This window comes from Herbiconiux liukaitaii (assembly GCF_041927495.1).
Lineage (GTDB): Bacteria > Actinomycetota > Actinomycetes > Actinomycetales > Microbacteriaceae > Herbiconiux > Herbiconiux liukaitaii.
In genome coordinates, this window is sequence record NZ_JBHFHG010000006.1 from 282,753 (window position 1) to 337,643 (window position 54,891).

Sequence of the window (54,891 nt, forward strand, 5' to 3'; positions counted from 1 at the left end):
GCGAGATCTTCTTCCCCGTGGCTGCCTTCGACGAACTGAACGCCGGCCAGGAGGCCGCGGGCGAGCGGGTCTTCGCCAACCCGCGCAACGCCGCCGCCGGCTCGCTGCGGCAGAAGACCGAGGGCAAGAACGCCAAGCAGCTCGCCCTCGTGGAGGCGCGACTGCACCGGCTGCAGATGCTCGTGCACGGTGTGGGCGCGTGGGCGAACCCGCCCGTGGCCGCCCAGTCGGAGGTCTACGGGCTGCTGGCCGAGTGGGGGCTGCCCACCTCCACGCACTTCCGGGTGTTCGACACGATCGCCGAGGTGGCCGAGTTCATCCGGTACTACGGCGTGCACCGCTCGAGCGTGGAGCACCAGATCGACGGCATCGTCGTGAAGGTCGACGACCTGGCGCTGCACGACGAGCTCGGCGCCACGAGCCGTGCGCCGCGATGGGCGACGGCCTACAAGTACCCGCCGGAAGAGGTGAACACCAAGCTGCTCGACATCGTGGTGAGCGTGGGTCGCACGGGCCGTGCCACTCCCTTCGCCGTGATGGAGAAGGTGGAGGTGGCCGGCTCCGAGGTGCGCCAGGCCACGCTGCACAACCAGGACGTGGTGAAGGCCAAGGGTGTGCTGATCGGCGACACCGTGGTGCTGCGCAAGGCAGGGGATGTCATCCCCGAGGTGCTCGGCCCGGTCGTCGAGCTACGAGACGGCACCGAGCGCGCGTTCGTGATGCCCGAGGACTGCCCCGAATGCGGCACGAAGCTCGCCCCGGCCAAGGAGGGCGACATCGACCTCCGTTGCCCCAACGCGCGCAGCTGCCCCGCCCAGGTGCGTGGCCGCGTGGAGCACGTGGGATCTCGCGGAGGTCTCGACATCGAGGTGCTCGGTGAGGTCAGCGCCGCCGCGCTCACGCAGCCGCTCGAGCCGTCCGAACCCCCGCTCGACACGGAGGCGGGGCTGTTCGCGCTCACCATGCGCGACCTGTTCCCCATCCGCGTCGTCGTCCGCGACTCCGAGACCGGCATGCCGAAGCTCGACAAGGACGGGTCGTCGCCGAAGGTCGTGGCGCCGTTCCGACGGCAGCGCAAGAAGACGGATCCGGCCTTCGACCCGGAGGCCGAGGTCTTCGACGGCGACGCCGACTTCATCGCCTCGTCCAACGGCATCAAGCTCCTCGACGAGATCGAGAAGGCCAAGACCAAGCCGCTGTGGCGCATCCTCGTGTCGCTGAGCATCCGCCACGTGGGCCCCGTCGCCGCGCGGGCGCTCGCCGACTACTTCGGCTCCCTCGAGGCCATCCGGGCCGCGACCCGCGACGAGCTCGCGGCGGTCGACGGCGTGGGTGGCATCATCGCGGATGCGCTCATCGCGTGGTTCGAGGTCGACTGGCACGTCGAGATCATCGAGCGCTGGGCGACGGCGGGTGTGCAGTTCAGCACGCCGGGTCACCCGGGCCCGGGAGCCAACGTGGGCGCGGGCGGTGTGCTCGAGGGCATCACGGTGGTGGCCACGGGATCGCTCGAGGGCTACTCGCGGGAGGGTGCCCAGGAGGCGATCATCGCCGCGGGCGGCAAGGCCGCCTCGAGCGTGAGCAAGAAGACGGACTTCGTGGCCGCGGGCCCGGGCGCGGGCTCGAAGCTCGGCAAGGCCGAGGCGCTCGGCCTCCGCATCATCGACGCCGCCCAGTTCGCCCTGCTCGTGACGCAGGGGCCGGATGCGCTGCCGCCGGTCGAGCCGGCCGACGCCGCCGACGACGCCGAGGGCTCTGAGGGCTCTGACCCTGCCGAGAGCTCTGCCTCGGCCGACGCCGCTGCAGCCAGCACAGACCCCGTCGAGCCGACCGAATAGAATCTACGCACACCCCGCGAAGAGAACTCCGGAGCACCATGTCCGAAATCACCCAGGAGCAGGTCGCGCATCTCGCGAACCTCGCCAGGATCGCCCTCACCCCCGAGGAGATCGCGAGCCTCACCACCGAGCTCGGCTCGATCGTCGACAACGTCGCGAAGGTCTCTCGGGTCGCGACCGCCGACGTCCCGGCCACGAGCCACCCGATCCCGCTGCAGAACGTCTACCGCGACGACGTGCCGGGCAACACCCTCACCACCGAGCAGGCACTCGCCGGGGCTCCTGACCACGACGGATCGCGCTTCCGCGTGACCGCGATCCTCGGGGAGGAGCAGTGATGGCCCACCACGAGCACGAGATCGTGCGCCTCTCCGCCGCAGCTCTCGCCGAGCGCCTCGCCGCAGGCGACGTCACGAGCGTGGAGGCCACCCAGGCCCACCTCGACCGCATCGAGTCCGTCGACGGCGAGGTGCACGCGTTCCTGTACACGAACGCCGAGCTGAGCCTGCGCACGGCCGCCGAGATCGACGCCCGTCGCGCGGCGGGCGAGAGCCTGCACGCGCTCGCCGGCGTGCCGATCGCCATCAAAGACGTGATCGTCACGAACGACATGCCCACCACGAGCGGATCCAAGATCCTCGAGGGCTGGGTGCCGCCCTACGACGCCACGGTCATGAAGAAGCTCCGTGCCGCCGGCCTCGTGCCGATCGGCAAGACCAACATGGACGAGTTCGCGATGGGCTCCTCCACCGAGCACTCCGCCTACGGCCCCACCCACAACCCGTGGGATCTCGAGCGCATCCCCGGCGGCTCAGGTGGTGGTTCGGCCGCGGCGGTCGCCGCCTTCGAGGCGCCTCTCGCCCTCGGCAGCGACACGGGTGGGTCAATCCGCCAGCCCGCGCACGTCACCGGCACGGTCGGCGTCAAGCCCACCTACGGCGGCGTCAGCCGCTACGGTGCCATCGCGCTCGCCTCGAGCCTCGACCAGATCGGCCCGGTCAGCCGCACCGTGCTCGACTCGGCGCTCCTGCACGACGTCATCGGCGGCCACGACCCGCTCGACTCCACCTCGCTCACCGACGAGTGGCCCAGCATGGCCGAGGCCGTGCGCCGCGCCGACGTGAAGGGCCTCAAGATCGGCGTCATCCGCGAGCTCGACGGCGAGGGCTTCCAGCCCGGTGTGCTCGAGCGCTTCCGCGAGGCACTAGACCTGCTCGCCGCGAACGGTGCCGAGATCGTCGATGTGAGTCTGCCGAGCCTGGAGTACGCCATCTCGGCCTACTACCTCATCATGCCCGCAGAGGCCTCGTCGAACCTCGCCAAGTTCGACTCCGTGCGCTTCGGCCTGCGCGTCAACCCGCCGGGCGGCGGCACCGTCGAAGACGTCATGTCGGCCACCCGCGAGGTGGGCTTCGGCGCCGAGGCCAAGCGCCGCATCATCCTCGGCACCTACGCCCTGAGCGCCGGCTACTACGACGCCTACTACGGCAGCGCCCAGAAGGTGCGCACGCTCGTGCAGCGCGACTTCGCTGCGGCCTTCGCGGGCGTCGACGTGCTCGTCTCGCCCACGGCCCCCACCACGGCCTTCAAGCTCGGTGCGAACGACGGCGATCCGATGGCGATGTACCTCAACGACATCGCGACCATCCCGGCGAACCTCGCCGGCATCCCCGGCATCTCGCTGCCCGTGGGCCTGGCGAAGGAGGACGGCCTGCCCGTCGGAATCCAGTTCCTCGCCCCCGCGCGCGAAGACGCCCGCCTCTACTCGGTCGGCGGCGCCCTCGAGCGCCTGCTCGAAGACCGCTGGGGCCACACGCTCATTAGTCAGGCACCCGATCTCGCCCCCGGCGAGATGGCTGCCGCCGAGGAAGGGGCCGTCTGATGGCCAAGGCCAAGCTCATGGACTACGACAAGGCTCTCGAGCTGTTCGAGCCCGTGCTCGGCTTCGAGGTGCACGTCGAGCTCTCCACGAAGACCAAGATGTTCTCCTCCGCCCCGAACTACTTCGGTGGCGAGCCCAACACCAACATCACGCCCACGTGCCTCGGCCTGCCCGGTTCGCTCCCCGTGGTCAACGGCCAGGCCGTGCGCTACTCGATCAGCTTGGGCCTCGCGCTAGGCTGCCAGATCGCGCCCTCCAGCCGCTTCGCGCGCAAGAACTACTTCTACCCCGACCTCGCCAAGAACTACCAGATCTCGCAGTTCGACGAGCCCATCGCTTTCGGCGGATCGGTCGATGTCGAGCTGCCCGACGGCCGCACCTTCACGGTGCCGATCGAGCGCGCGCACATGGAGGAGGACGCCGGCAAGCTCACGCACGTGGGCGGATCGACGGGCCGCATCCAGGGTGCCGAGTACTCCCTCGTCGACTACAACCGCGCCGGTGTGCCGCTCGTCGAGATCGTGACCGACATCATCTACGGGGCCGAGAAGGATGCGCCGGAGCTCGCGAAGGCGTACGTCGCCACCATCCGCGACATCGTCGTGGCCCTCGGCATCTCAGACGCCAAGATGGAGCGCGGCAACCTGCGCTGCGACGCCAACATCTCGCTGCGCCCTCGCACGGCTCCCGGCGAGCCGCCCGCGCCGCTCGGCACCCGCACCGAGACCAAGAACGTGAACTCACTGCGCTCGGTGGAGCGCGCCATCCGCTACGAGATCCAGCGCCAGGCGCAGATCCTGGCCGACGGCGGCACCATCACGCAGGAGACCAGGCACTGGCACGAAGACACCGGCGCCACCTCGGCCGGTCGCCCCAAGTCGGACGCCGACGACTACCGCTACTTCCCCGAGCCCGACCTGCTGCCGGTCGTGCCCTCCCTCGAGCTCATCGAGGAGCTGCGTGCCGCTCTGCCCGAGCCGCCCGCAGCGCGTCGCCGTCGCCTCAAGCAGGAGTGGGGCTTCACCGACCTCGAGTTCCAGGACGTGCAGAACGCCGGACTGCTCGTCGAGGTCTCCGAGACCGTCGCCGCCGGTGCATCGCCCCAGGCGGCACGCAAGTGGTGGTCGGGCGAGATCTCGCGCATCGCGAACGCCCGCTCGGCCGAGGCGTCGTCGCTCGTGGCTCCCGCCGATGTCGCCGCCATCGTGGCGCTCATCGACAGCGGTGCGCTCAACGACCGCCTGGCCCGCCAGGTGCTCGAGGGCGTCATCGACGGTGAGGGATCGCCTCAGGAGGTCGTCGACGCCCGCGGGCTCGCCGTGGTCTCCGACGACGGGGCGCTCATCGCCGCCATCGACGAGGCGCTCGCAGCTCAGCCCGACGTGCTGGCCAAGATCAAGGACGGCAAGGTGCAGGCCGCAGGGGCTGTGATCGGTGCCGTCATGAAGGCCATGAAGGGCCAGGCCGACGCCGCGCGAGTGCGCGAGCTCGTGCTGGAGCGCGCCGCCGCCGAGTAGCCTCCGCCCTCAGGAGAGCACGCGCATGTCGCGGCCGGTGAGAGCGAGGAGGCGTGCCTGCAACGGCGCGTCCTCCTCCACCGGCACGGGCGAGGCGAAGAGGCCGCTGGCCTCGAGCGCGTCCTTCTGCGGTTCGAACACGGTCCAGACCGCCTCGATGAGCTCGATGTCGAGCCGCTCCTCGGCCCCCACGGCGCGAGCCAGGTCCCAGGTGTGGATGGTGACGTCGGAGACCTGTTCCTTGAGGTAGTCGATCGCCGTCACGGTGTCGGAGGCGAGCTGCACGGGAGCCTCGGGGGAGGCGTCGCGCCAGGCCGTGGTGGCCGCGAGCGAGTAGCGCTTCCACTCGGTCACGAGGTCGTCGTCGAGCCGGCGCAGGCGACTCCGGGCGTGCCCCGTGCTGAGCCCTGAGAGCAGCCACGGCACCCACTGCTGCTCCTCGATGACGTGGCTCACGAGGTCGCGCACGTTCCACTCGGTGTCGGGGGTCGGGGCCTCCCAGTCGGTCACGACCGCCACGCGGTTCGCGAACTCGCGGTGCGCCCGCTGCTGGAGTCGCAGCCAGGTGCGGGCCTCCTGGTCGAGGGTGGGGGTGGGTGTGGTGTCGGTCATCGCTCGCTCCTCACGATCTCTATTCTCCAATGGCGGAGGGCCCGCGCGCATTCCGCACCCGCGCATCCGCTTCGGTAGGGTCGCTCTGTGCAGACCCTCGTGAGACCCCTGACTGACGTCGACCTCGACCGCCTGATCGAGCTCAACCGCGCGGCCGTGCCCGCCGTGAACGACATCGACCGCACCGAGATGGCCGCGCTCGTCGCGCAGGCCGAGCTCGCCGTCGCCGTGGTGGATGCCGCGCATCCGGATGCCGTGCTGGGCTTCGTGCTGGCTCTCCGCCCCGGCCTCGACTACGCGAGCGAGAACTACCGCTGGTTCAGCGCACGCGGCGCCGACTTCCTCTACGTCGACCGCATCGTGGTGGCCGACGGCTACCGCAGTGCCGGTCTGGGGGCCGCGCTCTACGGAGCCGTGTTCGACCGCGCGCGCGAGCTCGGCGCCGAGGAGGTCGAGTGCGAGGTCAACGTGGAGCCGCCGAACCCCGGATCGATGGCCTTCCACGGTCGTCTCGGCTTCGAGGAGGTCGGCCGGCAGTCCACGAAGGGCGGTGCCGCTGTGGTGGCACTGCTCGTGCACCAGCTCACCCCGGATGGCCCGGGTAGCCCGCTGCAGTCGTCAGTCGCGTGAGGCGAGCGCTCTCACCGCCTGGCGGGCCGAGAGCGTGGGCAGGTAGGCGCGCGCGAGGGCGACTCCGATGGCCGGCAGGGTCAGCGGATCGCGGTAGCAGAGGTGGAGCCGTTCGATCTCGGGCCGGAACTTCAGCTTGAACCGCAGCAGCGAGCGGAAGCCGTAGACCGGTTCGAGTGTGCGGCTGAGGAACGACAGGATGCCCGAGGTGGGCTCGTCGGCGGTGGCGGTCGTGGCGAGCGGCGCCCCTGAGAGGCTCACGAACTCCCTCCCGTCATCCCGGGCGCGCAGGATGGTCTGGGCGATGAGGAACTCCATGAGCCCGTTCATGCCGTCGGGCCGCCGGCGCATGAAGTCGAGGGTCCAGCCCACCACGCGGCCGTCGCGGAAGGTCGGCAGCCAGCTCGTGACACCCTGCACCCGGCCATGCGCGTCGATCGCGATCATGAGCCTCACCTCGGGAGCCATCAGCTCCTCGAGGCCGCCCAGGGTGAACCCCATCTCGGGGAGCCCCTTCTCCGCCACCCACAGCTCCGAGATCTCGCGGATCTGGCCGGTCACCGAGGCGTCGAGGCCGTCGTAGGTCGTCCACTCCGCTCTGAGGCCCTCCTTCACCGCCCTGTTGATGGAGGTCCGCACATCCTGCATCTTCTTGCCGTCGGTCGACCAGCCCTCGGGGTGCACCACGGTCTCCTCCGCCACCTGCAGGGACGACCACCCATCGGCGGCGAGTTCGGAACGCAGCGCGTCGGTGACCGAGTAGAACACCGGGGTCCAGCCGCGATCGGCGGCGTGGGCGGCGAACGCGCGTGCCGTCTCCGGGTGCGTCGGCACCGGGCCGAGCGGATCGCCCGTCGTGATGGCGACCCCCGCCACCACGCGGTAGGCGATAGCACCGCCGGAGGGGGCGAACCAGTAGTCGTTGCCCGGCCACGTGGCCATCCACGAGAGGGTGCCTCCCGATCCCGCCTCGATGAGTGCGCGCACCCGTGCGGCGTCGCCGGCAGCGCCGAGTGGACCCGGGCGACGCATCGCCACAGCCGCGAGGGCGATGAGCCCCAGCCAGAACACCGGACCGACCCACTGCGAGGCGATCACGGCGACGGGCCCGGTGGGGATGACGTCGACGGGCTCGAACGCGAGGAAGCTCACGGGCACGAAGCGCTCGGGCAGGTCGAGCAGCAGCGCCGAGGCCGTGGCGGCGGGTGAGAACTGGTCGCGCACCGACAGCGCGATGACGAGGTAGAGCGAGGCGAGCCCCGTGAAGAGGGTCGCCGAGGCCACCGCGAACCTCGGCAGCGACCATCCGCCCGGACGGGGGAAGAGGCGGCGGGAGGCCAGCAGGGTCACGGCGATCACGAGCGGCACGGCCGCGGAGACGATCTCGAACGTGAGGTAGTCGTCGGCCGCCCCCTGCTGGAATCCCGAGGTCTCCGAGCTCGAGAGCCACGGCACGAATCCGAAGTACACGGCGGCGAGTGCGGAGAGCGCCACGTTGATGCCGGCCGCGAACCAGAGGCCCACGATGCGCCCGAGACGGATGCCCCTCGCGGCCACGAGCAGCGCGAGGAGGGGGAGGAGCGTGAGCAGCACGGCCCCTGGCCCGTCGAGCCGGGAGAGGGCCAGGGCGTCGACGCAGTGCCTCGAGTAGTCGGTGGCCTGGCAGCGGGCGGCGATGGCCGCGTAGTCGCGGAGCGGATCGCGGAAGAGCAGGCCGAGCGGGTTGAGCACTCCGCTGCCCTTCGGCGACACGATCGTGACGAGGGGCCCGAGGGCTGTGACCGCCACCACGGCCGCGAGGAGCGTGCGCGTCTCGCGCCGGGTGGCGCGGGGCCGGCGCAGCACGAGGCGGTGCGGGGCCTCCCCTCCGCCCCGCGCCTGCCGCCTGACCAGCACGGTGCCGACGGCGAGTCCGACCAGCGCGGCGAACAGCCGGAAGAGGTCGGAGGGCTGGCCGGAGTAGAGCACGAACACGAACAGCACGGCGAACCCCACCACACGGATGCGGCGTCTCAGCAGGGGGCCGGTGAAGGCGCTCGCCGCCATGAGCACCCCGGCGAGGGGCACGACGGGGTCGACGGTGTGCTGCACACGGGTCTGCCCGGCCGAGTAGAGGTCGAGCACCACGCCGAAGCCCTCGGCGGCGAGCCCTGTGACGATGCCGAGCACCGTCACCACGAGGAAGACGGCGATCACGCGCCCGTGACCCATCCGCCGTTCGGCCCAGCCGAGCCCCAGCACGAGGCCGGCCGCGACCACGACGAGCGCGGCGGCGTCGCGCACGAAGAACGCCGAGGTGAGCACCGAGAGCCAGTCGTGCTGCAGGAACACGGCGTCGAAGCCCGTGCCCACGAGGTCGTCCATGCGGCCCCGGTTGCGCTCGTCGCGCAGGCTCAGCCGCACGATGCTGGCGATGAGCACCAGGCCCACCACCACCCAGGTGACCGGGACGGATCGGGCGAGGCGGCCGAGTCGCCGCAGGGTCGCCCTGGTCGGTGCCGGTGTCGCTGCCGGTGCCGGGGCTTGTGGCGGTGCCGATTTCGATGCAGGGGCCTGTGACGGGTCCGCCGCGGGCCGGTCCGTCACCGGTTCAACCCCCAGTGGTCGGCGATCAGCGTCAGCCCCTTCTGGAAGACGTACGACCAGGTCGTGGCGTCGTGGGCGCTCCCGGGTGCCTCGACGTACGTGGCATCCATCCCCGCCGCCTGGGCGTCGCGGTAGAGCGCCTGCACACCAGGGAGGTACGCCGCATCCTCGCTGCCCACGCCGAAGACCGCGATCGTGTCGCTGTAGGGGGCCTTCGCCGCCATGATGGCGGCGGGGTGGGCGGCGGCGTAGCGCGCGGCGTCGCCTCCGAAGCCCTTGTCGATCGTGGTCTTCTCGTCGCCCAGTTTGGGGTACTCCTCGCCGGACGCATCGAGGATGGCACCGAACAGCTCGGGGTGGGCGGCCCCCAGCTGGATGGAGCACGTGCCGCCCTGGGAGAGCCCACCGATGCCCCAGTCCTGCGGCCCGCCGAGCACGCTGAGGTTCGCCGTGATCCAGGCGGGGACGTCGACGGTGAGGTAGGTGGCCGAATTGCCGAGGGGCGAGTCGACGCACATCGGGTTGACGTCGGGCGATCCGAGCTGGTCGGGGGAGACGATGATGGGGGCCAGGCCCTGGTGGGCGGCGGCGTAGGCATTGGCGCTGTCCTCGAGCTTGGCGGTCTCGAGGGGGGACTCGGGGCTGCCCGGCTGGCCCGACATCATGATGAGCACGGGGAGGGCGGGCGCGTCGCTCGTGAGGGCTGCCGGTGGCAGGTAGACCACGGCGGGGCGGGCGTCGAAGCCCGACACCGTGCCGGGGATGTCGACCTGGGCGATCCGTCCCTTGGTGGGCATGTCGGCGGGGGCCGTCCACGTCGCGATGGTCGTGGCGGGGGTGGCGCCGGGTGTGGGCGGGGGCGGCAGTTCGACGCCGGCGTAGGCGCTGATGCCGAGGGCGCTGCGCACGGTCGGGTACTCGCCGAAGTCGATGTTGATGGACATCGCCGAGACGAGCACGAAGACGAGGATGGCGAGCAGGTTCGCGATCCTCCGCCGCCAGCGTGCTCTGCGGAACGAGACGATCGCCGTCGCGATGGCTCCGAAGCCCAGGGCGATCCAGAGGCGAGACACGAACGTGAGCGAGACGCCGAAGAGATCGAGCTGGTCGGAGAGCAGCCAGGTGGTGCCGATGCCGATGAGCGCGCCCACGACGGCTGCGACGAGGTACGTCGCCACCCAGCGCGAGCGCCGCCAGCGTGTGCTCGGTCGCACGACGAGCAGGAGCCCGGCGGTGATGAGCGCCACGGCGTAGACGGCGATCACGAGGGGGCCGTCGAGGATGCCGAGGTCGAGGAGGGCGTTCACTCGAGCGCCGCTTTCAGAGGAGTACCAGAGTTCACTGGAGTACCGCGTTCACGAGTGGTCCTGTCGCCGTGCTGTGCCTCGGCGGCGGCCGGGCGACGCACAGTCTTTTCCCGTCGGCTGTGTGCCGTCTGGGTGTTCGGTGGGCGCAGGCTGGTGACGTGGCGTCGGTGGTGCGACGTAGGCTCGGAGAGTGCAGAACGAGGTGGAGCCGAGCCCGTCGATCCTGCACGTCGACATGGATGCCTTCTTCGCCTCGGTCGAGCTCCTCTCGCGCCCTGAGCTGCGTGGCAAGCCCGTGATCGTGGGGGGCAACTCGGGTCGCGGTGTCGTCACGAGCGCCACCTACGAGGCGCGGGCGTACGGTGTGCATTCCGCGATGCCCATGGGGGCGGCACTGAGGTTGTGCCCCAAGGCCGTCGTGATCACGCCGCACATGGAGAAGTACCGGGATGCGTCGCGGCAGGTCATGGCGCTGTTCCGGGAGGTGACGCCGTTGGTTGAGCCTCTGAGCATCGACGAGGCGTTCCTCGATGTGCGGGGGGCGCGTCGCCTGCTGGGGGAGTCGGATGTGATCGCGCAAAACCTCCGGGCGCGGGTGCTCGCCGAGACGGGGCTGCCGTGTTCGGTGGGGGTGGCGGCCACCAAGTTCATGGCCAAGCTCGCGTCGGGGCGGGCGAAGCCCGACGGCATGCTCGTCATCCGGCCGTCCGAGGTGCTGGCGTACCTGCATCCGCTGCCCGTGCGGGCGCTCTGGGGCGTGGGGGCCAAGACGGCTGAACAGCTCGAGCGGTTCGGCATGCGCACGGTCGGTGACATCGCGGCGACGCCGTTGGAGAGCCTCGTGCGCACGGTGGGGGAGGCGTCGGGCACAAGGTTGCACGAGCTCGCTCACGGGATCGATACGCGGGAGGTGGTGACGGTCTCGCAGGAGAAGAGCGTGGGGCACGAGCGCACCTTCGATGTCGACGAGCGGGTGCCGGAGGTGCTGCGTCGTGAGCTGCTGCACCAGTCCAATCGTGTTGCGGTGCGGTTGCGGGCGGCGGGGCTCGTGGGGCGCACGGTGTCGCTCAAGCTGCGGTTCAGCGACTTCACCACCATCTCGCGGTCGCGCACCCTCGCCGAGCCCACCGACCTCGGTCGGCGCATCTACGACGAGGTGACGGCCATCTACGATGCGGCCGCCAAGAAGGGCGAGGCCATCCGTCTCATCGGGGTGAGGGTGGAGCAGCTCTCGGATGCCGACGGGGCTCTGCACCAGCCTGCGCTCTGGGCCGACGAGACGGCACCCTCCGAGGGGTGGCGCGATGCCGAACGCACCGTCGATCGGGTCTCGGCCCGCTTCGGCACCGACATCCTGCGCCCGGCCTCCCTCCTCCAGTCCCCGAAAACCGGCGAGACCGCCGAGCGCAACGGCACCCGCCAGTAGCCCCACCCCCGCCCACACTCGCGCGTGCGCCACCCAGGGCCGACGCGCGCGGGCTGGAGGGGAGTGGGAGTGCGGTCAGAAGGGCGGTGGGTCGTCTCGGGGGCGGCGGGTGACGGGTGGGCGGGGTGTGCGGTTAGAAGGGCGGGTCGTCGCCGGTGCGGCTTCGTGGCGGCTCGGTGGCGTGCCTTGCTGGCTCCCGCGCCGAGGCGCTCCCGGTGGAGGCGGGTGCGACGCGCCGGGATGGAGGGCTGGTGCGGTAGGTGGCTCCGAGTGGGGAGGTCCATTCGAGATCGCGCGATCCTGGGGGTGAACCCGGTGGGCGGGTGACTTTCCAGCCGCCATTGTGCTTCAAGTGGTGGTGGCTGGTGCAGAGGTGGGCGAGGTTCGAGGCGGTGGATCGGCCTCCGTGGGCCCAATCTTGGGTGTGGTCTAGTTCGCAGCGGGCTGCTCGGCGGCCGCAGCCCGGGAAGCGGCAGTGCTCGTCGGCGACGATGAGGGCTTCGCGGAGTGCTGCGGGGATGCGGTAGCGGCCGGCGACCTCGATGGTGTCGCCGGTCCCCGGGTGCATGAGCACTTTGAGGAAGGTGGGTGCCTTTGCGGCGAGGCGTCGCGCGAGTTCAGGGTCGATTGGGCCGTACCCGTGCAGCTGTGCCTGCTCATCGCGCCTCTCCTCGCCAGCGTCACCTTCGCACCCGGCCATCGTGGCCGCGGGGACGGTGACGATGAGGGTGGGCGTGAAGCCCAGGGTGCCGTCGGTGCGGTTGAGGATGGTGTCGGCAAGGATGTCGGAACGCAACTGCGCCTGGGTGCGGGGCTCCGTGTCGGAGCGGGCGGCGCGCGCTGCCTGGTCGAGGATGTCGTGGATCGCCAGAGCGTCGACCGCGGGTAGGTGGTGATGGAGCGTTGCCATGCCGTCTCGCTCTGCGTCGAGCCACACGGCCCGGTCTTCGTGAGCCTTCTTGGTCCGCTGGGTGATGGAGTCCGGGTGGTGGGTCTCGCGGAGGCGGCGGGCTGCGTCGTCGAAGCGGGCGGAGTTGCATTCCTTTGCCCGTGGCAGGAGCGCCTTCTCGAATGAACCGCGCGACTCCACCGGGAGTGAGGTTGCATGGGTGACCATCGAGCGAGCGTGAGCGTAGGAGATCTTGCCGGTGCCGAGTTCGGCGAGCGTGTCGGGCAAATCGCTGGCCAGCGACTCGGCTTCCGCGATCAGGCGCACCATCGTGCCCTCGGAGCGGCGTGCGGCCGTGGCGACCTCGGACTTCACCAGGCGACGAGCCCACTCGCGACCATCCGGTGTCAACGACCCCGCGAGGATCTCCGCCCTGGTCTCACATGCCTCGACGGCCTGGGCGAGTGCTTTCGCCTGGCGGGCTTGCAGTGCGGCGATCATCCGATCCGCTCGCGTGAACCTGACGACCGCCATGCGGAACTTCTCGTCGCACCGCTCGACGGCGTCGCTATCCCTAGCGGGTGTCTCGGAGAAGATCGGCTTCATGAGGTTTATTCAATCAGCAGCCACTGACATTGAGACCAAAGGCAGGAGACGACTGGGGCTGCCGCGCGCTACGCGCTTGCCCGAAGGTGTCGTGGCTGGGTTCTCGAGATCGTCGGGATCAGGGGAGGCGTGCCACCAGGACAGAGATAGGAGCGATTTCGGAGGGCGCGGCCTTGGCAGGGGAGCCTGACAGTGTTGCTCGCGAGTCGAACAGGAGGTCGCCGAAGCGCGGGGCGATGCGGTCTAGCGGGAGGGCCGACTCCGACAGGTTGACCACCATCACGATCGTCGGTCGCTCGATCGTGATCCAGCGCTCCTCGTCGCTGAACTCCACACGCACGTCCGAGAGCCGCAGCGACTCCCCGGCCGGCAGCTCGGCCCGGATCGCCGCCAGCGCGCGGTAGACGCCGAGCATGGCCGCGTGCTCCGGGTGGGCGGGATCGTCGATCTCGGTCCAGTCGAGCTTCGAGTTGGTGAACGTCGACGGAGCCTGCGGGTCGGGCACCACAGCTGGGTCCCACCCCATCTTCTCGAACTCCGCGATGCGCCCCTCGGCGGTCGCCTTGCCGAGCTCCGGCTCCGGGTGCGACGTGAAGAACTGCCACGGCGTCGACGCCGCCCACTCCTCACCCTGGAAGAGCATGGGCGTGAACGGACCGAGCAGCGTGAGCGCCGCGGCGATAGCCAGCTTCTCCGGCGCCAGCGTGGCCGTGAGCCGGTCGCCGATGGCGCGGTTTCCGATCTGGTCGTGGTTCTGCGACGCCACCACGAGTCGCCACGGCGCCGTCGTCGCCCGGTCGAGCTCCACCCCGTGGTTGCGCTCGCGGAAGCTCGAGTACGTGCCGTCGTGGAAGAAGCCACGGGTCAGCACCTTGGCGAGCGCCCCCACCGAGTCGAAGTCGGCGTAGTACCCGGTGGTCTCACCCGTGAGGTTGACGTGCACGGCGTGGTGGAAGTCATCGCTCCACTGGCCGTAGAGCCCGTACCCGGATGGCGTGCTCTCATCCGTCTCCGCCCCGCGGGGCAGGAACATCACGGGGTCGTTGAGGTCGGACTCCGCCACGAGCAGACGCGGGATGCCGGTGGAGGCCGCGAGCTCGTCGGCCGCCGCACCGATCTCGGCGAGCAGGTGCACGGGGCTGTTGTCCACGAGCGCGTGCACCGCATCCAGTCGCAGTCCGTCGACGTGGTAGTCGCGCAGCCAGAGCAGCGCGTTGTCGAGGATGTAGCGACGCACCTCGGCGGAGTCCTGGTGATCCAGGTTGACCGTGGTGCCCCACGTGTTCTTCGACCGGTCGTCGAGGTACGGGCCGTAGAGCGGCAGATAGTTGCCGCTCGGTCCGAGGTGGTTGTACACCACGTCCTGGATGACGGCGAGACCGGCGGCGTGGCAAGCTTCCACGAGGCGGCGGTAGCCCTCCGGCCCGCCGTAGCCCTCGTGCACGGCGAACCACGCCACACCGTCGTAGCCCCAATTGTGAGTGCCGTTGAACCCGTTGACCGGCAGCAGCTCCACATGGGTGATGCCGAGCGAGACAAGGTGGTCGAGGCGTGCGGCCGCGGCGTCGAACGTGCCCTCGGGCGTGAACGTGCCGACGTGCAGCTCGTAGATGACGGCGGAGTCGACGGATCGCCCTGCCCACCCCGTGTCCGTCCAGCGGTGCTCGGCGGGGTCGTCGGTGCGCGACAGGCCGTGCACGCCCTCGGGCTGACGACGGGAACGCGGATCCGGGTAGGGCCCCTCCCCGTCGAGCAGGTAGCCGTAGTCGATGCCCGAGTGCCACGGCACGCTCGCGACCGGCTGCCACCAGCCGTCGGCCTCGCGGATCATCGGATGCAGGGCACGGATGCCGCCATCGACGATGACGAGCTCCACCTTCTCGGGGCGGGGCGCCCAGACGGCGAACGGGATCATCGGTCTTCCACTCTCTGCAGCAGGGCAACGGGGTAGGTGGTGAGGGCGTCGGCTATGCGCAGCGGGCCGTCTTCGAACAGGCGACCGGTGAGCGCATCCACGTAGCCGTTGTGGGCGGAGTGCAGCTCCACGGTGGTGTCGCCCCACCCGCCGCGGCGGGCCAGCCCGAGCGGCAGTCGTGTGGCGAGGGCGATCGCGCCGCCGCGGTCGAACGCCACGAGGTGCTCGGCCGCCGAACCGCTGGCCTCGAGCGGCGTGTAGCCGTCGAAGAGATCCGGCCGGTCGCGGCGGAGGCGCAGCGCGCTGGACACCACGAGCAGCTTGGCCGCGCCGAGGTCGTCGATGAGGGCGGGATCGAACGCCGGCGGTTCGCCCTTGTCGATCTCGGTGAGCAGTTCGCTCCGCAGCGAGTAGTCCACGAAGCGGCGGTTGTCGGGGTCCACGAGGGAGTGGTCCCAGAGCTCGGTGCCCTGGTAGACGTCGGGAACACCGGTGGTCATGAGCTGCACGAGCTTCTCTGAGAGGGAGTTGCTGCGCCCGGCCACGAGCACGGCGGCCAGGCGGGCCTCGAGAGCGGCACCCACGGCGGGGTCGTCGAACGCGGCGTCGACGGCTGCGTGCATGCGGCCCTCGAACTCCTCGTCCTGCTCGAGCCAGCCCGTGGAGTCTCCGGCCTCGCGCGAGGCCTTCTCGGCGTAGGCGTGCGCCCGCTCACGGGAGATCGGCCACGCCCCGAGCAGGGCCTGCCAGAGCAGTGTGTCGAAGGGGCCGTCGCCCGTGGGGGCGAGCTCCCGCAGCTCGGCGAGGGTCGCCGCCCAGGCGGCGGGATCCTCGGCGATCGTCGTGATGCGCGCCCGCGTATCCTCCGAGCGCTTCGTGTCGTGTGTCGAGAGTGTCGTCATGGTGTGCGGCAGCACGTTCTCGCGCAGCTGCTGCACGGCGTGGAACGCGTCCACGTCGAGAGCGAAGTGATCGGGATCCGCACCCACCTCGGTGAGGCTCGTGAGCCGCGTGAAGCGGTAGAACGCGGTGTCCTCCACGCCCTTCGCCATCACCATGCCCGAGGTCTGCTGGAAACGGATGCTCGGGGCAGTCCCCACGCGCCCGAGAACCTCGGCGACCTCCTCGAGCACGGGTGCGATGTCGGGCCGGTGCCTGAGCGCCGTGGCGAGCGCGTACTCGAGGTGCTGGCGACCCGCGGGCAGGTAGGAGCGGTAGACGGGGAAGCAGGCGAGCAGCTCGGCGAGCGCGTCGGTCGTGACGGCGGACTCGGTGGCGGTGGGCAGACCGCCCGCGCGCTCGATGTCACGGGTGAGGCGGCGGGCCTCGGCCTGCAGGATGCCGTCGGCGATGCCGCGCTTCGTGCCGTGGATGAGCGCCGCGTAGCGCTCGGAGGCGGACGCTGACGATGAGGGCTCGACCGCCCCGCCCCGCAGCACGGCGTCGAGCGCATCGAGCTCGGGCTCGCCCGCGGGATCGACGAACACCCGGTCGAGACCGGCCAGCGCGTCGTACCCCGTGGTGCCGGCGGAGGGCCAGTCCGGCTCGAGCGGCTCGTCGCCCTCGAGGATCTTCTCGATGAGCAGGTAGGCACCGCCCGTGAGCTCGGAGAGCCGCTCGATGTAGCCGCCCGGGTCGGCGAGGCCGTCCGGGTGGTCGACCCGCAGCCCGTCCACGAGCCCCTCGCGGAACCAGCGGCCGATCTCGGCGTGGGATTCGTCGAACACCCACGGCTCCTCCACCCGCACGGCCGCGAGGGTCGAGACGGCGAAGAACCGTCGGTAGTTCAGGTCGGTGCTCTCGCGCCGCCAGTTGACGAGCTCGTAGCTCTGGCGGCCGTGCACGGTCACCGCATCCGCACCGTCATCGGCCGTACCCGGCGCGATCGGGTAGCGGTTGTCGTAATAGGCGAGCACCCGCTCGCCAGAGTGCACCCCGGTGCCATCCTCGATGGTCAGGGCGTCGAGCGAGTCGTCGCCCAGCACGGGCAGCAGCAGCCGACCGCCGCCTGCCTCCCAGTCGATGTCGAAGGCCTCGGCGTAGCGCGACTCCCGCCCGTGCCGCAGCAGGTCCCACCACCAGGGGTTCTGCGACGGAGTCGCCACCCCCACGTGGTTCGGCACGATGTCGACCAGCACACCCAGGCCGGCCTCGTGGGCGGCCTCGGAGAGCGCACGGAGCGCATCCGGGCCGCCTCGCGACTCGTCGATGCGGGAGTGGTCGGTCACGTCGTAGCCGTGCTGCGACCCCTCCTCCGCCTGCAGGATCGGCGAGAGGTAGACCCAGTCCGCCCCCAGGCGCGCCAGGTACGGGACCAGGCGCGCCGCATCCCACAGGGTGAAGTCGGATGTCAGCTGGAGTCGGTAGGTCGAGCGGGGGATGCGCATCCGAATGAGTCTTTCTACCCCGCGGAGGGGATGGGAAGGGAGATGGCGCCTGTCGCGTCTGCTTGGGCGGTGAGCGATGCGGCCACCGAGTGGTCGGGCTCGATCTCGAGCTCGCGGTGAACACGCAGCACCATCATCGAGCGTGCCCCGACAACGATCGGCGCGCCAGCCTCGAACACCTGGGAATCCGCCGCTTCACCCGCGGTGTCGATCACGACGTCCCAGGTTCCCGAGTACTCGGCCGAGGGCAGTGTGAACGTCTCGTCCTCGTCGTGGGCGTTGAAGTACACCAGGAAGTGCACGTCGGAGAGCGGGTTGCCGCGCTGGTCGCGGGCACGGATGCCCTGACCGTTGAGGAACACGCCGATCGAGCGCGAGAGGCCGGAATCCCAGTCCTCGGGCTCCATCTCGCTCGCGTCGGTGTTGAGCCACACGATGTCGGGCAGGGGCTCGCCCTTGCCGCGCTTGACCGGGCGGCCGTCGAAGAAGCGGCTGCGGCGGAACGTGGGGTGCTCCTTGCGCAGGCGGGTCACGGCGGCCGTGAACTCGATGAGCGGCTGGTCCTCGGATTCCCAGTGCACCCAGCTGAGGGGCGAGTCCTGGGCGTAGGTGTTGTTGTTGCCGAGCTGGGTGCGACCGAGCTCGTCGCCGTGCAGCAGCATCGGAACACCCTGCGAGAGCAGCATGGTCGCGATGAAGTTGCGCTGCTGGCGGGCGCGCAGCGTGAGCACCTTCGGGTCGTCGGTGGGGCCCTCCACGCCGCAGTTCCACGAGCGGTTGTGCGATTCGCCGTCGTTGTTGTCCTCGCCGTTGGCGTCGTTGTGCTTCTCGTTGTAGCTCACGAGGTCGCGCAGGGTGAAGCCGTCGTGCGCGGTCACGAAGTTGATCGACGCCACGGGGCGGCGGCCGGAGTGCTCGTAGAGATCGGCCGATCCGGTGAACCGGCTCGCGAACTCGCCGAGCGTCGACGGCTCGCCGCGCCAGAAGTCGCGCACGGTGTCGCGGTACTTGCCGTTCCACTCCGTCCACTGGGGCGGGAAGTTGCCCACCTGGTAGCCACCGGGGCCAACGTCCCACGGCTCGGCGATGAGCTTGACCTGCGAGACCACCGGGTCCTGCTGCACGAGCTCGAAGAAGGTCGACAGGCGGTCGACGTCGTAGAACTCGCGGGCGAGTGCCGAGGCGAGGTCGAACCGGAATCCGTCGACATGCATCTCGGTGACCCAGTAGCGCAGCGAGTCCATGAGCAGCTGCAGCGAGTGCGGGTGGCGCACGTTGAGCGTGTTGCCCGTACCGGTGTAGTCCATGTAGTACCGCTGATCGTCTTCCATCAGGCGGTAGTAGGCGGCGTTGTCGATGCCGCGGAAACTCAGGGTGGGGCCGAGGTGGTTGCCCTCCGCGGTGTGGTTGTACACCACGTCGAGGATGACCTCGATGCCGGCCGCGTGCAGCGACTTGACCATGCCCTTGAACTCCTGCACCTGCTGCCCGCGGTCACCCGTGGAGGTGTACGTGTTCTGCGGCGCGAAGAAGCCGATCGTGTTGTAGCCCCAGTAGTTGCTGAGGCCCTTGTCCATGAGCGTGCTGTCGTTCACGAACTGGTGCACGGGCATGAGCTCGATCGCCGTGATGCCGAGCTTCAGCAGGTGCTCGATGACCGCAGGATGCGCGACACCCGCGTAGGTGCCCCGCTGCTCCTTGGGCACGTCGGGGTGCAGCTGGGTGAGGCCCTTCACGTGGGCCTCGTAGATGACGCTCTCGTTGTAGGGGATGCGCAGCTTGCGATCGCCCGACCAGTCGAAGAACGGGTTGATGACGACACCCATCATCATGTGCTTCGCGCTGTCGGCGTCGTTCGTGGAGTCGGGGTCTCCGAACGTGTACGAGAACAGCGACTGGTCCCAGTCGATCTGCCCGCTCGTCGCCTTGGCGTAGGGGTCGAGGAGGAGCTTGTTGGCGTTGAAGCGCTGGCCGGTCGACGGATCGTAGGTGCCGTGCACCCGGAATCCGTAGCGCTGGCCCGGCTGCACCTGAGGGAGGTAGGCGTGCCACACGAAGGCGTCGACCTCCGTGAGCTCGATCCTCGTCTCACCGCCCTTGTCACCGAAGAGGCACAGCTCTACACGTTCGGCCCCCTCGCTGAACAGGGCGAAATTGGTTCCGCTCCCGTCATAGGTGGCTCCGAGTGGGTAGGCCGATCCTGGCCACGACTGCATCTGGTCTCCTGACGATTTCAGTGTTCACCGTACCCGGTTCGCGGTAGCGTGGCCGCATGGCGAACCTCGTGGAAACCCTTACCGACGCGACCAAGTCCATCGGAGTGGGTGCTGCCTATGGCGCACCCGTCACGATCGACGGCAAGACCATCGTGCCCGTGGCCCTTGTGTGGTCCGGCTTCGGCGGCGGCAATGGCACCGCCTCCTCACCCGGTGCCTCGCAGCAGAAGATCGGTGCCGGCGACGCCGGCGGCGAGGGTTTCGGGGGTGGCGGAGTCTCCGTGCCCATCGGCGCCTACGTCACGAGCGACGGCCAGGTGACGTTCGAGCCCAACCTCATCGCGCTCCTCGCCGTGTCGATCCCCGTGATCGCCACCACGGGCTGGGCGCTCTCGAAGTTCGTCCGCGCCCTCAAGAAGTAGCGCCGGGCCCTTTCGGATCCGCGTCCCGCCCCTCCGAGGGCGGGGCTATAGTAGTGGGCACACGGGAGTCCGGTGAGCCGGGCTGAGAGGAAGGTTCTCAACCTTCGACCGTCGAACCTGATCTGGATCATGCCAGCGCAGGGAGGCATCTCAGGCCACGAGGTCGCCGGACGTTCTGCGTTCGACGGCGCCGTGGTCACCCGTGCCCCTTCCCTCGGACGAAAGGGCACGTCAGTGCATTCCACCATCGAAACATCCGGCCAGAAGGCCACCACCCGTCGCCGCGGAAGCTACCGCTGGCGTGTCGTCGACATCGTCGTGGCCGCGGTCATCGGCGTCGCCGCCGGACTCATCTTCTGGGTCTGGAACCTCACCTACACCCCCCTCAGCACCCCGCTCGAGGCGCTCCTCCCCGGTGCGCAGTCGCTCGTCTACGGCGTCTGGCTGTTCGCCGGTGTGCTGGGTGGTCTCATCATCCGCAAGCCGGGTGCCGCCCTCTTCACCGAGGTGGTCGCCGCGACCGTCTCGGCGCTCGTGGGCACGCAGTGGGGGCCGCTCACCGTCGTGGCCGGCCTCGTGCAGGGCCTCGGCGCCGAGATCGTGTTCGCGATCTTCCTGTACGCCAACTACCGGGTCTACGTGGCCGTGCTCGCGGGCGCGGGTGCCGGCCTCGCGATGGGCATCAACGACTCGATCCTCTGGTACGCGGGCACGGGTGCCGACTTCAAGACCATCTACATCGTGTGCGCCGTGATCGGCGGGGCGCTCGTGGCCGGTCTGCTCTCGTGGGTGGTGGTGAGGGCCTTGGCGAGGACAGGGGCGCTCAGCCGGTTCGCCGCCGGCCGCGAGGTGACGGCGCGGAGTTAGCCGTGCCGGATTCTGCCGGATTGCGGGCCCAGGGCTGGGGCTGGAGTCACGCCGGCCGCTCGTCCTGGGCCCTGCGCGGGCTCGACCTCGTGATCGAGCCAGGTGAGCGCGTGCTCCTCCTCGGCGCCTCGGGAGCGGGCAAGTCCACGCTCCTGCATGCCTTCGCGGGCGTGCTGGGCGGCGCCGATGAGGGCGACGAGGAGGGCGAGCTGCTCGTGGGCGGGCGGCCGCCTGAGGAGATGAGGGGGCGCGTGGGGCTCGTGCTGCAGGATCCGGACTCCCAGATCGTGCTCGCCCGAGTGGGCGACGACGTGGCGTTCGGTTGCGAGAACCTCGGTGTGCCGCGTGAGGAGATCTGGCCGCGCGTGGAGGAGGCGCTCGCCGATGTTGGCCTCGATCTCGAACTCGACCGCCCCACCTCGGCGCTCTCCGGGGGTCAGAAGCAGCGCGTCGCGCTCGCGGGCGTGATCGCCATGCGGCCCGACGTGGTTCTGCTCGACGAACCGACGGCCAACCTCGACCCCGCTGGGGTCATCGAGGTGCGGGATGCCGTGGCCGGCGTCGTGCGCGGATCGCGAGCGACCTTCGTGGTGATCGAGCACCGGGTCGACGTGTGGCTCGATGTGGTCGACCGTGTGGTGGTGCTCGAGCCGGGCGGTGGGGTGCTCGCCGACGGCGACCCCGCGACGGTGCTCCGCGAGCGCGGCGCCGAGCTCGCGGCGGGCGGAGTGTGGGTACCGGGCTTCGACCCGCTCGGTGGGCTCGCTGCAGGCGATTCCGACCGGACGCGAGGAGTCGTGCGGCGGCGTGACAGTCAGGGGTCGCTCCTGCTCGAGGCGAGTGGGCTTGCGGTGGCGCGCACGAAAGGTGAGGTCGTGGCCGAGGGCCTCGATGTGCGCATCACCGCGGGCGAGGCCACGGCGGTGACGGGGCGGAACGGGGCGGGCAAGACGACGCTCGCACTCACGCTCGCAGGCCTCATCCCGCGCGCGGGCGGTGCCCTCGAGGCCACAGCTGAGCTGCGCGGCGACGCGGTCGGCGCGGGTGCGACCGGCACCGAGGCGACCGGCTCGGGGCGTCGCCGGTGGCGCAAGCGCGATGCCCAGCCCGGTGCCGACCCCGCGCGGTGGACCTCGCGCGCGCTGCTCACCCGCATCGGCACCGTCTTCCAGGATCCGGAGCATCAGTTCGTGGCCGGATCCGTGCGCCGCGAGCTCGAGGTGTCGCTTCGCGCCCTCCGCCTCGAGCAGGGCGAGATCGACGCCCGCGTGGCCGACGTGGCCGCGCGCCTGCGACTGCAGCCGCTGCTCGACGCGAATCCGTACACGCTCTCGGGAGGCGAGAAACGGCGGCTCTCGGTCGCCTCGGCGCTCGTGGCGCGTCCGCGCATCCTCGTGCTCGACGAGCCCACGTTCGGGCAAGACTCCCGCACCTGGGCCGAGCTCGTGCGCCTGCTCGCCGAGCAGCTCGACCGCGGCACCGCCGTGGTGGCGGTCACCCATGACCGCGCCTTCATCGAGGCCCTCGCCGATCGCACCATCGAGGTCGGCCGAGCATGAGCATCCTCACCCCCACACGCGGCACCGGCACGATCCACGCCATCAACCCGGTGGCGAAGCTCGCGGCGGCCCTCGCGCTCAGCGGGCTGCTCATCGTCACGATCGACTGGGTGTCGGCGGCCGTCGCCCTCGTGCTCGAGAGCCTCTTCCTCGCTCGCGCGGGGCTCGCCCCCCGCGCGTTCTTCCGTCGCACCGCCGCGATCTGGATCGCAGCCCCCCTCGCCGGTCTCACCACGCTCCTGTACGGGGTCTCGGATGGCCGGACGTACTTCGAGTTCTGGCTCATCCACATCAGCGACGGATCGATCCTGCTCGCCGTGGCGACCGTGCTGCGCATCCTCGCGATCGGTCTGCCCGCTGTGGTGCTGTTCGCCACGATCGACCCCACCGATCTGGCCGACGGGCTCGCGCAGGTGTGGCACCTGCCGAGCCGCTTCGTGCTCGGCGCGCTCGCGGGCCTGCGCCTCATCAGCCTCTTCCTCGACGACTGGCGCCAGCTCGAGCTCGCCAGGCGCGCCAGGGGGCTCGGCGACACAGGCAGGATCCGGCGCTTCGGCGGTCAGGCCTTCGCCCTGCTCGTGCTGTCGCTCCGCCGCGGCAGCAAGCTCGCCACCGCCATGGAGGCTCGTGGTTTCGGCGGATCGACCCCCCGCACCTGGGCCAGGGAGTCGACGTTCGGCCGCAAGGAGTGGGTGCTGGTGGCGATCGGGGCGTCCATCGGCATCATCGCCCTCGGCACCTCCATCGCCACCGGCGCCGTGCGCTTCGTGGTGGGGTGAGCGGCGTGACAGGCGACCCCGGCATGGCAGGCGACCCCGGCATTGCAATCGACCAGGGCAGGCCGGTGATCCTCATCGACGGCCCGAGCGGATCCGGCAAGACCGACTACGCCGAGCGTCTCGTGGCCGAGTGGACCGGCCCCCTCCGCCCCATCCTCGTGCAGCTCGACAGCGTCTACCCCGGCTGGGACGGTCTCGAGGCCGCGAGCAGGCAGATCACCGAGCACCTGCTCCGCCCGTTCCGCCTGCAGCAGACGGCCCGTTGGCGCCGCTACGACTGGGCGGCGGGGGAGCAGGCGGAGTGGCACGTCGTCGATCCGCTCGCCCCCCTCGTGGTCGAGGGCTGCGGTGCGCTCAGCCGTGCCAACGCGGCCCTTGCCGATCGCACCATCTGGGTCGAGACCAATGACACCGAGCGGAAGCGCCGAGCCCTCGAGCGCGATGGCGAGCTCTACGCGCGCGAGTGGGACCGCTGGGAGCGGCAGTGGCGCCGGTTCGTCGACCAGGAGCACCCCCGCGAGCTCGCGCAGCTGATCGTGCCGACCTGAGCAGCGGTCAGTCGGTGCGCGAGTCGATGAACGCGGTGATCACGGGCACCGGATTCCCGAGCCGCCACATCGGCCCTGGATCGCCGATCCGCTTATCCAGTTCGAGCAGCACCGTCACGTCGCCATCCGGAGTGGACACCGTGACGCTCCCCACCTCGCGCCCGGCCGATCCGGTCTGCAGCTCGTCCGCCTCCACCCGGTACTCGAGCGGCGAGGTCACCCACAGCATGCGCGTCTCGGTGGAGCGGGCCACTCCCTGCGCGGTGTCGCCCCACGGCGTGGTGTAGGTCACGAAGGCCTGCCCCGCCGTGATCACCGGGGTCTGGCGAATGGTGCTGGCCGCACTGCTCGCGAGCGTCTCGAGGTCGGTGTCGACCGTCTCCCAGTCGGGCTCGCGCAGCAGGGCGCCGTAGAGGGTGACGGATCGGGTCTCCTCCGCCGCGGCCGTTCCGGCGGGCACGTCCGATCCCACCGCCACCTCGAGGGCGAAGAGGAAGCAGATGCCGGCCTGGTCGGTGTAGCTGCGCGAGAGGCCGAGGTAGCCGAGCTCGGCCTGGTACCCGGAGAGGTTCTCCACGCTCCGCCCGCCCGTGAGCTTCGCACCGTCGCTCGGCATGATCTCGGCGATCGCGGGCTCGGCGAAGGCGAGGGCGCTGATGCGCGCGAGATCGGACGCCGTGCCGATGTCCCCCTCGTCGAGACCGGTCGCATCCACGAGCTCGACGCTCGTGAGACCGTGCTCGTCGAGCCAGGCCGAGGCGGCCTCGAGGTAGCCTTCGATCGACCCGAAGGCCCAGCGCGCGAGGGCGTCGGCGTGGTTGTTGCTCGAGCCCAGCAGGGTGGCCTGCAGCATCTCCTTCTGGGTCCAGTTCTCGCCCGCGATGAACGGAACGGCCCTGGCGCTCTCCCCGATGTAGCGCACGAAGCCGTCGTAGTCCTCCCGCGAGATCGTGACGGTGGCGCCCGCCGAACCGGCCTCCATGGGCTTCGCATCGAGCACCACGAGCGCGGTGATGACCTTGGCCGAGCCACCGATCGGCACGGCTTCGGCGAGCCCAGCGGTGGCGAGGAGCTGGTCGGATCCCTCGGCCACGAGCGCGCTCGCACCGGTCTGCGGCAGGGTGGGGGCACCCGTGACGCCCGCCTCGGCCGGCGTCTCGACGACCGTGGCGGTGGCGGAGGGGAGCGGGCCCACGAGGGTCGCCGGTCCGTAGAGTCCGATGCCGAGGATCACGAACACGCCGATCACGATCACGACCGCGCGGATCGCCTTGCTCCCAGCTGAACCTGCCATGGGTCAAGGCTACGGGTGGGTGCGTACCGATCGCGGCATCGACCCGGCGGGGGAGCGGCCGGCTGGTGGTGCTAGCCCCAGCCGAGCTCGTGCAGCTTCTCGTCGTCGATGCCGTAGTAGTGGGCGATCTCGTGCACGAGGGTGACGTGCACCTGGTCGCGCAGCTCGTCGAGGCTCTCGACCATGGCGAGCAGCGGCTCGCGGTAGAGGGTGATGCGGTCGGGCATCTCGCCGAAACCGTACTGGCCGCGCTCGGTGAGCGCGACGCCGTCGTAGAGGCCGAGCAGGTCGAGCGTGCCGTCTGCGGGGCGGTCCTCCACCACGATCACCACGTTGTCGAGACCATCGACCATCTCGTCGGGCAGTTCATCGAGCTCGTCGCCGACCAGCTGCTCGAACGCCTCGGCGCCCATCTCGACCATCCGCGACCCTGCCGTTCTGCCTCGTGATGCTCAGCGCCACCCGGCCTGGACGACCGGCGGAGACGACGATGGCCCGGCTGAACCGGGCCATCGTCTTCCTTGGGGTGAATAACGGGACTCGAACCCGCGACATCCGGCACCACAAGCCAGCGCTCTACCAACTGAGCTATATCCACCATGGCTGCCTCGTGATCGTGATCACAGGGCAACGAGAGAACATTCTATTACAAACGAGCGGCGAATTCCTCCACCACACCCGTGGAGATGACTTTGAGCTCGGCCGAGGTGGGCCCGGGCTCCGAGATGAAGACCGCTTTGCGGTAGTACTCGAGCTCGCGGATCGACTCCAGGATGTCGGCCAGCGCACGGTGGCCGCCCGCCTTCTCGGGCGCGTTGAAGTACACGCGCGGGAACCAGCGGCGGGAGAGCTCCTTGATGGAGGAGACGTCGATGCTGCGGTAGTGCAGGTGGCCGTCGACCCTGGGCATGAACTTGGCGAGGAAGGCGCGGTCGGTGCCGATGGTGTTGCCCGCCAGGGGAGCCTGCTGCGCGGTGGGCACGTGCTGGAGGATGTACTCGAGCACCTGGTACTCCGCGTCGGCGAGCGTGACGCCGTGGGGGATCTCCTCGGAGAGACCGCTCGAGGCGTGCATGTTCGTGACGAACTCGTTCATGTGGGCGAGCGCCGAGTCGTCTGGCTTGATGACGATGCTGAAACCGGGGTCGACGAGGTTCAGATCGAAGTCGGTGACCACGACGGCCACCTCGACCAGTTCGTCGACCTCGAGGTCGAGCCCGGTCATCTCGCAGTCGATCCAGACGAGGCGGTCGGAGGAAGAACTCATGCGTCGAGTCTAGGGCGAGCCCCCGACCACGGCTCGGGCCGGGTGACGCCGAGCTCCTAGAATCGAGGGGATGACTACCACTCTCGCGGTCCTGCTCCTCGTCAACGCCGTCTGGAACGCCGTCGTGTGGCCGCAGTTCTATCGTCGCGTCAGCCGCGACGCGCGCGCTCGCGATGCGAACGGCAAGGCGACCGCGTTCCTCAAGGTGCACGCGGTGCTCATCGGGATCTCGCTGCTGATCGCACTCGCTTCGCTGATCGCCGCCATCGCGGCTCTCGCCGGCGCCTGGTAGCGGAGGTGCCCCTGGCTGGATTCGAACCAGCGACAAACGGATTAGAAGGCCGGTGCTCTATCCACTGAGCTACAGGGGCGACCTCGAAAGCGTACTACCCCGTGCTAGTCGCTGGAGCCCTTGCGGGGAGGGAAGGCGTGCACGGGCGGCGGGACCTCGCCGGGTGCGCGCGCCTCGCCGGGGTCGGTGGTGGGCTCGGGATCGCGGAGCAGCGAGCTGGTGGCCGCGGAGCCGTTGGCTGCGGAGCTGGTGGCCGCGGAGCCGGCGGACGCCGTGCCGCCGCCTCGGCTGCCGGTGCCTGCGGCGACCTGCTGCACGGTGGGGCGCGGCTCGTGCGTGGGCGGCAGGGGAGCGGCCGGCGCGATGACCGTGGAGGCGGTGGGGAGGCGAGGGCGCTCGTACACGGAGGTGCCGGATGCGGATGCGGACGCGGGCGCAGATGCGGGAGCGGACGACGTGGCCGGCTCGGAGTGCTGGTTGTGGTGCTGCTGCGCCACCCAGGCATCCTGCTGGGCGAGCAGTTCGCGCTCGCTCGACTCGTCTTCGGCGGCCCAGCGCTCGAGGTCGGCCTGGAACACGCGCTTGGCGCGGCCCGGCTTCTGCTGCCACTCGACGAGGCGGTCGCGGAACTCGAAGACGGCGGGCTCCACCTGGTAGCCGAAGGTGGCGGAGTTGCGCTTCATCTCGGCGAGAGCGTGAGCGGCCCAGTTGGCCGCCACGTCGGCGCCCTTGATGGGCAGGAGCCGCACCTGGATGTCGGCCTGACCGGTGGCGCGATCCGCGAGGATCTGCTCCTGCGGGGTCAGCGAGTTCCACACCGAGGCCTGCTCGGCCGCGTCGATGAGGGCCGCGATGGCCGAGATCTTCAGCTCGCGGTCGTGCTTGGCGAGCAGCCGCTTGACCGAGCCGCTCGCGATCCAGGCGGCGAGCAGGCCCGCCACGATGATCGCCAGCACGGGCACGACGATGTTCGACACGATCGCCTCGCCCTCGGCGGAGGACAGCCACTCTACGAAGTCATTCCACCATTCCATGGCCGCACCCTAACCCCGGCCGGAGCTCACGCCGGGGAGTGTGCCCGGTGTGTCAGCGCAGGCACTCGATCGCCTCGGCGACCTCGCTGAAGTCGCCCACCTCCACGACCCGGGTGGAGGCGACGAGCCGTTTCGCGCGGTAGCGCCTCGAGGCCTCCTGGTCGATCTCCTCCACGTAGCCGAGGACCACGCCGGACGGCGCCGTGACCCTCCAGTAGCCGTCGCGGATGCGGCGGAGGGCCGGACGTGCGGTGCTGCTGCTGACGATCGTGGACATGACTCGACGCTACGACCGACCACCGACACCGGAGCCGCCCGCATCGGAGCCGCCCGTGCGCTCCGACGACGTACCATTGGCGGCATGGAAACTTTCGTACTCGCAGGCGGCTGCTTCTGGTGCCTCGACGCCGTCTACCGCACCCTCGAGGGCGTTCAGGACGTCGTCTCCGGCTACACGGGCGGCACGGTGGAGAACCCCACCTACGAGCAGGTCTGCACCGGCACCACGGGCCAGGCCGAGGCCGTGGCCGTGACCTTCGATCCCGCCGTCATCCCCGCCGAGATCATCCTCGACGTCTTCTTCACGCTGCACGACCCGCGCCAGCTCAACCGCCAGGGCAACGACGTCGGCACCCAGTACCGCTCGGCGATGTTCTACGACGGTGAGGAGCAGAAGGCGCTCTTCGAAGCCGCCCTCGAGCGCGCCGGCGAGCTGTGGGACGGCGGGGTCGTCACCACCCTCGAGCCGCTCGGCACCTACTACCGGGCCGAGGAGTACCACCAGGACTTCTTCGCCAAGAACCCCGGCCAGGGCTACTGCATGGCCGTGGCCGTGCCCAAGGTCACGAAGGTGCGCAAGGCCTACGCGAAGTACATCAAGGCGGCCTGACACCTCTTCTGCACACTCCCGAACGGCCGGATCCCTCTCCACAGAAGCGGATGCCGGCCGTTCGTCGTCCGGGCATCCGGCGCAGTCTGGGTTCGCCGCGACGATCCTGTCGCCGCATCCGACACCAAGGAGTGCACCATGCCCGATCTCTTGACCCTCACCGGCGTCGTCGCCACGGCGCCCAGGCACCTCACCACCAACGCGGGGCTCGACATCACGAGCTTCCGATTGGCTTCGAGCCAGCGCCGCTACGACAAGGATCAGGGGAAGTGGATCGATGGTGACACGAACTGGTACACCGTCAACACGTTCCGGCAGCAGGCCCTCAACATCGTGGCCTCGATCGAGCGCGGGCAGCACGTGGTGGTCACGGGGCGGCTCCGCATCCGGCTGTGGGAGAGCGGCGAGAAGTCGGGCACGTCGGTCGAGATCGATGCGGATGCGGTGGGGCACGACCTCAGCTGGGGCACCTCGGTCTACACACGCTCGCTCAACTCTCCCTCGGGGGCACCGCTCGGCCAGTCGGCCGCGAGGCAGAGCGAAGAGTTCCCCTCGTCATTCGACGCAGGCCTGAGCTCCGGCCCCCTCGGAGAGGAGGCGGAGGTGGAGGCCGATGCGCTGCTGCCGTTCTGACGGCTCCCATGCCCGGCAGGGGAGTCTCCCAGGCGAGAGCGCAGCACACGCCCTAAACTCAGGGAGGTTTCAGGGGGCACCGCACGGGGGTCCGTGATCGAGAGGACGCTGCGAAGTATGCAGACACCCACATCCAGGCTCACCCGCACGGGCGCAGCGCTTCGCGGCGGAGCACAGAGCGGATCGGCATCGAGGCGTTCGATGCGCTGGGCCTCGGCGGTGGTGGCGCCGGTCGCCCTGCTGGTGCTGCTCACGGGGTGCGTGCCCGGCGACGAGCCGGCCCCGGCCCCCACCACCGCGCCTCCCGTGTCGGCCACGCCCACGGCGCCGTCGACTCCCGACCCGAGCCTCACGCTGCTGCCCGAGGGCTCGGCGGTCGACAACAAGCCGTTCTTCGACTCCGTCAACCAGACACTCATCGCCTCCAACCCCGCGGCGGGCGGCGTCGACTTCACGAGCAACCTGCGCACGAACGGCTTCGACATCGCGGCCATGCAGGTCACTCCCGACATCACGACGGTGGGGGTGGCGGCCGACGCCGTGCAGTTCTCCGTGCGGTGGTCGGACAGCAACTGCCTCATCGGCCAGTACGGCCAGGGCATCTACACGAGCACGGTCGTTCCCGCGCTCGGCACCGGGGCGTGCCTCGTGGGGCAGACCCGGCCAATAGACTGGTAGGCATGGCCGAATACATTTACTCGATGGTGCGCGCCCGCAAAGCGGTGGGCGACAAGGTGATCCTCGACGACGTCACGATGGCGTTCATCCCGGGAGCCAAGATCGGTGTCGTGGGGCCGAACGGCGCCGGTAAGTCCACCATCCTCAAGATCATGGCGGGTCTCGACACCCCCTCCAACGGCGAGGCCAAGCTCACGCCCGGCTTCACCGTGGGCATCCTCATGCAGGAGCCCGAGCTCGACGAGACGAAGACCGTGCTCGAGAACGTGCAGGAGGGTGTGGGCCCGATCAAGGGCAAGCTCGACCGCTTCAACGAGATCAGCGCCCTCATGGCCGAGCCCGACGCCGACTTCGATGCGCTGCTCGAGGAGATGGGCACCCTGCAGGAGGCCATCGACGCCGCCGACGCGTGGGACCTCGACTCGCAGCTCGAGCAGGCCATGGATGCGCTCCGCACGCCTCCGGGAGACGCCGAGGTCGCCAACCTCTCCGGTGGTGAGAAGCGCCGCGTCGCACTCTGCAAGCTGCTGCTGCAGAAGCCCGACCTGCTGCTGCTCGACGAGCCCACCAACCACCTCGACGCCGAGAGCGTGCTCTGGCTCGAGCAGCACCTGGCCCAGTACCACGGCGCCGTTCTCGCCGTCACGCACGACAGGTACTTCCTCGACCACGTGGCCGAGTGGATCGCCGAGGTCGACCGCGGTCGCCTCTACCCCTACGAGGGCAACTACTCCACCTACCTCGAGAAGAAGCGCGAGCGCCTCGCGGTGCAGGGCAAGAAGGATGCGAAGCTCTCGAAGCGACTCGCCGAGGAGCTCGACTGGGTGCGCAGCAACGCCAAGGGCCGCCAGGCCAAGTCGAAGGCTCGTCTCGCCCGCTACGAGGAGATGGTCACCGAGGCCGAGCGCACCAAGAAGCTCGACTTCGAGGAGATCCAGATCCCCGTGGGTCCGCGCCTCGGCAGCCAGGTCATCGACGCCAAAAAGCTCCGCAAGGGCTTCGGCGAGCGCGTGCTGATCGACAACCTCACCTTCACGCTGCCGCGCAACGGCATCGTGGGCGTCATCGGCCCGAACGGTGTGGGCAAGTCCACCCTGTTCAAGACGATCGTGGGCCTCGAGCCGCTCGACGGCGGTGACCTCAAGATCGGTGAGACCGTCGACATCTCCTACGTCGACCAGTCGCGCGGGGGCATCGACCCCAACAAGACCCTGTTCGAGGTCGTCTCCGACGGCTTCGACTACATCCAGGTGGGCAAGACCGAGATCCCGTCGCGCGCCTACGTGGGCACCTTCGGCTTCAAAGGCCCCGACCAGCAGAAGAAGGCCGGCGTGCTCTCGGGTGGAGAGCGCAACCGCCTCAACCTCGCGCTCACCCTCAAGCAGGGCGGCAACCTCCTGCTGCTCGACGAGCCCACCAACGACCTCGACGTCGAGACCCTCGGCAGCCTCGAGAACGCACTGCTGGAGTACCCGGGCTGCGCCGTGGTCATCACCCACGACCGGTGGTTCCTCGACCGCATCGCCACGCACATCCTCGCCTACGAGGGCACCGAGGAGGACCCGGCCAACTGGTACTGGTTCGAGGGCAACTTCGAGTCGTACGAGCAGAACAAGATCGAGCGCCTCGGGCCCGACGCCGCGAAGCCGAGCCGGGCGGCCTACCGCAAGCTCACGCGCGACTAGTCGCGAGGGGCTCGCTCCATGAGACTGCACGTGCCGATCCAGCTGCGCTGGTCGGACCTCGACGCCTACGGGCACGTCAACAACGCCTCGATGCTCAAGATCCTCGAGGAGGCGCGCGTGTTCGCGTTCTGGGTCGACGGCGACGTCGCCGATCCGTCGCAGGCAGAGTGGACCACGGCGGTCATCGATGCGAGCCCCACGACCGACACCAGGAGCGTGATCTCCCGGCAGGAGATCGAGTACGTGCGCTCGATGCCCTACATCCGCCAGCCGATCGACGTCGAGCTGTGGATCGGGTACCTGGGAGGTGCGAGCCTCGACGTCTACTACGAGATCAAGAGCCCGCTCACGGGCGAGCCGCAGCCGCAGATCACCTTCGTGAAGGCCTCGACCACCCTCGTGCTCGTCGACGCCGAGACCGACCGGCCCCGGCGCATCCTGCCGCACGAGCGAGCGGCCTGGGAGCCGTACCTCGAGGAGCCGCTGACGTTCCGCCGCCGCACCTGAGGCGAACCGCCGGAGGCCGGCCCAGCGCCCGCGCCAGACCTACTCGGGCAGGTCGCCGACGCGGATCATGCCCTCCTGCGCCACCGAGGCGATGAGCCGACCCTCGCGGTCGAAGATGCTGCCCCGGGAGAGCCCACGGCCGCCGCTCGCACTCGGCGAGTCCTGCACGTAGAGCAGCCACTCGTCGGCCCGCGCGAAGCGGTGCCACCACATGGCGTGGTCGAGGCTCGCCATCTTGAAGTTCGGCCGGCCCCATGCCACGCCGTGCCGGCGCATGACGGGTTCGAGGATGCTGTAGTCGCTCGCGTAGGCGAGGGCGGCGCGGTGCACGTTCGGGTCGTCGGGCAGCCGGCCGAGGGCCTTGATCCACACGGCCTGCTTCGCCGTGCGCTCGCCGTCGACCGACACGTAGATCGACGAGGGGATGTGCCGCATGTCGAACGCGCGCTCCCTGGCCCACACCTTGGCGACCGGATGCGGGATGCTCGACAGGGTCTCCACCGCGCTCGGCAGGTCTTCCGGAGCGGCCAGATCGGTCGGCATCTCCACCTGGTGCTCGAGCCCCTCGTCCTCGTTCTGGAAGGACATGATGACCGAGAGGATCGGCACGCCGTTCTGGAAGGCCTGGGTGCGCCTGGTCGAGAACGAGCGGCCGTCGTGGATGCGGTCGACCCCGAAGGTGATGCCCTCTGAGGCGTCGCCTGGGCGCAGGAAGTAGCCGTGCAGGGAGTGCACCGCGCGATCGGCGTCGACCGTGCGGGTGGCGGCGATGAGCGACTGGGCGAGCACCTGACCGCCGAACACCCGGCCGTTGGGCATGGGCTGCGAGGGGCCGGTGAAGATGTCCTCATCGGTGCGGGCGCCCGTGTCGACGAGGTCGAGTGTGGCCAGGAAGCCTGCGAGGGGGTCGGACATGGATCCTCCGGAGTGGTTCGGTGTGGCGGCGGGCTCGCTGTGAAGTAGTTTAGACAGCACAGATGGTCCAGTCCTTCCGCCTCCTCGACGCCGCTTCGCTCGGCGATCTCAAGGTGTACCTGGGGCGGGCCGCCCGCGTGGAGAACGGCTCCGTACGTCTCATCGGCGGTCTCGGCGTGCTCGCGGCCTACACACCCACCCTCACGCCGAAGGGGCTGCTCGATCGCACGCCCACGGTGCTCGGCCTCCGCACCTTCGCGCTCGTGCCGGAGGAGAGCTTCGACGTGGTGGTGCCGATCCGCGCGCTGCTCGACCGTCTCGCGCAGCTCTCGCTGCAGGCCAACTCCAACGAGGGCCCGCTCGAGGTGCCGTTGCCCCCCGCCGAGACCGGTGTCGCGTGGGCGGGCATCAGCCCTCCTCGTGGTGGCTGGCAGGGCGCGGGCAGTCTGCCGGGGGAGATCCTCGAGCACACCGCCCACCAGGGCATCGGCGAGGTCGCCGAGACGGTCGGCTCCGAGACCGGTGAGCAGCTCGTGCACAAGGTGCGCTCCGAGGTCTGGGGTCGCGACCTCGACACCCCGTCGGCCGTCGAGGTCGTGCTCCCCGCCGGCGCGGCCTTCTCCGCTGTGAGCCTGGGGTTCGTGAAGCCCGACGACACCGTGCTGGTCTACGCCTCCGGCCCCTGGGTGCGCCTCACCACGCGCCGCGGGCACGTGCTCGTGCGCCGCTAGCGGCAGGCGGTCAGACCTCGGCCGCCGCGGCACGCCCCGCCACGCGCCCCGAGAACAGGCACCCACCGAGGAACGTGCCCTCCAGCGCCCGGTACCCGTGCACGCCGCCCCCGCCGAAGCCGCTGGCCTCGCCCGCCGCATAGAGCCCGGGCACCGGCCGTCCCTCGTCATCGAGCGCACGCCCCGACAGATCCGTCTGCACCCCGCCGAGCGACTTGCGCGTGAGCACGTGCAGCTTGACGGCGATGAGCGGACCGGCCTTCGGGTCGAGCAGACGGTGCGGCTTGGCCACCCGGATGAGCTTGTCGCCGAGGTACTTGCGGGCTCCCCGCAGCGCGGTGATCTGGGAATCCTTCGAGAAGGCGTTGGCGAGCTCCCGGTCTCGGGCGAACACCTCGCGCGTCACCTGGGCGGCGTCGAGCACGGGCGTCTCCTCGAGCGCGCGCATGCCGCGCACGAGCTCGGGCAGCGAGTCGGCCACCACGAAGTCGGCCCCCTTCTCCTTGAACGCCTCGACCGGGCCGGGCGCGCCGGGGCGGATCCGCTGGGCGAGCAGTCGCAGGTCGCGCCCCGTGAGGTCGGGGTTCTGCTCGCTGCCGGAGAGGGCGAACTCCTTCTCGATGATCGCCTGGGTCAGCACGAACCAGCTGTGGTCGTGACCGGTCGACAGGATGTGCTCGAGCGTGCCGAGCGTGTCGAAGCCGGGGAAGAGCGGCACCGGCAGGCGGTGGCCCGTGGCATCGAGCCAGAGCGAGGAGGGGCCGGGGAGGATGCGGATGCCGTGCCGCGCCCAGACCGGCGAGTGGTTGGCGATGCCCTCGGTGTAGTGCCACATGCGATCCGTGTTCACCAACCGGGCGCCCGCCCGCTGCGTGATGGCGAGCATGCGGCCGTCGACGTGGGCGGGCACTCCGCTGAGCATCGATGCCGGGGGAGTGCCGAGCCGTTCCGGCCAGAGCGAGCGCACGAGGTCGTGGTCGCCGCCGATGCCGCCAGACGACACCACCACGGCGCCGGCTTCGAGCGAGAACTCGCCCACCTCATCCCGGCCGCTCGCCTCGCCCCTGGCGGCGCGACTCGGTGCGAGCACGGCCCCTCGGGCACCCACAACCCGCCCCGCCGAGACGAGCAGCTCATCCACGCGGTGCCGGTGCAGGATGCGCGCCCGTCCGGCCCGCACGCCCGCCGCGAAGCGGGCGATGAACGGCTCGAGCACACCGGGGCCCGTGCCCCACGTGATGTGGAAGCGGGGCACCGAGTTGCCGTGCCCCATGGCCACGCCGCCGCCGCGCTCCGCCCACCCCACCACGGGGAAGAAGCGCACGCCGAGCGCGCGCAGCCACGCGCGCTTCTCCCCGGCGGCGAACTCGAGGTAGGAGTCGGCCCAGCGGCGGCCCCAGTCGTCCTCCGGGCGGTCGAAGCCGGCGCTGCCGAACCAGTCCTGGCGGGCGAGCTCGATCGAGTCCTTCACGCGCATGCGGCGCTGCTCGGGGCTGTCGATGAGGAAGAGGCCGCCGAACGACCACCACGCCTGCCCGCCGAGCGAGGCGGCGGGCTCCTGCTCGAGCACCGTCACGTGCTTGCCGGCGTCGAGCACCTCGCACGCGGCCACGAGGCCGGAGAGGCCGGCTCCCACCACGAGCACATCCGTCTCAGGCACATCGGTCCGGGTCACATCGCCCTGGCGCTCATCCATCCGCAACTCCTTCGTCGCATCCGATCACGAAGCTACTCGTCGAACGTGTTCACCATGGCATGCGCCGCGCGCTCGAGATAGTCCCACAGCAGGTCGTGGTCGGCGGGAGCGAGGCCGAGCGAGTCGACAGCCACCCGCATGTGCGTGAGCCAGCGGTCGCGGGCGTCGGGGTTCACCTTGAACGGGTTGTGCCGCATGCGCAGCCGAGGATGGCCGCGCTGCTCGCTGTAGGTGCCCGGCCCGCCCCAGTACTGCTCGAGGAAGGCCGTGAGCCGCCAGACGGCGCCGTCCCAATCATCCGAGGGGTACATCGGCGCCAGCACCGGGTCCTCCCGGATGCCCTCGTAGAACCTCTCGACGAGCTTCACGAACGTCTCGTGGCCGCCCACCTGCTCGTAGAACGGGTTGCGGTCGGGCACCTTGGGGGTGAGCTCGATCATGCGAGCACCTCTACCTCTCGCTGTTCGGGGCGTTCGGCGAGCGCGGCGGGTTCGTGGCGACGGGGCGGGTGCGCGGGGGCCGTGCGCCCTTCACGCTGCCTGCTCCGTCGAAGCCTGAGAGCACGACCGTGTTGAGCGAGGGCAGCGAGACCTCGAGCTCGTCGAGGGAGCGCTTGAGGCGCATGCGGAGCTCGCGGGCCACGTCGTCCTTGGCCGAGGTGCGGGTCTTCATCACGAGACGGATGACGAGCGCCTCCGCCGAGATCGACTCCAGGCCCCAGATCTCCGGGCGCTCCACGATGCGTGAGCGCCACTTGGGCTCGGCGGCCATGGCCACTGCTGTGTCGAGCATCTTCTCCTGCACCTCGTCGAGGTCGGAGTCGTAGGGGATGGCGAGGTCGATGATCACGCGCGACCAGCCCTGCGACATGTTGCCCACCCGCAGGATCTCGCCGTTGCGCACGAACCAGAGGGTGCCGTTCACGTCGCGCACCTGGGTGATGCGGATGCCCACGCCCTCCACCACACCGGTCGCCGGGCCGAGGTCTACCACGTCGCCCACACCGAGCTGGTCCTCGAACACCATGAACAGGCCGTTGAGCACGTCCTTCACGATGTTCTGGGCGCCGAAGCCGAGGCCGGCACCGAGGGCGGCCGTCAGCAGGGCGAGCGATCCGATGATGTTCGGATCGATCGTCGTGACCACGAGGATGATGCTCACGATCACCACGGTCACGTTGATGATGTTCGTCATGACGGTGCCGATCGTGCGCGTGCGCTGCACGATGCGCACCGCGGCGAGCGGCGAGGCCACGAGGGCCTGCGTATCGGTGACGTTCTGCTTCTTCTTGACGCCCGAGACCACCTGATCGACGAGGCGGCGCACGGCGTACAGCAGGGCGAAGCGCGCGATCACCGCCACGATGATGATGACGAGGATCCCGATCGGCTTCTGGTAGTCGTTCAGGAACGACCCGAAGTTGGTCCAAAAATCATTCCAGCTCATAGGTGTCTGACCTTACGGGAACCACCTCTGAGAGACCCCGGAATGGGAACCAACGCAACAGGCCCTACTCGATGACCCAAGGTGGGAGTTCGGCCGCGAAGCGACCGGGCTCCCACATGTCGCGCTGCGCCGCAGGGGCGGCGGCGCAGCCTGTGGAGGCCGCGCGAAGCACGGCCCCCACAGCAGCTAACGCGCGTCGCGCTTCTGGGCTGCCAGGGCTCGGTCTACCCCGGCCAGGTTCTCGATGATGAGGCGGCGGAGGGCCGGGGGCTCCGGGTTGGCGTCGAGCCAGGATGCCGTCGCGTCGCGGAGGGACTGGTTGGCGAGCGCGCTCGGGTAGAGGCCGTTGATCACCGAGGCGGCGATCGCGTAGCTGCGGTTCTCCCAGAGCGACTGCAGCGAGGCGAAGTAGCGCTCCACGAGGGGCTCGAACAGGGCGGGGTCGCTGCCGCGCTGGAAGCCGAGCCCTGTGGCGCGCACGATCGCGTTCGGTGCGGTGTCCGTCTCCACCAGGGAGGCGAACGCAGCGGCCTTGCCCTCGGGGGTCGCGATGGCCGCACGGGCGTGCGCGGCCGACTGCTGGCCCGAGGCGGTGCTGTCGGCCTCGAGGGTCGAAGCGATCTCCGCCTCGCCCGCCTTGCCGCCCGCCACGAGCGAGATGAGCAGCTCCCAGGTGAGGTCGGTGTCGATGTCGAGGCCCTCGAGCACGACGGTGCCGTGCAGCAGGTGCGCCACGTTCTCGAGCTGCTCCTCGGTGCCCGCGAGGGCGGCGAAGAACTTCACGAACTGGAACTGCGCGTCGCTGCCGGGAACCGCCTCGAGGGCGAGCTTCCACAGCGCGTCCGCGGCCGTCCGCACGGTCTCGTCGCGCGCCTCGGGGGCCACGTACGCGGTGGCCGCGAGCACGAGCTGGCCGAGCACCGTGCGGATGGTCGTCGACTCGGTCTCGGTGGCGATGTTGCCCAGCACGAGCCGCACGAAGTCGCGAGCGGGCGTCTCGGCGTCGCGCGTCGCATCCCACGCCGATCCCCACACCAGCGAGCGGGCCAGCGGGCTCTCGATGTCGGCGAGCCGCTCGATCGCCACGTCGAGCGAGAACGCGTCGAGGCGGATCTTGGCGTACGCGAGGTCGTCGTCGTTGAGCAGCACGAGCGCCGGGCGCCGGCGACCCACCAGCTGCGGCACCGACGTCGAGGTGCCGTCGACGTCGAGCTCCACGCGGTACGAGCGCACGAGCGAATCGCCCTCGAGGTCGTAGAACCCGATGGCGAGGCGGTGCGGGCGGATGGTGGGGTAGTCGAGCGTCGCCTCCTGCAGCACCTCGAACGAGGTGATCACGTCGTTCTCGTCGTACCCGATCGACGGCCGCAGCGTGTTGACGCCCGCGGTCTCGAGCCACAGCTGCGACCACTCGGTGAGGTCGCGACCGCTCGTCTTCTCGAGCTCGGTGAGCAGATCGACGAGCTCGGTGTTGGCGAACTGGTGCTTGTTCACGTAGGCGGCGACACCCTTCATGAACTCCTCCTGGCCCACCCAGGCCACGAGCTGCTTGAGCACGGATGCGCCCTTCGCATAGGTGATGCCGTCGAAGTTCACCTGCACGTCTTCGAGGTCGTTGATCTCTGCCACGATGGGGTGCGTCGACGGCAGCTGGTCCTGGCGGTAGGCCCAGCTCTTCTCCATGGCGGCGAAGGTGGTCCAGGCCTCCTTCCACTCCGTGGCCTCTGCGGCGGCGAGGGTCGACATGTACTCGGCGAACGACTCGTTGAGCCACAGGTCGTTCCACCAGCGCATCGTCACGAGGTCGCCGAACCACATGTGCGCGAGCTCGTGCAGGATCGTGATGACCCGGCGCTCGCGCACGGCCTCGGTGACCTTCGAGCGGAACACGTAGGTCTCGGTGAACGTCACCGCTCCCGCGTTCTCCATCGCACCCGCGTTGAACTCGGGCACGAACAGCTGGTCGTACTTCTCGAAGGGGTAGGGGAAGTCGTAGTGCTTCTCGTAGAACTCGAAGCCCTCGCGGGTCTTCTCGAAGATGTAGTCGGCATCCATGTACTGCGAGAGGGATGCGCGGCTGAAGACGCCGAGCGGGATCTCGCGGCCGTCGGCGCTCGTGAGCGAGGAGCGCTCCACCACGTACGGGCCCGCCACGAGAGCGGTGATGTACGAGGAGATGCGCGGGGTGGGTGCGAAGCTCCACGTGGCGGTCGAGTCGGGGCCGGCCACGGGCTCGGGGGTGGTGGAGTTCGACACCACCTGCCAGTAGTCGGGAGCCGTGACGGTGAAGGCGAAGGTGGCCTTGAGGTCGGGCTGCTCGAACACCGCGAACATGCGGCGCGAATCCGGCACCTCGAACTGGCTGTAGAGGTAGACCTCGTCGTCGACGGGGTCGACGAAGCGGTGCAGCCCCTCGCCGGTGTTGGTGTAGATCATGTCGGCGTCGACCACGAGCACGTTCGAGGCCTCGAGGGCGGGCAGCTGGATGCGCACACCGTCGCTCACCTCGGCCGGGTCGAGCGACTCGCCGTTCAGCGTGACGGCGTGCACCGTGCGGGTGATGGCGTCGACGAAGGTGGCCTTGCCCACCGCCTCGGGCTTCGCGGTGAACGCGATGGTGGTGGTGCTGCGGAACGTCTCGGGACCTGTCGTGAGGTCGAGGACGACGTCGTAGCTCGAGACGTCGACGAGGTCGGCGCGCTCGCGGGCTTCTGCGCGGGTGAGGTTTTCTCCAGGCACGGGATGCTCTCCTTTTCGATTGCCCGATCAGCCTAGGACGTGAGCGTCGGCGGCGGGTGGCAGGATGGCGATATGACTGCTGAGAAGACCACCGTCGATTTCTGGTTCGATCCCTCCTGCCCGTGGGCCTGGATGACCTCCCGCTGGGTCGACGAGGTCGCGCAGCACCGCGATCTCGACGTGACCTGGCACATCATGTCGCTCGCCGTCCTGAACGAGGACAACGACGACCTGCCCGCGCAGTACCGCGACTTCTTCCCGCGCGCGCTCCGCTACACGCGCCTCGTGGCCGCCGCCAAGGAGCTGCACGGCCAGGAGGTCGTCAAGCCGCTCTACGACGCGCTCGGCACCCGCATCCACCCCGGTGGGAGCCTCGACCCCGACGAGGTCATCCCGGCGGCGCTCGCCGAGGTGGGGCTGCCCGCCGACCTGGCCGACCGGTCGCTCTCCGAGGAGTTCGACGACGCGATGCGCGCCTCCCACTTCGATGGCATCGGCCGCGTGGGCCAAGACGTCGGCACCCCCGTGATCGCCGTCAACGGCACGGCCTTCTTCGGCCCCGTCATCAGCCCGGCGCCCACCGGCGAGATCGCCCTCACCCTGTGGGACGGCATCGTGGCGGCCGCCTCCTACGACGGCTTCTTCGAGCTCAAGCGCTCCCGCACGCGCGAGCCCCAGTTCTAAATAGGCTGGAGCAATGCGCATTCACATCGGCACCGATCACGCCGGGCTCGAGTTCAGTCGGCAGATCAACGAGCACCTCACCGCCCAGGGGCACGAGGTCGTCGACCACGGGCCCGAGAGCTACGACCCCATCGACGACTACCCCTCGTTCTGCATCAACGCGGCTCACGCGGTGGTGCTCGATCAGCAGGCCGGTGTCGAGGCGCTCGGCGTGGTCTTCGGCGGCTCGGGCAACGGCGAGCAGATCGCGGCCAACAAGGTGCAGGGTGTGCGCGCGGCGCTCGCCTGGAACGAGGCGACCGCCAAGCTCGCCCGCGGGCACAATGACGCCAACGTGGTCTCGATCGGTGCCCGTCAGCACACGCTCGAGGAGGCCATCGCGTTGATCGACTGGTTCATCGCCGAGCCGTTCTCGCTCGAGGAGCGCCACGTGCGCCGCATCGCCCAGCTCGCCGAGTACGAGACCACGGGCACCATCGCCGACCGCGTCGTCGACGCCTAGTCGGCGGCGCCCGTTCCATGCCCGAGGGTCATTCCGTCCATCGCATCGCGCGGCAGTTCGCGCGCAACTTCGTGGGTCACCGCATCAGTGCGAGCTCGCCGCAGGGCCGCTTCGCCGAGGGGGCGTCCCTGCTCGACGGCCTCACCATGACCGCGTCGCGCGCGGTCGGCAAGCAGATGTTCCTCGAGTTCGACGGCGGGCTCTGGCTGCGGGTGCACCTCGGCATCTACGGTGCGTGGGACTTCGCGGGCGAGATCTCGACCGACGAGACCATCCGCTCGGCCGGCGGCCGCATGGGGCAGACGAATCAGCGCGGCACGATCGCCCCCGAGACGGTCATCGGGGCCCAGACCGAAGGCAGCATCGCCGACCTCGAGGCCGTGGGTGAGCGATCGGCTCCGGACGACGCCGACGGCGAGGACTCCGTGCGCTCCATCGGCGCCCCGCGGCTCGCCAGGGTGCGCATGGCCGAGCAGGAGAAGGTGGGCGACGAGATCGGCACCTTCCCGCCCGAGCCCGTCGGCGCCGTGCGTGTGCGGCTGCTCACCGAGACCGCCGTGGCCGACCTGCGCGGGCCGACGGCGTGCGAGGTGCTCGATGCCGCCCAGGTCGACGCCGTCATCGCCAAGCTGGGCCCCGATCCGCTGCTCGACGACAGCGCAGAGGCCGAGCAGCGCTTCGTCGACGTCGTGGGCAGGAAGCCGACGCCCATCGGGCTCCTGCTCATGGACCAGTCGGTGGTGAGCGGCATCGGCAACGTCTACCGCGCCGAGATGCTCTTCCGTGCCCGCCTCAACCCGCACACGCCGGGCAAGCTCGTGCCCACCGAGACGGCGCGCGCGCTCTGGCGCGACTGGGCCTATCTGCTCGACCTCGGTGTGCGCACCGGTCAGATGCTCACCATGGACGGTCTCTCGGCGGCGGACCAGGCGAAGGCCATGGCCAAGCGCGAGGACAGGCACTGGGTCTACAAGCGCGAAGGCCTGCCGTGCCGGGTCTGCGGCACGCACATCGTGCTCGAGGAGTTCGGGGCGCGCAAGCTCTACTGGTGCCCGAAGGACCAGGCCTGAGGTGAGCTCATCGCAGCTGCTCCTCGGTGCGCGACTGCCGGGGCACGGCGAGGTGGTCGACGTGCGGATCGACGGTGGCGTCGTGGCCGCGATCGCGCCCTCGGGCGGTCTCGCGCCTGCCTCGGGCGATCATCCGGAGCCCTTGCTGCTCGACGGGCGGTGGCTGCTGCCCGGGCTCTGGGACAACCACGTGCACTTCAGTCAGTGGGCCGCTGTGGCTCGGCGACTCGACGTCTCCTCGGCGCGCTCGGCCGCCGAGGCCGTCGCGCTCGTCGGCGCCGCCATCGCCGGTGCTGCGGCCACTTCGGCCGAGAGCGGCGAGGGGCTGCTGGTGGGCATCGGGTTCCGCGATGCGCTCTGGAGTGACCTGCCCACCGCCACCGCACTCGACTCCGTCTCGCGCGGGCGCCCCGTGGTGCTCATCAGCGCCGACCTGCACTGCTGCTGGCTCAATACGGCGGCGCTCACCGCGTTCGGCCTGGCCGGGCACGCGGAGGGCGGGCAGGCGGATGGCGGGCACGCGGGAGGTGGACACACGGATGGCGTGCTCCGCGAGGACGAGGCGTTCGCTGTGCACCGCGCGCTCGACGACGTGCCCACCGCCACAGTCGACTCGTGGGCGCTCGACGCGGCCCACGCGGCGGCGGCCAGGGGAGTGGTGGGGATCGTCGACCTCGAGATGGCGTGGAACCACGAGGTCTGGAGCCGTCGTGCTGCGGCTGGCCACGACCTGCTGCGGGTCGAGTTCGGCGTCTATCCGCAGCACCTCGACCGCGCCATCGAGGAGGGGCTCCGCACGGGCACCCGGGTCACCGACCTGGTGTCGGTGGGCCCGTTCAAGGTCATCACCGACGGCTCGCTCAACACCCGCACCGCCTTCTGCTTCGACGAGTACCCCGGCCTCGAGGGCCGACCCGAGTCGAGGGGCGTGCTCAACGTGGCTCCCGGCGCGCTGCGGGAGCTGCTCGAGCGGGCGTCGCGGTCGGGCTTCTCGTCGGCCGTGCACGCCATCGGCGACCACGCCAACCGGCTCGCCCTCGACGCCTTCGAGGCGGTCGGCTGCTCCGGCTCGATCGAGCACGCGCAGCTGCTGGCCGAGGAGGAGTTCGCGCGATTCGCGGCTCTCGGCATCACGGCGAGCATGCAGCCCGAGCACGCGCTCGACGACCGCGATGTGGCCGACCGCTTCTGGGCCGGTCGCACGGGGAGGGCGTTCGCGCTCGCAGCGCTCCTCGACGCGGGGGCTGAGCTGTCCCTGGGCTCGGACGCCCCGGTCGCACCCCTCGACCCGTGGGTCACCCTCGCTGCGGCGGTGGGGCGGGAGCGCGACGGGCGTGAGGCCTGGCACCCCGAGCAGCGCATCCCGGTGGCCGCGGCCCTCGCCGCATCGAGTCGGGGCCGTGCACGTGTGGCGGTCGGCGACGTGGCCGACCTCGTGGCCGTCGACCGCGATCCGCTCTCCGCCTCGCCCGACGAGCTCCGCGGCATGCCCGTCGCGCTCACGCTGCTGGCCGGTCGCACCACGCACAGCACCCTCTGAACCCGCCGGCGCCGACCCCAGAAATGCCGAACGGCGGGCGCACCGTGAGGTGCACCCGCCGTTCGCGAGGGGAAGAGGCTCTACTCGGAGATGTGAGCGAAGAGGAACCAGCGGTCCTTGTCGAGGCCGCGGGCGATCTCGATCGCCACGTCCTGGCTCGAGGCGTCGATCTCGGCGAGCTCCTGCACGGCCTTGTTGACCACCACGAGGGCGACGTCGATCTGCGAGATGATCGTGGCGATCGTCGCATCCGACTTCTGGAAGCCATCGGGCATCACGGCGGTGCCGGTCTTGGCGGCGACGGTCTGGATGCGGGCGTCGACGGGCAGGCCGAGGGCCACCACGCGCTCGGCGGCGGTGTCGGCGTAGGCCTGGGCGTGCTCCACCACGGTGTCGAGGAGTTCGTGCACGCCGATGAAGTTCGAGCCGCGCACGTGCCAGTGCGCCTGCTTGCCGTTGACGGCGAGCGCCTGCAGCTCGATGACCACGGGGCTCAGGAACTGCGCTGCTGCTGCGGCGACATCCGGGCTCGTGGTGCTGGTGGGGGTGGTGATTACCTCGGTCATGACGGTGTCCTTTCTCGTCCCTACTCACCCCACGGTACTCAGCACAGAATCCTGCGCAAGCAAGCTGAGGCTCGGCTAACCGCCCTACTTGGCGGGGAACGGCGCCCGGAAGTAGGCGTTGGAGTTCGGCAGGAACATGGTGATGAGAGCCACCACGAGCACGAGCGCGTGGGCGATCGCCACAGCGGGGTTGGCCTGGAACTCGAGGATGATGCCGAAGAGCCCGAGCACACCGAGGATGGTGAGGGTGTTGCGCGCCCAGGCGCGGCCGCGCAGCATGAAGACGGCCGCGATGATGCGGAACACGGCGATGAGGATGATCACGACGCCGATGACGGTCATGATGGCGAGCGTGGCCTCGGCGGCTTCGCCATCGGCGCCGGCCACGGCCAGCACGAGACCGGCGGCGCCGATCACGAGGATGCCGTTGATGATGCCCAGGATCGCCTCGGCGAGCCACAGCCAGAACGAGAGCTTGAGCTCCCAAGGCGCTGCCTCGAGTGCGGTTTCGCCGGTGAATTCCGGGCCGGAGAGTTCTGTGCGGGACATGCGTCGGCGCCTTTCGTCGAGCGGGTGTGATTCAGAGACTAGGGGATGCCCGGGTCCCGTCCTCGTCCCATTCCGTCTCGGGTGTCGCGCAGGTGTTGCGGAAGACGTACTGCGAGGGGCGCTTGCGCTCGTGGCTCGACCAGTCGATGGCCGGTCGCCTCGCCTCGGGCGGCAGGTAGCCGAGCCGGTAGACGGCCATGAGCTCGAGATCGTCGGGCACACCGAGGAGCGACTCGATCTGGGCCCACTTGCCCGGCACCTCCATGGGGAACGACACGAACTGGATGCCCATGCCGAGCTCCACCGTGCTCAACCAGATGTTCTCCATCGCCGCGCCCATGCTGAAGACGGAGTAGAACGAGCTCAGCTCACCCGGCCGGTACTCGGCGCGATCGAGCATCACCCCGAGCAGCAGGGGGGAGCCCGCCACGAGCGCGCGGTTCTCGGAGCCGAGGGTCTGCGGCACGCGGAAGGCGTTCATGAGCTTCTGCCCGCGGGGCGTGAACACCTGCTTGGTGAACGGGCGGAGGGCGGCGGGCAGCTTGTCGAAGAGCATGCCGCTGCGCTTCTCGCGCATCTCGTCGGCGCTGAAGCGGAAGTAGGGCTTGTAGCGCTCGAAGAAGGTGCCGTTCGACATGGCCTCCGTCATGCTCTCGCCGCTGATGCCCGCGATGCGGTCGATCACCGTGGGGTCGTCGATGAGCACGAACCGCCACGGCTGGCTGTTGAGCTGCGAGGGCGCGCGCCCGGCCACCTCCATGAGCAGGCGCTGGTGCTCGCGGCTCACGGGGTCGGGGCGGAACGGTCCGTTGGTGGTCTTGCGTCTCCGCACCACATCGAAGAACTCCATGGGTGGGCTACGCCTTCCGAGACGGTGCGGCCGACAGCAGCAGGGCTGCGGCGAAGAACGGGGCCGCCGTGAGGGCGATCGCCACGTGCCCGCGGGTGCGGGCGCTGATGCGGGGGATGAGGGAGAGGGGCACGGCGGCGGGCGCGAGTGCGAGCGTGGCGATCGCGGTGCGCGGATGCCGCGGCCCCACGAACGGCGTGAGGGCGGCGGATGCGGCGAGCACGCAGGTGGAGATGTAGATGGCGTGGTGCACCCACCGGAAGCTGCGGGTGTCGATGAGGCCGAGGTCCACGGATGCGCCGAGGGCGCAGTTGGCCGCGTAACTGGCGGCGGCCGCGGCGAAGAGCGGCTGCGGTCTCATGCCGTCAGACTACGCGGGGCGGTCGGCGTGCCGCACAGGGTCGGCGGCACCTTCACCGTGGGACACTGAGGCAGATGACGAACCAGCCTCCTCCCTCCGACCCGCCGCAGGTGCCCGACCTGCCGGTGAGCTACACGCGGTCGAAGGCGGAGGAGGCCGCGCGGGCCCGAGCGGCAGCAGAGGTTCCGGTTCCGGCTACGGCTTCGGACCAGGATGCGGCTTCAAGTTCGGCTACGGACCAGGATGCGGCTCACGCTCAGACTCCGAAGATGCCCGTGATGCCCGCCGCCTCGCCTCCCTCGTCGCTGCCTCCGCTCCCGTACGTCGCCGACCCCGACGCCCCGCCGGTCACCTACACGGCGCCCCCGCCCGCGTCGCCCGCCGCGTCCGCGTGGCCAGCCGCATCCGCGTCACCTGCCGCATCCGCGTCACCTGCCGCGTCCTCGTCGCCCGCCGCATCCGCCTGGCCTGCCGCGTCCGCTGCGACTGCCGCACCCGCGGTGCCCGCTGGGCCCGCGGTCGCCGGTGGGGCCGCGATCCCTCCGCTGGGTGCCCGTGTCGTGACCGCCCAGCCGCCCCGCCCGCCGTCGTCCGCCGGGTCCACCGCAGCCGGCGCTCCTGCTACCCCTGGTCCCTACGTCAGGCGCTCCCGCTCCGCGTCCTCGCGTGGGCCCGGTGGCTCCGAGGCGGAGGGGCGCGATGCCCAGGGCGCTCGCCGCGACGGGTTCGCGATCGCGGCCGTCATCGTGGGTGCGGTCGCCCTCATGCTCGCCTTCGTGCCGTTCGCCAACTACGGCGCGTGGGCGCTCGCGCTGGTCGGAGCGGCGCTCGGCATCCTGGCGCTGCTCCGCCGTCGCCGGTCGAAGGGGCTCGCGCTGCTCGGCATCGGTCTCTCCGGTCTCGCCTTCGTGCTGTCGATCGTGCTCGCGATCGTCTACACCGTGGGCTTCCTCTCCGCCGGCACCGACGACACCGGGCAGTCGGCGGCGCCCGCCACCGGCGCCGGTGAGGAGGCAGCGGCATCCGAGTCGGTGCCCGCGATCTTCGGTCAGACGGTCACCTACGACGACGGCATGCAGATCGCCGTGAGCGAGCCGACCCCGTTCACCCCGGGCGCCGACGCGACGGGAGTGGAGGGAGAGCTCAACCTCCTCTTCACCATCACCATCTACAACGGCACGGACGCCGACTACGAGCTCTTCCCGTTCACACTCGTGACGGCGGGCGGAGCGGCGGGCACCGTGATCGTCGACGAGTCGAACTCCCTCGAGGGTGTGCCGGCCGTGGCGACGCTAGCGGCAGGCCAGTCGATCACAACCACCGAGGGCTACTCGTTCCCCGACGCCGCCTCCACCGCCGACTCCACCCCAGTGGTCTACGAGGTGGCCCCGGGCCCGGAATACCTCTCCTCCCGCTTCACCCAGTAGAAAGAGCATCACCCAGTCGCGGCGGGTCAGCCCTCAGCTCGGCTGTGGCCAAGCTCCGCTCAGATGACGCGCAGTTGAATGTTCATCTGCAACGCAGGACTGCGGTTCTTCCGCGCAGTATGGTCGTGCACATGGGTGCATCGGGCGTCGGGCCATTCGACAATGACACAGCCGCCGACTTGGCAGGCGACATCGTCGAAGGCAAATTCTCCTTCGAACAGATCGAACCTCAGTTCGAGGACGAGTCGTACTTGGAAGCTGACGGAGGTGAGAGCGTGCTCGCCCTTGTGGAGATCATCGTGGCGTCACGAGAAGGACGTGAACTCCCCGTCTCTGGCGATTTCTCCTCTTTCGTCGCCGAGCTCTCCCCGGAACGAATCGCCTGGATCCGCCACCAAGCCAACCGAGCCGTCTCATCGGCCGAGCACTCGGAGCTGTTCGACCTCTGGGCGGATGCCGGCGAGCTGGACGAATGGCTTCTTCCGGCCCGTGAGGCTATCGGAAAACTAGCCTGACCCTAGAACTCTTGCCCAGGGCAATAGAAGGTTGCCCCGGTCACTGCTGGAGCTAGAACGGCGAAGGCCCAGAAGTCAGTAACCACCTGACTTCTGGGCCTTCTCCATGTTCGGAGGGGATGACGGGAATCGAACCCGCGTGATCAGTTTGGAAGACTGAGGCTCTACCATTGAGCTACATCCCCGAGCAGGCCCCAGGGCCGGCACTCGCAACATCGTAGTACAGCTTCGAGAGCGCTGTGTGACGGCATGAGCGGGTGCACTAGACTTGCGGAGGCCATTTCGCCGCCGGGGCGTAGCTCAGCTTGGCTAGAGCGCCCGCTTTGGGAGCGGGAGGTCGCAGGTTCGAATCCTGTCGCCCCGACACGACGCCGAACCTCGCATCATCAACCAGCCAGATGGCATCAGGAGAGACCCAACGTGAAGACCTCGGTCGAAAAGCTCACCCCCACCCGCGTGAAGATCCAGATCTTCGTGACGCCTGACGAGCTGAAGCCCAGCATCGATCACGCTTACAGCCACATCGCTGAGCAGATCAACATCCCCGGCTTCCGCAAGGGCAAGGTGCCGCCGCCCATCATCAACCAGCGTGTCGGCAAAGAGGCCGTGCTGGAGCACGCGGTGAACGACGGTCTCGACCGCTTCTACCGCGAGGCCGTGACCGAGAACGAGCTGCGTCCGCTCGGCCGCCCCCAGGCCGACATCGTCGAGTGGCCCAAGGCCGACGACTTCTCCGGCGACCTCGAGCTCGCCATCGAGGTCGATGTGCGCCCCGAGATCGACCTGCCCGACTACGAGGGCTACGAAGTGGCCGTCGAGCCCGCCGTCGTCGCCGACAGCGACGTCGACGAGGAGCTCGAGCGCCTGCGCAGCCGCTTCGGCACGCTCGTGACGGTCGACCGCCCCGCCAAGACCGGTGACTTCGCCCAGCTCGACCTCGTGGCCATGGTCGACGAGGTCGAGGTCGACACGGCCTCCGGCATCTCGTACGAGATCGGATCGGGCGAGCTGCTCGAGGGCATCGACGAGGCCCTCGACACCCTCACCGCCGGTGAGACCACCACGTTCGAGGCCCCGCTGCTCGGTGGCGAGCACGCCGGTCGCGACGCCCTCGTGACCGTCACGCTCAATGCCGTCAAGGAGCGCGAGCTGCCCGAGGCCGACGACGACTTCGCCCAGATCGCGAGCGAGTTCGACACCCTCGAGGAGCTCAAGACGAGCCTCAAGGAGCAGGTCGAGAAGCAGAAGGCGTTCGGTCAGGCCTCCGAGGCCCGCACCAAGATCGTCGAGTCGCTGCTCGAGAAGGTGGAGATCCCGGTTCCCCCGGCCCTCATCGAAGACGAGGTGCACCGCCACCTCGAGGGCGAGAACCGCCTCGAGGACGAGGAGCACCGCGCCGAGGTCACCGAGTCGTCGACCAACACGTTCAAGACCCAGATCCTGCTCGACGCGGTCGTCGACAAGGAGCAGGTCAAGGTCTCGCAGGACGAGCTGACCCAGTACCTCGTGCAGTCCGCCGCCCAGTACGGCATGGACCCGAACGAGTTCGTCAAGATCCTCTCCGAGTCGAACCAGATCCCCGCCATGGTGGCCGAGGTCGCCCGCAACAAGGCGCTCGCCATCGTGCTGTCGAAGGCCAAGATCGTCGACACCGACGGCAAGGCCGTCGACATCTCCGAGTTCACGACCCTGGCCGACGACGACGAGGAGGGCGACAACCTCCTCGACGCCGCCGAGGAGCCCGCCGGTCACGATCACGACGACCACGAGGGCCACTCGCACTAGTCGAGACCCACTCCGAAAGGGGCCCGCATCCTCAGGATGCGGGCCCCTTTTCTCGTTCCCCCCGAGCGAAAGCCTCACGACTCGGTCACACTGGAGTCATGGCCGCGCCGATGAAAGACGCCCACGACCTCTCCGTGACGAACCCCGGGACCGACACCGGCATCGGAGGCGATCGTCGGGTGGCGACCTGGGCGCTTCTGCCTGCGGCCCTCGTCTGCACGGCGGCCTTCTTCATCTTCGCCCTGCTCCAGCCCATCCCCGGCTACTCGATGCTCGTGGTGGGTGTCGCCCTGGCCTTCCTGCTCGAGCGTCGGGGACTGACGAGCGAAGGCCTCGGCCGCGACCTCTTCCTCGTGGCCCTCGCCCAGAGCATCGTGAGCACCATCTCGGTGAAGGCCGACATCAGCTGGGGCAACATGGTGCTCATGGGCATCGTGCTCACGATCGCCGTGGCGGTGCCCTACCTCATCTCGCGCCTCGTGTTCCGCGACTACGCCATCCGCTTCCCCTGGAGGGGCGGCGGAAAGTGGGGCCGGTTCCACTGGGGCTACATCGCCCTCGTGATCGGCCTGGCCTGGTCCATCCTCCCCTTCTACTTCATCACCTCGGGCGTCTACCTCAACTGGCCCACGGTCGCCGAGCCCTCCGAGCTCGTGCGGCTCTTCGTGGGGGTGAACGCCGTGGGCACCTGGGATGAGCTGTTCTTCATCTGCACGATCTTCGTGCTGCTCAAGCGCCACTTCACCTTCTGGGTGGCCAACATCCTGCAGACGATCGTGTTCGTCTCGTTCCTGTGGGAGCTCGGCTACCAGGCCTGGGGCCCCCTGCTCACCATCCCGTTCGCGCTGCTGCAGGGCTTCATCTTCACCCGCACCAAGTCGCTCGCCTACGTGGTCACGGTGCACCTTCTGTTCGACGCCGTGGTCTTCCTGGTCATCGCGCGAGCGCACAATCCGGGCTGGCCGCAGTTCTTCCTCGTCGGCTGACCATCGGCTCCGACTCTGCCGACGGCGAACACGGGCGCCGCGCGGGTGCGGCTCCAGTAGATTCAAACCACTGCAAGTGAATTGGAGCGACACACATGGCCGAAACGGCTTTTCCCACCAGCGTCTTCGACCGACTGCTGAAGGATCGCATCATCTGGCTCGGGTCCGAGGTTCGCGACGACAACGCGAACGAGATCTGCGCCAAGATCCTGCTTCTCGCGGCTGAAGACCCGAAGCGCGACATCTACCTCTACATCAACTCACCCGGTGGCTCCATCACGGCCGGAATGGCGATCTACGACACGATGAAGTTCGTTCCGAACGACATCGTGACCGTGGGCATCGGAATGGCGGCCTCGATGGGCCAGTTCCTGCTCACCAGCGGCACCCAGGGCAAGCGCTACATCACGCCCAACGCCCGCGTTCTGCTGCACCAGCCGCACGGTGGCTTCGGTGGCACCGCGAGCGACATCCAGACCCAGGCGCAGCTCATCCTGAGCATGAAGCACCGCCTCGCCGAGATCACCGCCTCGCAGACCGGCAAGTCGGTCGAGCAGGTCAACGAGGACGGGGACCGCGACCGCTGGTTCACCGCCCAGGAGGCGCTGGAGTACGGGTTCGTCGACCACGTGCGCGAGTTCGCCACCGACGTCGCCGGCGGCGGCGGAACGATCGACAACTAGCACCGGTACTCGAGAGAACAGGTAAGAAGACTCATGGAAACCCCCACTTTCGGTGCGAGTGCCTACCGCAACGGCACCATGCCGACGGACCGCTACATCCTGCCGAGCTTCGAAGAGCGCACGGCCTACGGCTTCAAGCGCCAGGACCCCTACGCGAAGCTGTTCGAGGATCGCATCATCTTCCTCGGCGTGCAGATCGACGACGCATCGGCCGATGACGTGATGGCCCAGCTGCTCGTGCTCGAGTCGCAGGATCCCGATCGCGACATCGAGATGTACATCAACTCTCCCGGTGGCTCGTTCACCGCGATGACGGCGATCTACGACACGATGCAGTACGTGCGCCCGCAGATCCAGACCGTCTGCCTCGGCCAGGCCGCCTCGGCCGCCGCGGTGCTCCTCGCCGCCGGCAGCCCCGGCAAGCGGCTCGCCCTGCCGAACGCCCGCATCCTCATCCACCAGCCGGCCACCGGCCAGGGTGGCGGCCAGGCGTCCGACATCGAGATCCAGGCCCGCGAGATCCTGCGCATGCGCTCGTGGCTCGAGAGCACGCTCTCGCACCACTCCAAGCGCACGCCGGAGGAGGTCAACAAGGACATCGACCGCGACAAGATCCTGTCGGCCGCCGAGGCGCTCGACTACGGTCTCATCGACCAGGTGCTCTCCTCGCGCAAGAACGTGCCGGCGCTCGTCAGCTGACGACGCCGCTCGATTCGCGACACAGCATGGCGCTATGAGCGACCAGGACTGGTTGCACGACAGCCGGGCCATCCGGGAGATCCTCTTCTTCTCGGATGCCCCGGCTGTCGCCGGTTCCTGGCCCATGACGGTGCCGGCCGTGGCGCAGCTCAAGGAGGGCCTCGAGCTCCCCGCGGGCGTCACGTTCCTGGTGGGTGAGAACGGCAGCGGCAAGTCGACCGTGCTCGAAGGCATCGCCATGGCCTTCGGCTTCCCGGCCGAGGGCGGCAGCCGCAACGGCGGCGCCTCCACCCGCTCGAGTGAGTCGCCGCTGGGGGAATGGCTCAACCTCCGCCGGGGCCTCGTCTCGCCCAAGTGGGGCTTCTTCCTGCGGGCAGAGACCATGCACGGGTACTACAGCTACCTCGAGTCGCTCGGGTTCCAGGATGCCGACCTGCACGAGATGAGCCACGGCGAGTCGTTCCTCGCTCTGCTCGACCGCAAGATCGATTCCCCCGGCTTCTTCTGCCTCGATGAGCCCGAGGCGGCGCTGTCGTTCAGCTCCACCCTGCGCTACCTCGGCCAGCTCGACGCCCTCGCCAAAGCGGGCGCCCAGATCGTCTGCGCCACCCACTCGCCCGTGCTGGCCTCGCTGCCGGGAGCCACCATCCTCGAGTTCGGCGAGTGGGGCATCCGCGAGACCGAGTGGGAGGATCTCGAGATCGTGCAGCACTGGCGGCTCTTCCTCGACGCCCCCGGCCGCTACCTCAGGCACCTCATCGACTGAGAGCCGGTGTCGGCGCATTCCTGCGTGGTTGTCGATGTGTGTCGGACGTTCGGGTTAGGCTCGTGAGAACACAGTGTTGAGGAGGCAGGGCATGGCACGCATAGGTGAGAGCGCCGATCTGCTCAAGTGCTCGTTCTGCGGCAAGAGCCAGAAGCAGGTGCAGCAGCTCATCGCGGGCCCCGGCGTCTACATCTGCGACGAGTGCGTGGAGCTCTGCAACGAGATCATCGAGGAGCGTCTCTCCGAGGCCAGCGAAGAAGCTGCCGGCGAGTTCGAGCTGCCCAAGCCGAAAGAGATCTACTCCTTCCTCGAGGAGTACGTCATCGGTCAAGACGCCGCCAAGCGCGCACTGAGCGTGGCCGTCTACAACCACTACAAGCGCACGAAGGCCCGCACCGCCATCGTCTCGGCCGAGGCCCAGGCCTCCGAGGTCGAGATCGCCAAGAGCAACATCCTGCTCATCGGCCCCACCGGCTGCGGCAAGACCTACCTCGCGCAGACCCTCGCGAAGCGGCTCAACGTGCCGTTCGCGGTGGCGGATGCGACGGCGCTCACCGAGGCCGGCTACGTGGGCGAAGACGTCGAGAACATCCTGCTCAAGCTCATCCAGGCCGCCGACTACGACGTGAAGCGCGCCGAGACCGGCATCATCTACATTGACGAGGTCGACAAGATCGCCCGCAAGGCCGAGAATCCGTCGATCACGCGCGACGTGTCGGGCGAGGGCGTGCAGCAGGCGCTGCTCAAGATCCTCGAGGGCACGGTGGCGAGCGTTCCCCCGCAGGGCGGGCGCAAGCACCCGCACCAGGAGTTCATCCAGATCGACACCACGAACGTGCTGTTCATCGTGGCGGGTGCCTTCGCCGGGCTCGAGGAGATCATCTCCCAGCGCGCCGGCCGCCGCGGCATCGGCTTCAACTCCCCGCTCTACAGCAAGAAGGCCGAGGCGAACCTCTTCGGCGAGGTGCTGCCGGAGGACCTGCACAAGTTCGGGCTCATCCCCGAGTTCATAGGTCGCCTCCCCGTGGTCACCACGGTCACGCCTCTCGACCAGGCCGCACTCATGCAGATCCTCACCGAGCCGCGCAACGCGCTCGTGCGCCAGTACCAGCGCATGTTCGAGCTCGACGGGGTCGACCTGCAGTTCGAGACCGACGCACTCGAGGCGATCGCCGATCTCGCCGTGCTGAGGCAGACAGGTGCGCGAGGCCTCAGGGCCATCATGGAGGAGGTGCTCGGGCCGATCATGTTCGAGGTGCCCTCCACAGACGAGGTGGCGGGGGTCATCGTCACCCGTGCCGCCGTCATGGAGAACGGCGCGCCCATCATCGTGCCGCGCAAGGCCCGGCGCGAGGAGAAGTCGGCCTAGCCATCATCCAGCCCATCTCGGCGGGCATCGTCTCGGCGATCACCGGGTTCGCCAGTTCGTTCGTGCTCGTCGTGGCGGGGCTGCGTGCTGTAGGGGCCACGGAGCAGCAGGCCTCGAGCGGGCTGCTGACCGTGTGCGTGGTGAGCGGGCTGTGCTGCATCCTGCTCGCTTGGCGGTTCCGGATGCCGATCTCGTTCGCGTGGTCGACTCCGGGGGCGGCCCTCCTGGTCGCGGCGGCGGCCACCACCGACGACTTCGGCTCGGCCGTGGGCGCGTTCCTCGTGTGCGGTGCGCTCATCGTGCTCTGCGGGCTGTGGCCGGCGCTCGGCCGGGCCATCACGAGCATCCCCAAGCCGCTCGCGAGCGCGATGCTCGCCGGCATCCTGTTCCCCATCTGCCTCGCGCCCATCACGGCGGCGGTCGAGATCCCGTGGCTCGCGCTGCCCGTCATCCTCACCTGGCTCGTGCTGTTCCGGTTCGCCCCCCGGTGGGCCGTGCCCGCGGCGATGGTGGTGGCGCTCGTGGGCATCGGCATCACGGGCGGCGGCGGGCTCGCGGGTGTCGACCTCCTTCCGCAGGTCGAGTTCGTGGTGCCGCACTTCGATCCGCTCGTGATCGTGGGCCTCGGGGTGCCGCTGTTCATCGTGACCATGGCGGGTCAGAACGTTCCCGGTTTCGCCGTGATGTCGACGTTCGGCTACCACGTGCCGCCGCGCCCGCCCCTGCTCGCCTCGGGCCTCGGCACCA

The 54,891-nt window shown here is 69.6% G+C and carries 52 protein-coding genes, 4 tRNA genes and 1 riboswitch (2 of these 57 running past the window's edge); of the genes, 32 read left to right on the forward strand and 24 right to left on the reverse strand.

Annotated features, from left to right (window positions below):
- The 4 genes in view from ligA to gatB are tightly spaced (at most 38 nt apart) and all read left to right on the forward strand, a layout consistent with a single transcriptional unit that may run on beyond the window.
- On the forward strand, window positions 1-1,838 hold the 3' portion of the coding sequence (ligA, locus tag ACEXQC_RS13730) for an NAD-dependent DNA ligase LigA (RefSeq protein ID WP_374823272.1). It extends 586 nt beyond the left edge of the window; only the last 1,838 of its 2,424 coding nucleotides appear in the window; its start codon lies off the left edge, out of view; its stop codon occupies window positions 1,836-1,838.
- A gap of 38 nt (window positions 1,839-1,876) precedes the next feature.
- On the forward strand, window positions 1,877-2,176 hold the full coding sequence (gene gatC / locus ACEXQC_RS13735) for an Asp-tRNA(Asn)/Glu-tRNA(Gln) amidotransferase subunit GatC (protein ID WP_374823275.1): 300 nt from the start codon (window positions 1,877-1,879) through the stop codon (window positions 2,174-2,176).
- Window positions 2,176-3,720 (forward strand): Asp-tRNA(Asn)/Glu-tRNA(Gln) amidotransferase subunit GatA, encoded by a 1,545-nt coding sequence (gene gatA, locus ACEXQC_RS13740; protein WP_374823278.1) that lies wholly within the window; start codon window positions 2,176-2,178, stop codon window positions 3,718-3,720. Before gatC ends, gatA begins: the two co-directional genes overlap by 1 nt.
- Window positions 3,720-5,237, forward strand: coding sequence for an Asp-tRNA(Asn)/Glu-tRNA(Gln) amidotransferase subunit GatB (gene gatB, locus ACEXQC_RS13745; RefSeq protein ID WP_374823281.1), 1,518 nt, complete (start codon window positions 3,720-3,722; stop codon window positions 5,235-5,237). Before gatA ends, gatB begins: the two co-directional genes overlap by 1 nt.
- Window positions 5,238-5,246: 9 nt before the next feature.
- Here gatB and ACEXQC_RS13750 read toward each other — a convergent pair whose 3' ends face one another.
- The gene (locus tag ACEXQC_RS13750; protein ID WP_374823285.1) at window positions 5,247-5,849 is read right to left on the reverse strand and encodes a TIGR03086 family metal-binding protein; all 603 of its coding nucleotides are present in this window, start codon (window positions 5,847-5,849) and stop codon (window positions 5,247-5,249) included.
- Window positions 5,850-5,948: 99 nt separating this feature from the next.
- Between ACEXQC_RS13750 and ACEXQC_RS13755 the strand changes: the two genes are divergently transcribed.
- Window positions 5,949-6,479: a GNAT family N-acetyltransferase gene (locus tag ACEXQC_RS13755; protein WP_374823288.1), complete on the forward strand. Its 531-nt coding sequence runs from the start codon at window positions 5,949-5,951 to the stop codon at window positions 6,477-6,479.
- Here the strand turns inward: ACEXQC_RS13755 and ACEXQC_RS13760 are convergent.
- Window positions 6,468-8,900 carry an MprF family protein gene (locus tag ACEXQC_RS13760; RefSeq protein WP_374823291.1) on the reverse strand — a complete coding sequence of 811 codons (2,433 nt, stop codon included), beginning with the start codon at window positions 8,898-8,900 and terminating at the stop codon, window positions 6,468-6,470. The genes ACEXQC_RS13755 and ACEXQC_RS13760 overlap by 12 nt on opposite strands.
- 161 nt (window positions 8,901-9,061) lie before the next feature.
- Window positions 9,062-10,372 (reverse strand): alpha/beta hydrolase, encoded by a 1,311-nt coding sequence (locus ACEXQC_RS13765; RefSeq protein WP_374823294.1) that lies wholly within the window; start codon window positions 10,370-10,372, stop codon window positions 9,062-9,064.
- Between the two features lie 190 nt (window positions 10,373-10,562).
- Here ACEXQC_RS13765 and ACEXQC_RS13770 point away from each other — a divergent pair, with 190 nt between their 5' ends.
- Window positions 10,563-11,798: a DNA polymerase IV gene (locus ACEXQC_RS13770; protein ID WP_374823297.1), complete on the forward strand. Its 1,236-nt coding sequence runs from the start codon at window positions 10,563-10,565 to the stop codon at window positions 11,796-11,798.
- Between the two features lie 133 nt (window positions 11,799-11,931).
- Here ACEXQC_RS13770 and ACEXQC_RS13775 read toward each other — a convergent pair whose 3' ends face one another.
- The 4 genes from ACEXQC_RS13775 to glgX form a co-directional block, all read right to left on the reverse strand.
- Window positions 11,932-13,293, reverse strand: coding sequence for an HNH endonuclease (locus tag ACEXQC_RS13775; protein ID WP_374823300.1), 1,362 nt, complete (start codon window positions 13,291-13,293; stop codon window positions 11,932-11,934).
- Between the two features lie 118 nt (window positions 13,294-13,411).
- The gene (gene treZ, locus ACEXQC_RS13780) at window positions 13,412-15,208 is read right to left on the reverse strand and encodes a malto-oligosyltrehalose trehalohydrolase (protein ID WP_374823304.1); all 1,797 of its coding nucleotides are present in this window, start codon (window positions 15,206-15,208) and stop codon (window positions 13,412-13,414) included.
- On the reverse strand, window positions 15,205-17,595 hold the full coding sequence (treY, locus tag ACEXQC_RS13785) for a malto-oligosyltrehalose synthase (protein WP_374823307.1): 2,391 nt from the start codon (window positions 17,593-17,595) through the stop codon (window positions 15,205-15,207). Before treY ends, treZ begins: the two co-directional genes overlap by 4 nt.
- A 14-nt stretch (window positions 17,596-17,609) precedes the next feature.
- Window positions 17,610-19,811: a glycogen debranching protein GlgX gene (gene glgX / locus ACEXQC_RS13790; protein WP_374823310.1), complete on the reverse strand. Its 2,202-nt coding sequence runs from the start codon at window positions 19,809-19,811 to the stop codon at window positions 17,610-17,612.
- A 56-nt stretch (window positions 19,812-19,867) separates the two neighbouring features.
- Here glgX and ACEXQC_RS13795 point away from each other — a divergent pair, with 56 nt between their 5' ends.
- From ACEXQC_RS13795 to ACEXQC_RS13815, 5 genes are all read left to right on the forward strand, one after another.
- Window positions 19,868-20,233, forward strand: a complete 366-nt coding sequence (locus tag ACEXQC_RS13795) for a hypothetical protein (RefSeq protein ID WP_374823313.1) — start codon at window positions 19,868-19,870, stop codon at window positions 20,231-20,233.
- A gap of 51 nt (window positions 20,234-20,284) precedes the next feature.
- A riboswitch (TPP riboswitch) is annotated at window positions 20,285-20,395 on the forward strand.
- Between the two features lie 72 nt (window positions 20,396-20,467).
- Complete coding sequence (locus ACEXQC_RS13800) at window positions 20,468-21,100, forward strand: ECF transporter S component (protein WP_374823316.1); 633 nt, start codon at window positions 20,468-20,470, stop codon at window positions 21,098-21,100.
- Between the two features lie 2 nt (window positions 21,101-21,102).
- Complete coding sequence (locus ACEXQC_RS13805) at window positions 21,103-22,659, forward strand: ABC transporter ATP-binding protein (protein ID WP_374823319.1); 1,557 nt, start codon at window positions 21,103-21,105, stop codon at window positions 22,657-22,659.
- The gene (locus tag ACEXQC_RS13810; RefSeq protein ID WP_374823322.1) at window positions 22,656-23,438 is read left to right on the forward strand and encodes an energy-coupling factor transporter transmembrane component T family protein; all 783 of its coding nucleotides are present in this window, start codon (window positions 22,656-22,658) and stop codon (window positions 23,436-23,438) included. The genes ACEXQC_RS13805 and ACEXQC_RS13810 overlap by 4 nt, the downstream gene beginning before the upstream one ends.
- Window positions 23,435-23,986, forward strand: coding sequence for a nucleoside/nucleotide kinase family protein (locus ACEXQC_RS13815; protein ID WP_374823325.1), 552 nt, complete (start codon window positions 23,435-23,437; stop codon window positions 23,984-23,986). Before ACEXQC_RS13810 ends, ACEXQC_RS13815 begins: the two co-directional genes overlap by 4 nt.
- A 7-nt stretch (window positions 23,987-23,993) precedes the next feature.
- Here the strand turns inward: ACEXQC_RS13815 and ACEXQC_RS13820 are convergent, their stop codons facing one another.
- From ACEXQC_RS13820 to orn, 4 genes are all read right to left on the reverse strand, one after another.
- Window positions 23,994-25,280 carry a D-alanyl-D-alanine carboxypeptidase family protein gene (locus ACEXQC_RS13820; RefSeq protein WP_374823328.1) on the reverse strand — a complete coding sequence of 429 codons (1,287 nt, stop codon included), beginning with the start codon at window positions 25,278-25,280 and terminating at the stop codon, window positions 23,994-23,996.
- Between the two features lie 71 nt (window positions 25,281-25,351).
- Window positions 25,352-25,702 (reverse strand): metallopeptidase family protein, encoded by a 351-nt coding sequence (locus ACEXQC_RS13825; RefSeq protein ID WP_374823331.1) that lies wholly within the window; start codon window positions 25,700-25,702, stop codon window positions 25,352-25,354.
- Window positions 25,703-25,802: 100 nt separating this feature from the next.
- Window positions 25,803-25,878, reverse strand: a tRNA-His gene (locus ACEXQC_RS13830).
- A gap of 48 nt (window positions 25,879-25,926) precedes the next feature.
- Complete coding sequence (gene orn / locus ACEXQC_RS13835) at window positions 25,927-26,547, reverse strand: oligoribonuclease (protein ID WP_374823334.1); 621 nt, start codon at window positions 26,545-26,547, stop codon at window positions 25,927-25,929.
- Window positions 26,548-26,617: 70 nt separating this feature from the next.
- On the opposite strand from orn, the gene ACEXQC_RS13840 reads away from it, so the two are divergent.
- Window positions 26,618-26,839, forward strand: coding sequence for an SCO4848 family membrane protein (locus tag ACEXQC_RS13840; protein ID WP_374823337.1), 222 nt, complete (start codon window positions 26,618-26,620; stop codon window positions 26,837-26,839).
- 6 nt (window positions 26,840-26,845) lie between these two features.
- Here ACEXQC_RS13840 and ACEXQC_RS13845 read toward each other — a convergent pair.
- The 3 genes from ACEXQC_RS13845 to ACEXQC_RS13855 form a co-directional block, all read right to left on the reverse strand.
- Window positions 26,846-26,918: transfer RNA gene (locus tag ACEXQC_RS13845), tRNA-Arg, on the reverse strand.
- A 25-nt stretch (window positions 26,919-26,943) separates the two neighbouring features.
- On the reverse strand, window positions 26,944-27,873 hold the full coding sequence (locus tag ACEXQC_RS13850; protein WP_374823341.1) for a hypothetical protein: 930 nt from the start codon (window positions 27,871-27,873) through the stop codon (window positions 26,944-26,946).
- Window positions 27,874-27,925: 52 nt separating this feature from the next.
- On the reverse strand, window positions 27,926-28,150 hold the full coding sequence (locus ACEXQC_RS13855; protein ID WP_374823344.1) for a hypothetical protein: 225 nt from the start codon (window positions 28,148-28,150) through the stop codon (window positions 27,926-27,928).
- Between the two features lie 84 nt (window positions 28,151-28,234).
- Here ACEXQC_RS13855 and msrA point away from each other — a divergent pair, with 84 nt between their 5' ends.
- The 5 genes from msrA to ACEXQC_RS13880 all read left to right on the forward strand — a co-directional run bounded on the left by msrA (window position 28,235) and on the right by ACEXQC_RS13880 (window position 32,265).
- Window positions 28,235-28,762 carry a peptide-methionine (S)-S-oxide reductase MsrA gene (gene msrA, locus ACEXQC_RS13860; protein WP_374823347.1) on the forward strand — a complete coding sequence of 176 codons (528 nt, stop codon included), beginning with the start codon at window positions 28,235-28,237 and terminating at the stop codon, window positions 28,760-28,762.
- Between the two features lie 138 nt (window positions 28,763-28,900).
- Window positions 28,901-29,395, forward strand: a complete 495-nt coding sequence (locus ACEXQC_RS13865) for a single-stranded DNA-binding protein (protein ID WP_374823350.1) — start codon at window positions 28,901-28,903, stop codon at window positions 29,393-29,395.
- 117 nt (window positions 29,396-29,512) lie between these two features.
- The gene (locus tag ACEXQC_RS13870) at window positions 29,513-30,073 is read left to right on the forward strand and encodes a DUF6993 domain-containing protein (RefSeq protein WP_374823353.1); all 561 of its coding nucleotides are present in this window, start codon (window positions 29,513-29,515) and stop codon (window positions 30,071-30,073) included.
- Between the two features lie 2 nt (window positions 30,074-30,075).
- Window positions 30,076-31,758: an energy-dependent translational throttle protein EttA gene (gene ettA / locus ACEXQC_RS13875; RefSeq protein ID WP_374823356.1), complete on the forward strand. Its 1,683-nt coding sequence runs from the start codon at window positions 30,076-30,078 to the stop codon at window positions 31,756-31,758.
- Between the two features lie 18 nt (window positions 31,759-31,776).
- Window positions 31,777-32,265 (forward strand): acyl-CoA thioesterase, encoded by a 489-nt coding sequence (locus ACEXQC_RS13880; RefSeq protein WP_374823359.1) that lies wholly within the window; start codon window positions 31,777-31,779, stop codon window positions 32,263-32,265.
- A 39-nt stretch (window positions 32,266-32,304) separates the two neighbouring features.
- Here the strand turns inward: ACEXQC_RS13880 and ACEXQC_RS13885 are convergent, their stop codons facing one another.
- A complete protein-coding gene (locus tag ACEXQC_RS13885) occupies window positions 32,305-33,180 on the reverse strand; it encodes an acyl-CoA thioesterase (protein WP_374823362.1) in 876 nt (291 codons plus the stop codon).
- A gap of 62 nt (window positions 33,181-33,242) precedes the next feature.
- On the opposite strand from ACEXQC_RS13885, the gene ACEXQC_RS13890 reads away from it, so the two are divergent.
- Complete coding sequence (locus ACEXQC_RS13890; RefSeq protein WP_374823365.1) at window positions 33,243-33,911, forward strand: DUF8185 domain-containing protein; 669 nt, start codon at window positions 33,243-33,245, stop codon at window positions 33,909-33,911.
- A 10-nt stretch (window positions 33,912-33,921) separates the two neighbouring features.
- Here the strand turns inward: ACEXQC_RS13890 and ACEXQC_RS13895 are convergent, their stop codons facing one another.
- From ACEXQC_RS13895 to pepN, 4 genes are all read right to left on the reverse strand, one after another.
- Window positions 33,922-35,607 (reverse strand): FAD-binding dehydrogenase, encoded by a 1,686-nt coding sequence (locus ACEXQC_RS13895; protein ID WP_374823368.1) that lies wholly within the window; start codon window positions 35,605-35,607, stop codon window positions 33,922-33,924.
- Between the two features lie 32 nt (window positions 35,608-35,639).
- Window positions 35,640-36,047 (reverse strand): globin, encoded by a 408-nt coding sequence (locus ACEXQC_RS13900; protein WP_374823371.1) that lies wholly within the window; start codon window positions 36,045-36,047, stop codon window positions 35,640-35,642.
- Between the two features lie 10 nt (window positions 36,048-36,057).
- Complete coding sequence (locus tag ACEXQC_RS13905) at window positions 36,058-37,053, reverse strand: mechanosensitive ion channel family protein (protein WP_374823374.1); 996 nt, start codon at window positions 37,051-37,053, stop codon at window positions 36,058-36,060.
- A 186-nt stretch (window positions 37,054-37,239) separates the two neighbouring features.
- Window positions 37,240-39,792, reverse strand: a complete 2,553-nt coding sequence (gene pepN / locus ACEXQC_RS13910) for an aminopeptidase N (protein ID WP_374823377.1) — start codon at window positions 39,790-39,792, stop codon at window positions 37,240-37,242.
- Between the two features lie 72 nt (window positions 39,793-39,864).
- On the opposite strand from pepN, the gene ACEXQC_RS13915 reads away from it, so the two are divergent.
- Genes ACEXQC_RS13915 through ACEXQC_RS13930 form a run of 4 tightly spaced genes read left to right on the forward strand, consistent with a single transcriptional unit; the run spans window position 39,865 to window position 43,588 of the window.
- Window positions 39,865-40,476, forward strand: a complete 612-nt coding sequence (locus tag ACEXQC_RS13915; RefSeq protein ID WP_374823380.1) for a mycothiol-dependent nitroreductase Rv2466c family protein — start codon at window positions 39,865-39,867, stop codon at window positions 40,474-40,476.
- A gap of 13 nt (window positions 40,477-40,489) precedes the next feature.
- Window positions 40,490-40,978 (forward strand): ribose-5-phosphate isomerase, encoded by a 489-nt coding sequence (locus ACEXQC_RS13920; RefSeq protein ID WP_374823383.1) that lies wholly within the window; start codon window positions 40,490-40,492, stop codon window positions 40,976-40,978.
- 17 nt (window positions 40,979-40,995) lie between these two features.
- Window positions 40,996-42,048 (forward strand): Fpg/Nei family DNA glycosylase, encoded by a 1,053-nt coding sequence (locus tag ACEXQC_RS13925; RefSeq protein WP_374823386.1) that lies wholly within the window; start codon window positions 40,996-40,998, stop codon window positions 42,046-42,048.
- A 1-nt stretch (window position 42,049) separates the two neighbouring features.
- Window positions 42,050-43,588, forward strand: a complete 1,539-nt coding sequence (locus ACEXQC_RS13930; protein WP_374823389.1) for an amidohydrolase — start codon at window positions 42,050-42,052, stop codon at window positions 43,586-43,588.
- A gap of 80 nt (window positions 43,589-43,668) precedes the next feature.
- On the opposite strand, the gene ACEXQC_RS13935 is transcribed toward ACEXQC_RS13930, so the two are convergent.
- The 4 genes from ACEXQC_RS13935 to ACEXQC_RS13950 all read right to left on the reverse strand — a co-directional run bounded on the left by ACEXQC_RS13935 (window position 43,669) and on the right by ACEXQC_RS13950 (window position 45,914).
- Entirely contained in the window at window positions 43,669-44,154 is a 486-nt protein-coding gene (locus ACEXQC_RS13935; RefSeq protein WP_374823392.1) for a Dps family protein, read from the reverse strand.
- Window positions 44,155-44,238: 84 nt separating this feature from the next.
- Entirely contained in the window at window positions 44,239-44,703 is a 465-nt protein-coding gene (locus ACEXQC_RS13940; RefSeq protein WP_374823395.1) for a hypothetical protein, read from the reverse strand.
- Between the two features lie 31 nt (window positions 44,704-44,734).
- Window positions 44,735-45,553, reverse strand: a complete 819-nt coding sequence (locus ACEXQC_RS13945; RefSeq protein ID WP_374823398.1) for a nitroreductase family protein — start codon at window positions 45,551-45,553, stop codon at window positions 44,735-44,737.
- A gap of 7 nt (window positions 45,554-45,560) precedes the next feature.
- A complete protein-coding gene (locus ACEXQC_RS13950; protein WP_374823401.1) occupies window positions 45,561-45,914 on the reverse strand; it encodes a hypothetical protein in 354 nt (117 codons plus the stop codon).
- A 74-nt stretch (window positions 45,915-45,988) separates the two neighbouring features.
- Between ACEXQC_RS13950 and ACEXQC_RS13955 the strand changes: the two genes are divergently transcribed.
- Window positions 45,989-47,341 (forward strand): DUF4190 domain-containing protein, encoded by a 1,353-nt coding sequence (locus tag ACEXQC_RS13955; RefSeq protein WP_374823404.1) that lies wholly within the window; start codon window positions 45,989-45,991, stop codon window positions 47,339-47,341.
- Window positions 47,342-47,472: 131 nt separating this feature from the next.
- Window positions 47,473-47,856, forward strand: a complete 384-nt coding sequence (locus ACEXQC_RS13960) for a DUF4259 domain-containing protein (RefSeq protein ID WP_374823407.1) — start codon at window positions 47,473-47,475, stop codon at window positions 47,854-47,856.
- A gap of 114 nt (window positions 47,857-47,970) precedes the next feature.
- Here the strand turns inward: ACEXQC_RS13960 and ACEXQC_RS13965 are convergent.
- Window positions 47,971-48,041: transfer RNA gene (locus tag ACEXQC_RS13965), tRNA-Gly, on the reverse strand.
- 104 nt (window positions 48,042-48,145) lie between these two features.
- Between ACEXQC_RS13965 and ACEXQC_RS13970 the strand changes: the two genes are divergently transcribed.
- The 8 genes from ACEXQC_RS13970 to ACEXQC_RS14005 form a co-directional block, all read left to right on the forward strand.
- Window positions 48,146-48,220 (forward strand) — tRNA-Pro (locus ACEXQC_RS13970).
- 56 nt (window positions 48,221-48,276) lie between these two features.
- Window positions 48,277-49,641: a trigger factor gene (gene tig / locus ACEXQC_RS13975; protein WP_374823409.1), complete on the forward strand. Its 1,365-nt coding sequence runs from the start codon at window positions 48,277-48,279 to the stop codon at window positions 49,639-49,641.
- 98 nt (window positions 49,642-49,739) lie between these two features.
- Window positions 49,740-50,627 carry a CPBP family intramembrane glutamic endopeptidase gene (locus ACEXQC_RS13980; RefSeq protein ID WP_374823412.1) on the forward strand — a complete coding sequence of 296 codons (888 nt, stop codon included), beginning with the start codon at window positions 49,740-49,742 and terminating at the stop codon, window positions 50,625-50,627.
- Window positions 50,628-50,722: 95 nt separating this feature from the next.
- Window positions 50,723-51,310 (forward strand): ATP-dependent Clp protease proteolytic subunit, encoded by a 588-nt coding sequence (locus ACEXQC_RS13985; RefSeq protein ID WP_374823415.1) that lies wholly within the window; start codon window positions 50,723-50,725, stop codon window positions 51,308-51,310.
- 33 nt (window positions 51,311-51,343) lie between these two features.
- Window positions 51,344-52,009: an ATP-dependent Clp protease proteolytic subunit gene (locus tag ACEXQC_RS13990; protein ID WP_374823418.1), complete on the forward strand. Its 666-nt coding sequence runs from the start codon at window positions 51,344-51,346 to the stop codon at window positions 52,007-52,009.
- Window positions 52,010-52,043: 34 nt separating this feature from the next.
- Window positions 52,044-52,775 (forward strand): AAA family ATPase, encoded by a 732-nt coding sequence (locus ACEXQC_RS13995; RefSeq protein WP_374823421.1) that lies wholly within the window; start codon window positions 52,044-52,046, stop codon window positions 52,773-52,775.
- A gap of 91 nt (window positions 52,776-52,866) precedes the next feature.
- Complete coding sequence (clpX, locus tag ACEXQC_RS14000; protein ID WP_374823424.1) at window positions 52,867-54,144, forward strand: ATP-dependent Clp protease ATP-binding subunit ClpX; 1,278 nt, start codon at window positions 52,867-52,869, stop codon at window positions 54,142-54,144.
- A gap of 26 nt (window positions 54,145-54,170) precedes the next feature.
- Window positions 54,171-54,891 carry the 5' portion of a benzoate/H(+) symporter BenE family transporter gene (locus tag ACEXQC_RS14005; RefSeq protein WP_374823664.1) on the forward strand. Its footprint extends 440 nt past the window's final position, so only the first 721 of its 1,161 coding nucleotides appear in the window; it begins with the start codon at window positions 54,171-54,173; its stop codon lies beyond the right edge, outside the window.

Coding starts and splice junctions, on each gene's coding strand:
- ACEXQC_RS13945 (WP_374823398.1), bottom strand. CDS start 45,553: ATGGAGTTCTTCGATGTGGTGCGGAGACGCAAGACCACCAACGGACCG.
- ACEXQC_RS13885 (WP_374823362.1), bottom strand. CDS start 33,180: ATGTCCGACCCCCTCGCAGGCTTCCTGGCCACACTCGACCTCGTCGAC.
- ACEXQC_RS13925 (WP_374823386.1), top strand. CDS start 40,996: ATGCCCGAGGGTCATTCCGTCCATCGCATCGCGCGGCAGTTCGCGCGC.
- ACEXQC_RS13990 (WP_374823418.1), top strand. CDS start 51,344: ATGGAAACCCCCACTTTCGGTGCGAGTGCCTACCGCAACGGCACCATG.
- ACEXQC_RS13920 (WP_374823383.1), top strand. CDS start 40,490: ATGCGCATTCACATCGGCACCGATCACGCCGGGCTCGAGTTCAGTCGG.
- ACEXQC_RS13840 (WP_374823337.1), top strand. CDS start 26,618: ATGACTACCACTCTCGCGGTCCTGCTCCTCGTCAACGCCGTCTGGAAC.
- ACEXQC_RS13980 (WP_374823412.1), top strand. CDS start 49,740: ATGGCCGCGCCGATGAAAGACGCCCACGACCTCTCCGTGACGAACCCC.
- ettA (WP_374823356.1), top strand. CDS start 30,076: ATGGCCGAATACATTTACTCGATGGTGCGCGCCCGCAAAGCGGTGGGC.
- ACEXQC_RS13890 (WP_374823365.1), top strand. CDS start 33,243: ATGGTCCAGTCCTTCCGCCTCCTCGACGCCGCTTCGCTCGGCGATCTC.
- ACEXQC_RS13900 (WP_374823371.1), bottom strand. CDS start 36,047: ATGATCGAGCTCACCCCCAAGGTGCCCGACCGCAACCCGTTCTACGAG.
- treY (WP_374823307.1), bottom strand. CDS start 17,595: ATGCGCATCCCCCGCTCGACCTACCGACTCCAGCTGACATCCGACTTC.
- gatC (WP_374823275.1), top strand. CDS start 1,877: ATGTCCGAAATCACCCAGGAGCAGGTCGCGCATCTCGCGAACCTCGCC.
- ACEXQC_RS13905 (WP_374823374.1), bottom strand. CDS start 37,053: ATGAGCTGGAATGATTTTTGGACCAACTTCGGGTCGTTCCTGAACGAC.
- ACEXQC_RS13825 (WP_374823331.1), bottom strand. CDS start 25,702: ATGGTCGAGATGGGCGCCGAGGCGTTCGAGCAGCTGGTCGGCGACGAG.
- msrA (WP_374823347.1), top strand. CDS start 28,235: ATGGAAACTTTCGTACTCGCAGGCGGCTGCTTCTGGTGCCTCGACGCC.
- ACEXQC_RS13810 (WP_374823322.1), top strand. CDS start 22,656: ATGAGCATCCTCACCCCCACACGCGGCACCGGCACGATCCACGCCATC.
- ACEXQC_RS13955 (WP_374823404.1), top strand. CDS start 45,989: ATGACGAACCAGCCTCCTCCCTCCGACCCGCCGCAGGTGCCCGACCTG.
- ACEXQC_RS13985 (WP_374823415.1), top strand. CDS start 50,723: ATGGCCGAAACGGCTTTTCCCACCAGCGTCTTCGACCGACTGCTGAAG.
- ACEXQC_RS13940 (WP_374823395.1), bottom strand. CDS start 44,703: ATGTCCCGCACAGAACTCTCCGGCCCGGAATTCACCGGCGAAACCGCA.
- ACEXQC_RS13850 (WP_374823341.1), bottom strand. CDS start 27,873: ATGGAATGGTGGAATGACTTCGTAGAGTGGCTGTCCTCCGCCGAGGGC.
- glgX (WP_374823310.1), bottom strand. CDS start 19,811: ATGCAGTCGTGGCCAGGATCGGCCTACCCACTCGGAGCCACCTATGAC.
- gatA (WP_374823278.1), top strand. CDS start 2,176: ATGGCCCACCACGAGCACGAGATCGTGCGCCTCTCCGCCGCAGCTCTC.
- orn (WP_374823334.1), bottom strand. CDS start 26,547: ATGAGTTCTTCCTCCGACCGCCTCGTCTGGATCGACTGCGAGATGACC.
- ACEXQC_RS13870 (WP_374823353.1), top strand. CDS start 29,513: ATGCAGACACCCACATCCAGGCTCACCCGCACGGGCGCAGCGCTTCGC.
- ACEXQC_RS13895 (WP_374823368.1), bottom strand. CDS start 35,607: ATGGATGAGCGCCAGGGCGATGTGACCCGGACCGATGTGCCTGAGACG.
- ACEXQC_RS13915 (WP_374823380.1), top strand. CDS start 39,865: ATGACTGCTGAGAAGACCACCGTCGATTTCTGGTTCGATCCCTCCTGC.
- treZ (WP_374823304.1), bottom strand. CDS start 15,208: ATGATCCCGTTCGCCGTCTGGGCGCCCCGCCCCGAGAAGGTGGAGCTC.
- ACEXQC_RS13950 (WP_374823401.1), bottom strand. CDS start 45,914: ATGAGACCGCAGCCGCTCTTCGCCGCGGCCGCCGCCAGTTACGCGGCC.
- ACEXQC_RS13960 (WP_374823407.1), top strand. CDS start 47,473: ATGGGTGCATCGGGCGTCGGGCCATTCGACAATGACACAGCCGCCGAC.
- ACEXQC_RS13995 (WP_374823421.1), top strand. CDS start 52,044: ATGAGCGACCAGGACTGGTTGCACGACAGCCGGGCCATCCGGGAGATC.
- ACEXQC_RS13795 (WP_374823313.1), top strand. CDS start 19,868: ATGGCGAACCTCGTGGAAACCCTTACCGACGCGACCAAGTCCATCGGA.
- clpX (WP_374823424.1), top strand. CDS start 52,867: ATGGCACGCATAGGTGAGAGCGCCGATCTGCTCAAGTGCTCGTTCTGC.
- ACEXQC_RS13775 (WP_374823300.1), bottom strand. CDS start 13,293: ATGAAGCCGATCTTCTCCGAGACACCCGCTAGGGATAGCGACGCCGTC.
- ACEXQC_RS13820 (WP_374823328.1), bottom strand. CDS start 25,280: ATGGCAGGTTCAGCTGGGAGCAAGGCGATCCGCGCGGTCGTGATCGTG.
- ACEXQC_RS13935 (WP_374823392.1), bottom strand. CDS start 44,154: ATGACCGAGGTAATCACCACCCCCACCAGCACCACGAGCCCGGATGTC.
- gatB (WP_374823281.1), top strand. CDS start 3,720: ATGGCCAAGGCCAAGCTCATGGACTACGACAAGGCTCTCGAGCTGTTC.
- ACEXQC_RS13750 (WP_374823285.1), bottom strand. CDS start 5,849: ATGACCGACACCACACCCACCCCCACCCTCGACCAGGAGGCCCGCACC.
- ACEXQC_RS13855 (WP_374823344.1), bottom strand. CDS start 28,150: ATGTCCACGATCGTCAGCAGCAGCACCGCACGTCCGGCCCTCCGCCGC.
- ACEXQC_RS13865 (WP_374823350.1), top strand. CDS start 28,901: ATGCCCGATCTCTTGACCCTCACCGGCGTCGTCGCCACGGCGCCCAGG.
- ACEXQC_RS13880 (WP_374823359.1), top strand. CDS start 31,777: ATGAGACTGCACGTGCCGATCCAGCTGCGCTGGTCGGACCTCGACGCC.